The following is a 45,630-nucleotide window of genomic DNA, read 5'->3' on the forward strand; positions in this document are numbered from 1 at the left end:
TGATAAATGAAACATTGTATAATGCAAGTATAAACTGAGGATCAGGCTTGTAAACAGTGAGACCTAAAACTAAAGACATGGAATGCCCCATAGGAAGATTTGATTGTCGGCATCTCGAACGCCTTGAATCCGTAGAAGCAGAGCTCAAGAGGCTTAAGGAGGAATTAAGGCTCGATGCACTGACAGGGCTACATACATATGCTTTTTTTGTAGACTCTCTGACCAAAGAAATGGAAAGGACCAGACGCACAGGCCTCCCGACATCACTGATCATGCTTGATCTCGATCACTTTAAAAGCATTAACGATACCTTTGGTCATGAGGCTGGAAATGTTGTCCTAAAGGGGGTAGGCCAAATCCTTTCGAACAACGTCAGGAACCTCGATATCCCTTGTAGGTATGGTGGCGAGGAATTTGCCATCATCTTACCGGGAACCTGGCTCGGGCAGGGGGTAATGCTCGCAAATAGGCTAAGAAAAATCCTTAAAGAGACCACTTTTTCCTTTAAAGGGAAGCCGATACCCATATCCGGTAGTTTCGGTGTAGATACATATCATCCCCATGAAGTCATAGACGCAGCAGAATTTATACACAGGACTGATCTTCATCTATTAAAGGCAAAGGAAAAGGGCAGAGACAGAGTTTGTTTCCCCACTGATGATGTTTTTACAGACGCAGAGGTCAGCCCCAAAGAACGTATGGCACTTTTCAACAAAGACTAGGGAGATCTGAACGGGAGAAGATCCTATGAAGACATTCAAATCTGTCCCTTGGGAACAGGTAACATTTATTGCAGATCTGCACATACATTCAAAGTTTAGTCGAGCTACTAGCCAGGAAATGACCCCGGCAAGGCTCAATGAATATGCAAAATTAAAAGGCATAAAGGTAATGGGCACAGGCGACTTTACCCATCCCCTTTACCTCAAAGAGCTAGAGGAGTCCTTGGAGAAGGCCCCTGATGGTTTCTATTGCCTGAAAGAGGATCCAGAGGGAACACGTTTTGTACTGACCGCAGAGATTTCCAATATATTTTCTTGGCATGGCAAGACTCATCGCATTCACACAGTAGTTATTGTGTCTGACATTAGTGAGGCTCGTCAAATCCAGGAACGCCTTAAGAGGCTTGGAAATGTGTCAGCCGACGGACGCCCGATCTTCGGCTTTCCTGCCAAGGAACTCGTTAAGATAGTGAGAGAATCCTCTGCTGACTACCTTGTAATTCCAGCCCACATCTGGACTCCGTGGTTTTCCCTTTTTGGTGCCAAATCCGGCTTTGATTCCATTGAAGAGTGTTTTGAAGAGGAAACAGAGTATATCTACGCACTTGAAACAGGACTATCCTCTGATCCTCCGATGAACTGGGTGTGGTCGGCATTGGACAGATTTACCCTTGTATCAAACTCAGATGCCCACTCCCCTCAAAAAATCGGAAGAGAGGCAAACTGTTTCTCCTGCCCTGTAGAATACAAGGAGATGACCGCCGCCATTAGGGATCCTAAAAAAGGCTTTTTGGGAACCATTGAATTCTTCCCAGAAGAGGGAAAATATCACTATGATGGACACAGGCTCTGCGGAGTATGTCTATCTCCCAATGAAACCAAGAAACTCGATGGAATTTGTCCTGTTTGCGGGAAGCCACTAACCATAGGAGTCATGCACCGTGTAATGGACCTGGCAGACAGGCCAATGGGTGATATTCCGGATTCTGCCCTTCCTTTTGAACATCTGGTCCCCCTTAGCGAAATCCTCCAGGAGGCCATGGAACTCAAGACCTTTTCTAAGCGAGTCCAACGAGAATACCGTCGTATAGTATCTGAAATTGGAAGTGAAATAGATGTTTTATGCAAGATCCCCATAGAGGAACTAAAAAATGCGCTTTCAGAAAGGCTTGTTTGGGGAATAGAAAAAATGAGAGAAGGCAAGGTCTCTGTCATGCCAGGGCACGATGGCAAATACGGAATTGTAAGTGTGTTTGGAGACAAACCTACAAATGGGAAGTTTAAAGCCCGCACTCAATCCCAAAAGTCCCCTCAAAAGACTCCATCTAAACAAAGAAGCCTTTTTTAAAAGAGTGTCCCATTTTTTATCGAAATGAAAATCCCCAGTGCGGCCACAATTACAATCCAGGCTATTAGGACAAGATTGGCAAAATTGCCAATTTTGGGGGATATTGTCACAACAGTACCTTGTTCCGCACGTCCGGCCTTAAATGCGGCTACAATTGGGAAATATAGGACTGCAAGCCCCATAATGAACGTTCCGAAGAAGAGAGCGGTGCTTCCCCAACTGATATTTAATTTGTAGGAAAATATGCTGTAATCAAATGCCCCGACGTACTTTATCCTCAGGATCTCTCTGGCGTAACTCATAATAAATATGATTATACTCATTATAATAGCCACAAGTATAGAGTGTTTCACAGGCTTTATAGATGCCTTGGCAAGATAAAGCATCAAGATTACTGCGCCAATCACTGATAATAGAAAGATTGGATTTTTTAAAAATTCTAGAGAAGATGGAACTTCACCTGCCCACCAAAATCCTGCTCCAACTGAAAACAGGGTTCCATACAGGGCAAGATTTATCCCCTTTTTAGCCACGTAGTCCAAGTAACCCTCGTCAATGTCCTTTCGTGGGGAAAAATACCAAGAATATAGCATTAAAAACACCCCAGTTACTGCAAAAGATGCAAAGAGATAGTGGCTAATACGCCCAGGGCTTACCCCATGAAATCTTGCTCCTCCTGTAAGAAGACTACCATCTGCCTCTACGAGCCATTTAAACCACTGTTCTGGGAGCAGAGCCTCCATGGATAGCATATGGATGATCAATCCTGAAAGCACTATGCTGACAACTCCCACATATGCCCAAAAGAGCTTTAGGTTGCCATCTTCACCATTTTTTTTATTTCCAAGGTAAAAGCCATATGAAGAATAAAAGGCTATACATACCAATACTAGAAAGATCATAGTCCAAATGGCACTCATGGTGTTAGAAGCGTACCAGAATGGGTCATAAATAACTTGTACAAAGAGAAGGGGAGCGACTCCAAAGACTATTCCCAGAGAAAGTGCAATTGTACTCACTTTTCCCAGGGCGCAGGCGAGTCTTTTGCCAAATGGACCTCCATTCCATGCCTCCCAAACAGCCACAAAAAGCCCGCCTACCACAATATTTATAGCAATGATGTGGACGGAAAAGGTAAGGACCATAAGAAATTGAAACACTATTGGATAAAAAGGCAGTCCAGACGGATCCCTCAGGCCATTCAAGAATTGAGAAAGATCCATTTTTACATCCCTCCTTTGGGAAGCGTAAAGAGAAACTCCCCGATCAATGCCTTGTCTTCATCATTTCCAGGAAATGGCGGCATGTACGGGTAGTCCCCCAATGCGTCCATAAAATCTGCTATGTCATCTGGAGATTCTGGATCCAAACGCGAAAGGAGCACAGGGAGAGGACGTATAATCCCATTTACCTCAAGGGAGTGACAGTTTCCGCACACGTAAAGGGTAAGAATGCGCCCCGCTTTAATCCTGTCTTTTGGCTCTTCTAAATTAAGGCCACCTGCCCAATATATATTTTTTATAAAACCCTCTTCCTGATATCTCTCCACTTCATTTTTGATCCCCTTTGCCGGAATATCTCTACCAATCAACTGATTACCATACATGTATTGGCTTATCACAAAGGGGCGCCTTACGCCTTCACGGAATCCCTCTCCAGCACCAATTCCTACAAAGAGGACTATTAACATTATTATTCCTGACACTACGCCAGCATACCTGGGTCTTATGAGTCCAAAAAAGACAAAATAAAGAAGCACCACAACATAAGAGGTCCCTGCCACATAAAGGAGTGTTTTAAGGTAGGGGAGTCCTCCGTAAAAGGCCATCTCCTTGGCATTTTCTGGAAGCTTTTGAAGATACCAAAGGCTAAAGATGGCACCAAAGACCATACCAGCGATACCCCATATGCTTGCCTTTTTGATTATCTCTTTTCCAACTTCGTCATTTTTCATCCTGCTCGCCACAATTACAGCATAAAGCCCTGCAATACCAAACATCATGGAGGTTCGAACAAACAGTTGCGGCCAATAGGTTTCATTAAAAAAGCCATCAAAAAAGCCACCGGTCTCACTCCACTTTCCAGTTGTGAGCATGAATGCAAGTATTCCAGTGATAATTATCATGCTTATCCAGGCTGCCAATGCATAGGTGAGCCCGATTTTTAGGTGGCTTTCCTTGTCAATCCTGCCAAGGGTGTAATAATAGACATAGATTGTTGCTATTTCTAAAATAAAAAATACCCATTCAGTGGCCCATCCCCAGACATAATTATGAATAAGCCCTGAAATCCCACGAGGACTTGCCACAGTTGCAGAATACCAGATCCCTACTCCTGTTATGCTTCCTATGACAAAAGAGAATATAAGTATGAGAAGGGTAAACTTTTTGAGGAATTCAAAGAGTTCAGGCCTGTTCTTCCTAACTGCCTCTCTTTCAATATAAACATTGAACCAAAATGCCCCTGTGGCAAGGTGCGATGGAAGGATATGAAAACTTGCAATAATAGCAATTATAAGCCCAGATGTAATCAATGGAACTTCCCAGAAAGGATACATTCCTCCCCCCTTTCATTTAATTTTTTACTTATAATTGAGTTTTTTTTCAAGAATTTCCAACTCAGATACGATCCCACCCCCTTACTTGACTGAAAATTGATCAGGCATTTCAAGTTAGAGCATATGAATTTTTAGGGATTTGGCAAATACTTTTTCTCGTCTCTATTTAGTTGTCATTGATACGATTGCGTCAAGACCAACACAATTTATCCCCAGGGCTCCGTCAAAGTCACGTTGGCATAATTGAAGATTCAACAGGAAGGAGATGTCTTTTGGCCTCAGATTAGCGGCATTGCAAACGGGCGGGGGCGTCTCCAAAAAGGAACGGTTTGGTCGAGCTCCGTTTTGCCCCCTTTTGCCGTGCAGGATTTAGGTTGAATTTAAACTGGCTCTACTCTAACACAGGTGCTACTAAAATCGGGAATGCCACCAACGAGGTCAATTAGGGGGGTATTACCGAAATCATAGTCCAAGTCTGAAAGTTCGTTGGGATTGATACCCTTACCAAGACTTTGATCAGAGATTACAATATCCCCTTGGGTAACTGTTTCTCCACCGAGCATCACATGCTTGGCATTTCTTATCTTTAATGAAGATGCCCCAAGCCCTTTATGCCCATAAGAAATAGAGATAGCCACTGTGCCAGGCCGTATGGTCCAAGTGGTCCTAAGCTCACCCACAACTCCATCTCGGTTGGACCTGCTTTTGACCCACACAAGATCCCCATCCCTGAGCTTAAGCCTTGCGGCATCCCCTTGGTTCATGAGCACAAAATTTTGTGGATGAAGTTCCAGAGCCACCTTATGCCATATGGTCCTTGATTGCGTGTGAAGGGCTTGCTTGTAACTAATGAGTGTAAATGGAAAATCAGGGTCTCCTTGATTTATGGGAGGAACGTATCTTAATGAACCATAAAATCGCCTTCCAGTAATTGAACAAACGGTATCTGAAAGACCTTCATTGTAAATGGTAAAACGCTTTGGTCCGTATTTAAATGCCTCTCCCCAAAAACAGTTTTCATATGGAGAAAATAGACCACCTCTTGAAAGGAGGACACACACCCTCCTCCACTCCTCTTTGGTAAGAATAGCCTTATATTTGGAGACAGGGTAATTTCTCTCAACAAACTCAATAGCCTCAGTATCATCACATCTTAAATTAGCGTTTTCCGCAATATTTGAGAAACCTCGAAGGTAGAAGTCTTCTGCCTGTTTTAAGGGATACACTCTAGAATCCTTCCCTGGTATGGCATTTTGGCCAAAGCCGGGGAGATTCATGGCCTCGGCAAGGTCAATCAAGAAGGTTTCGAGACATATCGGCCTTCCGTCTCTGGTCTTTGGAGTGATGGGTTCTATTATAGGGGTCCTTACGGCTGTAAACTTAAAAGCAGGGGCGTGGGGGCTTAGCCAGCCGTAGTGCCCCTCAGCATAGGTAATATCTGGAATAATATAGTCAGCGTAAATATTTGATTCGTTTATTCCGATGTCTATTGAGACCAAAAGAGGCACCTTATCTGGGTCCGAAAGGGTGGCTTTGAACCGATTGCCACCTGGTATTGAGTATACTGGATTAAAAAAATAGAGGAATAGTGCGGTAATTGGATAGGGGTACTTAGTATCTATACCAGAGAGGGCCTCTACACTCAGCCCCCCTTTTGTAAAAGGGAACCAGGGTCTAGTTGCTGGATAGGTTTTTTCACCTGAGCTTTGTTTCTTCCTATATTCAGTTGAATCTCGATAGTCTGCCTTTTCCCTCGATATCTTTATTCCACGAGGTTTCCTTTTTCCCTGAAAATTCAAAAGATCGTACGAACCTTTCTTCCAGGAAGAGAGTCCTCCTCCAGAAGTGATATATCCGCCCTTTCTTCCAAGGCTGCCTGAAAGGGCGTTTAGGGCAGCTACTGCATATGCTGCATATGTGCCATTCACATAGTTTCCGGCACCATGATACTGGCATACTGAGGCATATGGGGCATGGTCCGAAAACTCGCGGGCAACCTCCTCTATTGTCTCTTTATCTACACCTGAAAATCTGGCGTAGTCTTCAATTGAGTGCTCAAAGACACCTTCTTGCATTATATTAAATGCACTTCTTACCCGTATCCGTTTCCCTTCACCGTCTTCAATATATTTGTCTACATTTAGCTCAGCACATTTGACCTCGATGTAGGATACGAGTTCGTCTCCACCCTTTTTCACTACAACAAAATGGTCTTTCTCTTCTTTTGAGACATCACTGGAGACATCCCCTAATCTCAAAAATTTTCCATGCCTTGGATCATTTTCATCCCAGACCACGAGATGGGTCGCATTTACATAGGCCCCATTTCCAAGTTCCAATGCCGCCTGTCTGTTTGGTGCCTCAAGATATTGCCTATTAAATCTCTTATTTTCTATAAGCCACCTTATGATTCCCAGGGCAAAGGCCCCATCCTGACCAGGCCTTATGGGAACCCATCTATGAGCATGTGCCGATGCCTTTTGGGCACGCGGGTCCACGATTACGAATTTTAAATCTCCATTTCGCGCTCTTTTTGCGAGGGTCGCTCCATAGGTGTTTAACCCTGGCTGAAGGGCCTCATACACGTTTGCCCCAAATATAATGATGTATTTTGCACTCCAGGGGTCTGCCTTCAACTCCACGGCCTCTCCTTCAGTAAAGGCATAATTTCCCATTCTGAATCCAAGGCCGCAAATGTCAGTATGTCCAATCCTGTTAACAGAGCCAAAGGCGTATTTAACAAATCGATCTATGAAGGCCTTTCTCCCATGTTGAAGCCTTCCTGTCATAAAGCAAAAGCCGTTTCTCTTAGGCCCGAGTTCTGGTGCATCAGGGTCAATGGACTCGTCAGAGAGAAGATCTTTTAGACCTGGCACGTGGCGATCTTCTCCTAAATGGGAAAAGAGTCGTCCTCCATTGACAATCTCGGTTATGAGCCTTTCCCACTCAATGGGCTCAAATTTCCCCTCGCCCCTTTTTCCTACCCTCTTTAGGGGCATCAGAATCCTATAAGGACTGAATACATAGTTTGAGATCTCCTTGGCCTTCCCACAGACTGAGCCAGAAATCTTCAAGGATTTTTCAAGAGGGGTTTCTAAAGAAATTGGTTGCCCTAGAGTATTATAGGGATGATATGGATTACCCGTAACAGTTTCTATCTTGCCGTCCCTTGAAAAGGCCTTTATTCCACACCTAGCATTGCAACCCAGACACAGAGTGTGAATGACCCTTGTCTCAGGACTTGAGAGATATTTGAAGGTCCCCTTTTCATAGGATGGAAATATCGTCATATCGCTTTTATTCATACCCTTAGAGGAGACCAACGCACACCCTTGCAAAAGAAAAAATGGTGCCCCCTTAAAAAGAGTTCTACGAGAAATCCCTTTTTTCATCCCTGTTCTCCACAGCTGGGATCATTGATTCCAAATTCTCATTTCCAGCGTAAAAGATCCTACCTCCACGCCCAAATCTAGCTCCATACTGGAACAGATGTTTCTTTGAGATATATTCTCTAAATTCCCCTTTGGGATTATTTAAGTCCCCAAAAATCCTTGCACCACTTGGACATGTCTCAACACATGCTGGTTTGAGTCCTTTTTCCAGGCGTTCAATGCATAGATCACACTTAAATGATCTATTTCCAAATCTCTCATCCAGATGCCGTGCCCCAATGGGACAGGCCTTTATACACTGGCCCTTGCCATCACAAAGCCTCCAATCTGTTATCACAATTCCACTTTTCAATTTTTTTATGGCTCCTTTAGAGCATGCAGACAGACAAGGGGGGTTATCGCAGTGATTACACTGCACTGGAACAAAGATCGGGCGAACTTGAGGGAAGTTACCTATGGTTATGGACTTTATTTTGATATTAAATGCACCCTGTGGGGTGTTTTGATCGATTTTACATGAAACAACACATGCCTCACACCCCATGCATCTTTCCAAATCAACGATCATTGCATATGAAGGATACGTGCCTTGGACATTGGCATCAATACTTTTGGGAATTGACAACCCAAACAAACCAAGTGAGGCCCATTTTAATAATTGCCTTCGACTACCCTCAATCATATTTTCTTTATTCCAGATTCCTTTGGACGATCTCATAAGAAAATTTTTCTGGTGCCAAGGGGTCTAGGGGCCTTCCTCCTATCTCTGCGTAAGGATACATGAAGTAGTTTAATGGCCCCTTTTTGTTTTTGGGATTTAGATTAATGTCTCGTCCAGTGCCAAACTTAATACGATATGGGTCCACTGCACCAAAATAGTATGAAAGAAGCGCTTTTGCCTCTGGTGAGGCGTAGCAAAGCTTCTTTTTAAGAAGGGCCTTTAAATAGTCCCCTGGATCAGCTACAAACCACCCGTAGCCTGGGACATAAAACTCTGCCCAACAGTGCTGCCATTTGGTAATGTTTACTCCATCCGTCTTAGCAAGCCTAAGGCCAAAGACCTCACGAGCTGGTATCCCTGCCCCCTTTAAAAGGGCGACAAAGACTGAATGGATGTCTGCACACTTTCCAGATTTCTTTGAAAGCAGTAGACACACGTTTCCCCTTCCACATCCCTTTGTCTTTGGGTCTCGCCTCATGTTTTTGGCAACCCAAAGGTAAATAGACCTTGCCTTTTCGAGTGTCCCGTGTTTTCCCTTCGTTATCTCTTGGGAAAGGGCCTTTACAGCCTCATTTATTGGTGCAAGTTTTGATCCTTTCAGGTATTTGGCCAAAAAGACCTTATCTACACAGCCTGAGTCAGAGAGGGCTTTATCTTTTCTCTCCCACCTTGTCACCTCAAAACTCAGGCTAAGCCTCCTATCCTTTTTACCCTTTGGCCAATAGGCATATAGAATGTGGTTTCCAAACTCCTGATCAGTGTAGAATCCATGAGAGGAATAGGTCCCATCTATTTTTACATTAGTTATCAACTGATATGCGTCTGATACTGGATATGGAAGCCATAGCATGGCCTCCTCATTTGAACCGTGGGAAGAAAGGTCAATTGTCATTGTGACAAGGGTCCTTTGGACATCACATATGCCAACCCCTGTCATGAACAAAAAAACTATGATGGCTATAGGAACTGATAAAAATCCATACGATTTTCTTTTCATGAATTCGATTTAAACAGAAAGATAGAAGAATATCAAATTGTTATATTTGATAGATATGTACTCTTCTATAGGTATGACAAATAGTTGAATTGGATTTTCCCAATTGGTTGATCAAGCTCAATTTTCGTTTAACAGTTCTTTGAGTTGATCCATGAAGGCATTCAGATCCTTGAATTGTTTATATACGGAAGCGAATCGCACATATGCCACATCATCCCATTCCTTTAGCTTAGCCATTACCTTTTCCCCAATTTTATTGGATGGGATCTCCCTCTCGCCTTTGTCCTGAATCTCTTTTTCAAATTCAGTTACGAACTCTTCGATCTGATCTAGGCCAATAGGGCGCTTTTCACATGCCTTCAAGATCCCTTCTATTATCTTTGTACGATTGAAAGGCTCTCTACGACCGTCTTTTTTTATAACTAGGGGATGAAACTCTTCAACTCGCTCATAGGTTGTAAAACGCTTTCCGCAGGAGACACACTCGCGTCTTCTCCTTATGGCGCGGCCATCTCGGCTAGGCCTTGAATCCACGACCCTAGTGTCTGGCTCCTGACAAAAAGGGCATCTCATGAGTTTAGCCTCACCAGTTCAATGCCTGCCTCACAAAGCATATCTTTGGAAAGCTCATCAGGATATCCTTCCCTGTAGTAGATCTTCCTAATGCCTGCATTGATCAACATCTTTGTACATATAACACAAGGTAGATTTGTACAGTATAGGACGGAACCGGCTACACTTACTCCATGATAGGCTGCCTGAATCAGACAATTTTGCTCAGCATGTAGGGCTCGACACAGTTCGTGACGAACTCCTGAGGGAATATTTAACTGCTCCCTTAAACAGCCTATGTCCAGACAGTGTTTTAAGCCACTTGGCGCCCCGTTGTAGCCAGTGGAGAGAATTCTCTTGTCCTTTACCAGGATGGCCCCTACCTGCCTTCTGAGACAAGTGGACCTCGTAGCAACGAGATCGCATATCGCCATGAAATAGGCGTCCCAACTGGGCCTACAAGACTCCAAACGCTCTTCTTCCTTCAATTCAAAACTCAAAACTCAACACTTCCAGACGTTCTTTTTCCTTCAACTCAAAATTTAACACTCAAGACTCAAAACTTCTAAAATGCTCTTTTCCTTCAACTCAAAACTCAACACTCAAAACTCATCACTCATCATTAATCACTTCCTCATATCGCCTGAGGCGTTCCGTGTATAGCGGATACTTTTCACAGATTTCTTTAACTTTCAGGCGAATATCCCGCACCATAGTATCGTTTTTTGGATCTAGAAGTATATCAGCAATATAATTTGCCACTTCAATTACATCTTTTTCCGTAAGTCCCCTTGTTGTTATGGCTGGGGTTCCAATTCGTATTCCGCTTGTAATTGTAGGGGGATTAGGGTCAAACGGGATGGCATTCTTGTTTACCGTGATACCAGCGCGTTCTAAGACTTCCTCTGCCTCTTTTCCAGTAATTCCCTTATCCGTTAAGTCCACCAGCACAAGATGATTGTCAGTTCCTCCTGAAACAAGCCTAAATCCCCTATCCATTAAGGTCTGGGCAAGGGCCTTTGCATTTTTCACGATATTTTGTTGATATGTCTTGAATTCAGGGGCAAGGGCCTCTTTGAATGCCACTGCTTTTGCAGCTATTACATGCATCAAGGGCCCTCCCTGGATACCAGGGAATATCTGGGAATTTATCAGCCTGGCATATTTGTCTTTTGCCAGAATAAAACCGCCTCTGGGGCCTCGCAGAGTCTTATGTGTTGTGGAGGTTACGAAGTCAGCAAAGGGTACTGGAGAAGGATGTATCCCTGCTGCCACCAAACCTGCAATATGGGCCATATCCACCATGAGATATGCCCCTATCTCGTCACAAATAGCCCTAAATTCTTCGAAGGGTACTGTACGGGGATATGCGCTTGCACCGGCTATTATCATTTTAGGCCTGTATTCTAAGGCCTTTTTCCCCAAATCATCAAAATCAATGGTCTCTGTATCTCTGTTTACCCCGTAGTGAATTACATTAAAAAGCCTTCCAGAGAAACTCACCTTGGCTCCATGAGACAGGTGACCACCATGGGCCAGATCCATAGATAATATAGTGTCCCCTGGATTCAGCACTGAAAAGTAGACTGCCATATTGGCCTGACTTCCAGAGTGAGGCTGAACATTTGCATATTCTGAACCGAAGAGGAGATTTAGCCTTTCTATGGCAAGCCTTTCAACTACATCCATGTTCTCGCAGCCGCCATAATACCTTTTCCCTGGATAGCCCTCTGCGTATTTATTCATGAAGGCGCTTCCTTCGGCCTCCATGACAGCCTCACTCACAAAGTTTTCAGAAGCGATCATCTCGAGTCCGCCTGTCTGCCTTTCGATCTCCGCCTTAAGCGCCTGAAATACTTCCTTGTCTGTGTGATAGAGGTAATGCATCGCCCTATTCCTTTTCAAAAAGCTTTATTCTTCTCTCATGCCGCCCTCCTTCAAACGGAGTGGCAAGCCAAATCTTCACAATTTCTTCAGCAAGACCTGGGCCAATAACCCTAGCCCCAAGGCAAAGGACGTTGGCGTCATTGTGTTCACGGCTCATACGGGCTGTATAAAGTTCATGGCAAAGCGCTGCCCTAATTCCGTTATATCTGTTTGCCACAATGGACATCCCGATACCAGTACCACAGATGAGAATTCCTCTGTCTACTGCACCTGTTACCACGAGTTCGGCTACGGCCTTGCCAAATAAAGGGTAATCTGTGGACTCACTACTGTGACAACCACAGTCCCTTACTTCGTGTCCCAAGCCATCAATGAGCTTTTTAATCTGCTCTTTTAATTCAAAACCCCCATGATCAGAGCCAATAGCAATCTTCATTTGACTTCCTCAAATCAGTCTTGATATTTCCCAAAGATAATGACTGCATTAGTCCCCCCGAAACCAAAGGAATTACTCATAACCCTTTGAACCTCTTGGCGACGAGCCACGTTGGGCACATAGTCAAGATCCATCTCAGGCTCTGTGGCCTCAAGATTTATGGTGGGGGGAATAATACCTGACTCAATTGTCAGGACTGAATATACTGCTTCAATGCCACCTGTGCCTCCAAGTAGATGGCCTGTCATGGACTTTGTAGAGCTTACAGGTACAGAGTAGGCGTGTTCGCCAAACACCTTCTTTATGGCACGGGTCTCAACTATATCGTTTAATGGGGTGCTGGTACCATGGGCATTTATATAATCGATATCTTTTGGCTCAAGGCCAGCGTCGGACAAGGCCATTTCCATACAATTTGCAGCACCCTCTCCATCTTCTGGTGGGGCTGTCATATGATACGCATCTCCTGTAAGCCCGTAGCCTAAGACCTCAGCATGTATACGTGCTCCTCGGCTAAGTGCATGCTCAAGCTCTTCGAGGACTAAGATCCCGGCCCCTTCTCCAATGACAAAACCGTCTCTATCCTTGTCAAAGGGACGAGATGCCTTCTCAGGTTCATCGTTTCTGGTGGACAGGGCCTTCAAAGCGGAAAAACCGGCAAAGGCCAGAGGGGTGATCACTGACTCGCACCCACCTGTGATCATACAATCTGCATCTCCCCTTTGAATGGTCCTAAATGCCTCACCGATAGCATGGGTACCTGCGGCACAGGCCGTACACACCACTGTATTGGGTCCCTTGGCCCCAAACATTATCGATATCTGTCCAGAGGCCATATTGGGGATTGCCATGGGGATAAAAAACGGACTAACACGTTTAGGCCCTCTATTTACCAGTACATCTCTGTAGTGCTCTATGGTTCCAAGGCCGCCGAGTCCAACCCCTGTTATGACACCTACGCGTTGGGCATTCTGTGGCGTAATCTTAAGCCCGGAGTCCTCCACAGCCATTACTGCACCGGCAACAGCAATCCTCACAAAGGGATCCAAGCGCTTTATGAGCTTTTCTGGCATGAAGTCAGACGGTTGAAAATCCTTTATTTCACCTGCTATCCTCGATGGATAAGATGAACAGTCAAAACGGGTGACGGGGCCAATGCCAGAACGCCCTTGGGTTATGTTTTCCCAGTTCTCTTCTACGCCTATCCCCACAGGAGATAGAATTCCAAGCCCTGTTACAACAACTCTACGCCGTCCTTGTTTTGCGTTATTTCCAGCACCCATAAATAGTTATGCCTATCCCTGTTGTTTTTCCTTTACGTAATTAATTGCATCCTGAACAGTCTGGAGCTTTTCCGCATCTTCGTCGGCAATCTCCATGCCAAACTCCTCTTCCATTGCCATTACAAGCTCCACCAAGTCCAGGGAATCAGCACCAAGATCATCAACAAAAGATGCCTCTGGTACAACCTTTGACTTATCAACGCTTAACTGCTTGGCAATTATTTCCACCATTTTTTCTTCAATACTCATATCGTCCTCCTAAATATATGTTTTTTTGTTTTCCACCTTCTGCATTCTACCGTATCCGGTCACGGGTAAATTCCTTATTTCCTCAGTGCTCCGCTTGGCCGGGCTATTAAAGTGTTTAGTTTTAAGTTATAAGTTTTTGAGTTAGAGGAAGCAGCCTTTATTAGACCTACTCCTTCAACTTAAAACTCACCACTCAAAACTTTTATAAAGCAGTAGTTGCGGTGCTCTGTGAGCAAATACATCAGGCACAAAGCATTCCTCCATTAACATGAAGTACGTGGCCAGTAATATATGATGCCTCAGGAGAAGCAAGGAAGACACATGCATTGGCTACATCTTCCGGGCTTCCCATTCGCCCCATGGGTATCTGTGAGAGAATACTGTCCTTAATCTTTTCAGAAAGTCCACTTGTCATGTCGGTTTCTATGAAGCCAGGGGCAATTACATTACATGTAATCCCTCTCGTGGCCACCTCTCTTGCCACCGCCTTTGTAAAACCTTCAAGCCCTGCTTTGGATGCGCAATAGTTTGCCTGCCCTATGTTGCCCATAGTTCCAACTACAGAACCTATATTTATGATCCTCCCCCAACGTTCCTTAAGCATGGGCTGAAGCACCGCTTTTGTACAGGATATTGCGCCAATGAGATTGACCCTAAGTACCTCATCAATGTCCTCTGCCTTCATACGCATAAAGAGGCTATCACGAGTAATTCCGGCATTATTTACCAGTATGTGGATTGGGCCATGAGATTCTATAATCTCACCAATGGCTTTAGCTGCAGCGTCCCTATCACCTACGTCAAAACCAACAATGACTGCCTCATTCCCTAAACTTTCAATCTCCTCTTTCACTTCAAGGGCAGAGGCCTCGTTTTTAGCATAATTTATAAAAACCTTTGCCCCAGATTTGGCAAGTGCCATGGAAATGGCTCGTCCAATACCTCTTGAGCCACCAGTTACTAGGGCATTTTTCCCCTTAAGATCAAACATCTAGGCCTGTCCTCCTCTTAGAGTCCTAAGCTCTTCCAATAGGCAATCAATAATTTCCTCAGCATTACCCACAATACCATAATTGGCGAATTTAAATATAGGGGCATCTGGGTCCTTATTTATTGCAACAATGATCTTGGTTCCCTGGATACCTATAGTGTGCGGTGCTGCTCCAGATATTCCAAATCCCATGTAAAGTGTGGGACTTACAATCTGACCAGTTTGACCAATCTGGGCATGATGCGGCAAGAGTCCCATGTCTGTTACAGGGCGTGTTGCCCCGAGGACTCCGCCTAAAAGCTGGGAAAGCTCCTTTAATTTTTTTATCTGCTCAGGTTCTGCCACTCCCCTGCCAGCAGCTATGACAACTTCTGCACCTTTATAATCTGGGACGTCTTCTGCTTCTTCTAGTGGTTTAAAGGACTCCAATACAAACGGATTTTTTCTGAGTTCATCTGGAATTGAGAGTTCTTCCACTCTCCCTGAAGCATTTTCATCCAATGGTACAGCCTTAAAGACCCCTGACCTCACTGTAGCCATCTGGGGTCGTCTGTCTTTACAGACAATAGTTGCCATTAAATTTCCGCCATAGGCAGGCCTTGTTTGTAAAAGGGCCTTTGAATCTGGATCAATGGAAAGATCCATGCAGTTTGCAGTAAGACCCGTCTCAAGACAGGTGGCACAGACAGGCATAAATGCCTTTGCCCTCTCAGTTGCCCCTGCAAGGATTATAGAGGGCTCTCTATCCCTTGCATAATGAGCTATAATCTCTCCATAAAGGGTTTCACAAAATGGGGATAGGACCTCATCTTCAATGACAATTACCTGTTTGGCCCCATAACGAAAAAGTTCATCTTCAACCCCTTTGACCTTTGGCCCTATAATTATACACGCTAGTTCCTCTCCAAGCTCCTCACTAAGTTGTCTTCCCTTAGTCAGGAGTTCAAATGTTACGGGGTCGATATTATTTTCCCGAATCTCTCCGACAATCCAGATTCCACCTTGCATAGCTCATATCCCAAAAAAGGTTCAAGGTTACAAACGCTTTTTCCTTCAACTCAAAACTCAAAACTCATAACTCAAAACTCATAAAATTCCTGCCTCTCTCAAAATGCCAATAAGGGCATCTACTTGTTCCTTGGGTGATCCCTGAAGAAGTTCGTGCTTTCCGCTAAATTCTGGCACATAGGTAGACGAAACCCTTGTAGGAGAGCCATTTAAACCAATTTTTACCTGATCCACACCAATACTTTCAGCAGTTAAACAGGGGATCTCTGCCTTCTTTGCACGCATTTTTCCCCTGAGGCTGGGTATTCTTGGACTATTCGCCCCCATTTCTATTGTCATGACCATAGGAAGCTGACAGGCAAGGGTATAGGTACCTTCCTCAAGCCTTCTATTGATTCTGACCTTTCCTTCTTCAATCAGTTCTATTGACTCTACACACGTGGCGCACGGCACGCCCAACCTTTGGGCAAGACCTGGCCCTACCTGAGCGGTATCACCATCGGTTGTCTGCTTCCCACATAATACCAAGTCCCATGTGCCAAGCTTTTCTATGGCCTTTGCAAGGATATAAGAAGTTGCAAGGGTATCAGAACCAGCAAATGCCCTATCTGAAAGGAGAACACCGTTATCAGCTCCCCTTGAAATCGCTTCCCTCAATGCCTCTTCTGCCTGAGGAGGCCCCATGGTCAGCACTGTGAGCTCTCCTCCACACTGCTCTTTCAAGGCAACCCCTGCTTCAAGGGCAAATAGATCGTAGGGATTGATCTCAGATGTCACTCCCTCTCTTATAAGAGTTCCCTTCTCCCGGTCGAATCTCACGGAATCAGTTGATGGAACCTGCTTTATACAGCAAATAATATTCATAATTATGCCTTTGAATACTCCTTATTTAGAGACTGGCCAATTATGTTTCTAAGAATCTGGTTTGTGCCTTCATAGATCTGAAGCACCTTTGCATCCCTCATCATCTTTTCCACAGGATAATCTTTCATATAGCCAAAGCCACCTAATACCTGAACCGCATTAGTCGTCACCTTCATTGCAACATCCGTGGGAAATAGCTTTGCCATTGCAGACAACTTTTGAAGATCCTTTTCTCCTGAATCTATTGTACGGGCGATAGAATATACGAGAGCCCTTGAGGCCTCGATCTCTGTAGCCATATCCGCTAGCATGTGCTGGATAGCTTGAAATGAAATTATAGGCTGACCGAATTGGACGCGACTCCTCGCATGCTTGACCGCCTCGTCAAGGGCAGCCTGACTGAGTCCCACACCCATGGCTCCAATACCTGGACGAGCAAGATCCAGGGTCTTCATGGCTATAATGAATCCCAGGCCACGCCTTCCGAGGAGTCTGTCTTTAGGAATCCTACAGTCTGTGAAAAAGAGCTCCCTGGTTGTCGAGGCCCTAAGCCCCATCTTCTTCTCCTTCTTTCCAAAGGTAAAGCCAGGATCCCCCTTTTCCACTATAAATGCCGATGCCCCTCTGGGGCCCTTGTGTTTATCTGTCAGGGCAATTATAGTGTAAATCTCTGCCTCTCCACCTGTGGTAATCCACTGTTTTGAGCCGTTTAATACCCAATAGTCTCCATCTTCTTCAGCAATCGTCTTAATGGCACCGGCATCACTTCCGGCACTTACCTCAGTAAGGCCAAATGCCGCAAATTTTTCACCTTTTGCGATTGGGGGGAGATAACGCCTCTTTTGTTCTTCTGTACCATAAAGCAAAATAGGATAGCTACCCAGAGCGCTTGCTGCATAGGTAGTAGTAACGGCTATACAGCCGTATGAAAGTTCTTCCAAGGCACACATATGTCCATGCAGCCCCCACCAAGGCCTCCGTACTCCTCTGGTACAAAGAGACCAAATAGATCTGCCTGGGCAAGGTCCTTCATTATTGACCATGGGAATTCTTCTTTTTCATCGAGTTCAGCCCGCACTGGAATTATCTTTTCCCTTGCAATCTGACGGGCAAGTTCTTTTATCATCTGCTGTTCTTCTGTAAGAAAATAATTAACCGTTGCCATATCCTCACCATTTCATCGCCACAGATCCCCATGTAAAGCCGCCTCCAAAGGCCACCATCAGCACCTTTGAACCCGGCTCAAGAAGACCTGCTCTGTTAGCTTCATCAAGTGCTATAGGAATACTTGCTGCGGAGGTATTACCATACTTGTCTATATTGATAAAGACCTTTTCCCTGGATAGGCCAAGCCTATTTCGAAGGTGCTCTATTATCCTCATATTTGCCTGGTGCGGCACAAATAGGTCTATTTCTTCGCCCCTCCAACCAGCTCCCTCTAGGGCCTCCATTGTCACAGACTCGAGGGCCCTCACAGCATGCTTAAAGACCTCTCTTCCATTCATCTCAATAAACTGATACCCCTTTTCCAATATCTCAGGGGTAACAGGGTATTTTGTCCCAAGGCCCTTTATATTCAAGAGTTCCCAGAGGGAACCATCAGCGTGGAGATGAGTTGAAACTATGCCTCTGTCCTCCGAAGTCCCTGTAAGAACCACAGCACCAGCACCGTCCCCAAACAGGACACACGTGGATCTATCCTGCCAATTAACCCTCTTGGAAAGCACCTCGCTACCAATTACAAGTATCTTTTGCGAAGGCTTATGTCGAATAAACTGATCAGCAATCGTGAGACCATATAGAAACCCTGAACAGGTCGCTGAAAGATCAAAGGCACCTGCATTTTTAGCGCCAAGCGCGTTTTGCACAAGACATGCTACACTTGGCATTTGCATGTCAGGAGTAAGAGTAGCTACAATTACAAGATCTATCTCTTCTGGAGAGAGCCCAGCCATCTCCAGGGCCCTTCTAGCAGCCTCAGTGGCGAGACCTGAATTTGTCTCTCCCTCTCCAGCTATATGTCGCTCAACAATACCAGTCCTTGTCCTAATCCATTCGTCGCTAGTATTGACAAATCTCTCGAGGTCCTTGTTATGAATAACCTTTTCAGGAATCTTTGAACCAGTTCCTATTATTATACTAGCCATAATTTACACAATACAATATTTAATCCTAATTTATAAAGATCTCTCAAGTAATAGGTTCAAATTTACGTCAGAAAGGTCATTTGCCACTTTAATTGCATTCTTTATTGCCCTGGCCTTAGACCTTCCATGACAGATTATTGCAATACCATTAATTCCCAACAGTGGAGCGCCACCATATTCTGCGTAGTCCACCTTCTTTCTAAACTTCTTAAAGGCCTTTTTTGCAAGGGCATAGCCCATTGAGGCAACCAGACTCCCCTCGATCTCTTGCTTCAACATCTGGAGAATACTCTCTGCAAGCCCTTCACTGAGCTTTAAACAGATATTGCCTACAAACCCATCACAGACAATGACATCAACATCGCCCTTAAAGACTTCTCGCCCTTCAACGTTGCCCACAAAGTTTAATCCACTTTCTACTAGCATGTCGTAGGCCTTTTTTACCTGGACATTGCCCTTGGTATCTTCTTCACCAATACTCAAAAGCCCAATCCTGGGATTAGGCTTTTTCAAGTGTTCCCGGGCAAAGACATTACCCATAACTGCAAATTGATAGAGATGAATGGGCTTACAGTCCACGTTTGCCCCGACATCGATCATTACTACGGGTTCTTTGAGAGTAGGCATTACCGTTGCGATTGCTGGCCTCACTCCCTTAATACGCCCCAGGGTCACCAAGGCCGACGCCATAGTGGCTCCAGAGTTGCCAGCACTCACAACCGAAGAGGCATTTCCCTCTTTTACAAGTTCGAAGGCGACCTTGATGGTGGAATTCTTTTTCTTCCTAAGGGCCTCTGAAGGGGCCTCATCCATTTCCACTACCTGGCTTGCATGTTTAATCCCAATGGGAAGACCCTGCTCTCCACTTTCCTCTAGGGCCTTTCTCAAAATCGCCTCGTCACCTACAAGTATTGACTCGACACCAAACTCCTTGGCTGCAAGAATAGCCCCTTCTACGAGGACTTGAGGCCCATGGTCGCCTCCCATGGCATCTACTGCCACAGGCATCGCCTATTCCATCTCTTCCTTTTCTTCAAAATTTTTGCCCTTATAGGTCCCGCAACTTGGACAGATCCTATGAGGCATTTTAGGTTCTGAACAGTGAGCACAATAAGAAAGGCTTGGTGCACTCAGTGCATCATGGGCCCTTCTTTTGCCCCTGCGGGATCTTGATACTTTTCTCTTTGGAACAGCCATGTCATACCTCCATTACGCATACTTAATTTTTTTAAGAACAGAAAAGGGGCTTTCTTCCCTGACTACTTCACATACACACTCTTCTACATTGAGATCCCTGCCACAGCCAGGGCAAAGGCCCTTACAGTCAACGCTGCAGAGCTGTTTCACAGGAAGACTCAGCAGTATCTGTTCCCTAAACACGTCAAAGAGTTCAACACTGATACCATCAAAAAATGCCACTTCAAGCTCATCAAACTTGAGACTTATTTCCTCTTTCATATGATCCCCTGTGTCTCTGGGAATCATCAAATATGAATATTTGATCGAAAGAGGAAACAAGTACGGCTTTAAACACCTATGGCAACTGAGGGTCAGTGTACAGTTCAAAGAACCTTCGGCCCAGATGTTAACTCCACGCCGCGATAGGCGAACTGCGGCAGCTATGGCCCCAGCAGGGTCACAGTGTGGGATCTCATCCAAAAGGCCTGGAAGGTCCTCATAATGAAATTCCAGTCCAGTATCTGGTATATCCTCAAATAATACAATTTCTGAAAAGCGTTTTTCCATCATTCCTTTCTAAAAAATCCTAAAATACGAATCGCTAACTATACGTTTATCCGTTCACTTGTCAAGAAGTAACCACTCAAAGTATTCAATCCATCTTAGTAGATGCCAGCCCGCCATGGCATAAGCTCCCTCTAGGTCATGTGCCAGCCAACAAGGCAGATGCGGCACTGCGTGAAGTTTTCCGTCAAGAGGGGTTAAGTAACTTTGATATTAAAATACCCATTTCGTACAAAAGATAAAGGGGAATTCCCATAAGGGCCATATTAAAAACATCGGGTGTAGGCGTCAGCGCTGCAGCGACAATGGCCACAACAAGCACTGCATATCGCCTGTATTTTGAAAAAAAATCGGGTGTTACAACTCCTGTTTTAGTCAAAACAATCATAACAAGAGGTAACTCAAAAATCACCCCAAAACCCAGCATAAAAAATCCAACGAAATTTACAAACTTCCCAACTGCAATAATGGGCTGCACTTCCTTGGAGCCAAACTGTAGCAGAAAATCTATTCCGAAAGGAAGAGTGACAAAAAAACAAAAAAATACACCTGTAAAAAATAACACTATTGATGACATTAAAAAAATAATAGAAAACCACGGGGTAAAGCCAAAGACTACCCGAAGTGCCTGACTCAGGCGCATGGCAAACCAAGGGGCAAGTATCAATGCGGCAGTGACCGCCGATATCTTAATGAGGGAGACCATGGGTTCAAAAACCCCATAAAAAGCAAGCTCCTGATTTAGATATGTCTTCATAAAGCCCAGGATGTCAGGTGCATAAACGAACACCACTAAGGATGTGAGGCTAAATGCTACAATCCCCTCAATTAAGAATCTCCTGAGATATAGTAATACCTTCAGGGCCGTCATAGATAATTGCTCTTGGGACCAGTCTCAGCCAGTAGCAGGGAGAAGGCAGAAGGAAGAAGGCAGAAGCTGAAGAGAGGTAGATTGTAGGGCCTCTGGCTTTTGTACAGACAGGACTTGCTTCTTCCTTCTACCTGTTATATTAGGTGAATTATCCCAACGGGTATTTTCACGGTAAATTATGCAATTGGCGAATTTGGCCAATATGCGAGGCGCGAGGGACGAAGCAGTGCATAATTTGGGATGAACGCTCATTGTCATGAGCTCCTTAGGATTGTCTTAAATAGGAAACTGCATTTCTAAATATTTGCACCCCTGCTCCCTCTTCAGGAAGGTCCATCCTGGTCCATCTCGGGTGATTTGTCCGGTGGGTGAATGCCTCTGGATGGGGCATAAGCCCAAAAATCCGTCCTGTAGAGTCTGTAATCCCTGCAATTGCAAGCTCAGATCCATTCGGATTCAAGGGATACTCCTGAGTAGGTTCACCTAGCTTTGGATCTACATACTGGAAGACTATATGGTTTTGGGACTCAAGAGTCTTTAATACGTCTTGATTCAGTGTAACAAACTTACCTTCTCCATGCCTTACCGGGACCTCCAGGTACTCTATACCTCGTGTAAACACACATGGCGAATTAGGATTTGCCTTGAGAGTCACCCATCTGTCTTCAAACCTTCCAGAATCATTATATGTGAGACTGACAAGACGCGTTGTATAATCCCCATTGATTCCTGGGAGCAGTCCGGTCTTTACAAGTAATTGAAATCCATTACAAATCCCAAGAATCAGACCGCCCCTTTCAATAAACTCGAGGATTTCATCTATAAGCCTCTTTTCCTTTCCTTTGATCTTGGCATATTTCAACCTGTGGGCCCCTGCCTGGGCAGCCCCAAGATTGTCTCCATCAAGAAATCCTCCAGGCAGATTAAGAAACTGATAGTCTTTAAGGCTTATGCTTCCATCAAGGATATCACTCAAATGTACTATATCTACACGGTCTGCTCCCCCAATTTTCACCGCATGCGCCATCTCTCTTTCGCAATTCGTGCCATATCCTGTAGTAACAATGGCCCTTACTTTAACTGTGCTCATGTGCTACGTTCCTCCTAGCCATTTAATAAGACTTCACGGAGTCTAATCCCAAATTATGCACTGCGAAAGAGGGCAAAAATGAATTTTCTTTTTATATCAATCAATTGCCTTATTGCAACCTATTGCTGAACATTCACCTTTTTGGTGCCTCAAAATTCATGCTTTTTTTGCCCTCTTTCGCAGCCCTTCGGGATTGGCGATTTTGCCCAATCTTCTTTGTTGCTCGGGGCTCGAAGTACCTAAGTACGTCTTCGCCCCTCGCGCCTCGAATCTTGGGCAAACTCGCCAATTGCATAATTTGGGCTAATAGTTGCCAATTACAGTAACTCCCCAATCCATAGGCGTTGGGAGTTCGCCTGTCATTCTCATCTTTCGTGACCACACGAATTAGCCACAACTACAACACTGCAATCCCCCCTTTTGTAAGCCTTCACAATATATAATCCCAAATTATGCAAACGGGATTACCATCTTTCTATTATCTTCAAAACCAACTGGGTAGTATCTACCATGGCCTTAAGGGAGATGCACTCGTTGGTCGTATGTACCTTCTCCATACCTATCCCAAGGATTGCAGTAGAAATCCCCTTGCCACACAAGATGTTTGCGTCGCTTCCTCCACCTGTCTCCTGAACCTTTAGGGAATGCCCAAGGTGACCGGCAGCACTCCTAGCAGTCTCAATTAAAACGTGGTCTTCTGGAATATTGAGTAAAGGGTAATCATCATTGATCTCCACCTGCACCACAGGTCCCTTCCCCTTTTGCTGACTCTCCAGACCTAGTTTATGAAAAGGTGCAACAATCTCATCCTGTACCTCTTTCAGCCTTTTTTCGTCATGACTTCGTACTTCACCCTCTATCTCAACTAGATCGGGGACAATATTTGTGGCCTTACCCCCTTTTATGAGGCCGATATTGGCTGTGGTCTTGGAGTCAATCCGTCCAATTGGCACCTGACTTATAGCCTTTGAAGCGAGGACAATGGCGTTTATCCCCTCCTCTGGCGCTATCCCGGCGTGGGCACTCTTGCCATGGACTTTGATCCTAAACCTTATGGCACACGGAGCGCGATTTATAAGATTGAAGGTCCCTGTGGTATCGAGTGCATATCCAGACTTAGCCTCAATCAAACCAACGTCCAGGGCCTTTGCCCCAAGTAACCCTATTTCCTCACACACTGTGAAGACAAATTCAAGGGGTGGCCTAGACAAGCCATTTTCCTTTATAAGCCTTGCGACTTCTATTAAAATCGCACAGGCAGCCTTGTCATCACCACCTAGAACCGTGGTGCCATCACTTCTGAAGACCCCGTTTTCAAAGATGACCTTGATCCCCTTTGCAGGTTCTACTGTATCCATGTGGGCATTAAAAAGAAGGGGAGTCCGTCCAGTGTCTCCAGGGATTTTAACGATTATATTGGCCGTCTCAGAACCTGTAATCTCTTGAGAATTGTCTTCAAGGACCGTAAATCCTAACTCATCTGAAAAGACCTTCTTTAGATACCAAGCCACCTCACCTTCATGCCCGGACGGGCTCTCGATCTCACACAATTCAATAAAGGTCTGTTTTAATCTCTCCTGATTTATCTTCATTTTAAAAACTACGCGTCATAAGGATTTATACAAGCGACAAAATGCCCTGGCCCAATCTCCCTAAGGACCGGACTAACACTTTTGCACTCCCCCTTTCGAACTCTGCATCTCTCAAAAAAGGGACAGGCATCATGAGAGAGTTTACTCCCTAGTTGGACATCTGAAAAGTCTGATGGTTGGCACTCCAGGGTCCGGTCAAGGTTTTGAGTTTTGAGTTTTGAGTTTTTAGTTATTGGGATCGTAACTTTTGGAACGGCTTTCATGAGTAGTCGCGTATATGGATGGAGCGGTGTAGCATCGGAAGGAAATATCTCTACAATTACACCCCGATACATCACAGCGATCTTGTCACTCACAAACTTCACTATAGGAATGGCATGGGAGATAAACAGAATGGTAAGACAGTGGCGTTCGTGTAGGTCCAGGATGAGATTTATTATCTGGGCCTGAATAGAGACATCCAAGGCGCTTGTTGGTTCGTCACATATTATAAAGGATGGCCTAGTAGACAGAGCCCTGGCTATCCCAATCCGCTGTTTCTGCCCCCCACTAAGTTCATGAGGATAACGATCCAAAAACGCTGGCCCAAGCCCAACCTCTTTTAAAAGAGAGACCACCTCAGCCTCAAGTCTGCTTTTATCGCAGAGTCCGTGTATCAAAAGGGGTTCCCTCAAGGTTTCATAAACCGTCTTTTTGGGGTTTAACGATGAGACTGGATCCTGAAAGATCATCTGGGACGTTCTACGAAACTCTTTAGAGATCCTACTGCCCTTGGCTTTTCCCCAAAGGGACCTTCCCTGGAACCATACCTCCCCTTTAGTCGGAGGTTCCAATCCCAGGAGAAGCCTTGCAAGGGTAGACTTTCCTGAGCCGCTTTCTCCCACCAGCCCAAGGATCTCACCTTCTTTTATCTCAAGATCCACATTTCTTACTGCCCGAACTTCATGTGACGATGTTGCAAAAAATCCCTTTTTTATAAAATAGCTCTTTTGAAGGCCTGAAGCCCTAATTAAAAGTGTTGAGTGTTGAGTTTTGAGTTTTGAGTTGAAGGAACAATCCCCCTTAAGGAGTTTTGAGTTTTGAGTGTTGAGTGCTGAGTTAATTTGCATCTTCATTCAATGTCTTAACTATTCTGGTTAGTATATTGACTATATTATTTATTTCCTTCAATAAAACATTCTTTTCCTTAAACCCATCCAAATAGCCTGATGCATCAAGCAACTTTATCCAATATGCAGTTTCTCTTGCCTCCTTGCTTGCTATTGACATCTTTGACATAAAATCTTTCCGGGCTTGCGCAGCCTACGCCTCCTCAATATTTGCACCAATTGACGTGCCACTTCGTAAAAGCTGTTTAGCAAGCACATATTCATTTTCAGATTGCAAATATTTATAAACCTCAACTACCAATAATGCGAACTTAAATGCCCGGTCCTCTATTCTCATATTCCTATAACTCAAAACTTAAAACTCAAAACTTCTATAAAGGTCTTTCTTCCTTCAACTCAAAACTCAACACTCAAAACTCAAAACTTCTATAAATCTTTTCCTTCAACTCAAAACTCAAAACTTAAAACTCAAAACTTCTTAATTAGGCTTTTGCCAGTCATCTCTTCTGGCGTATCCAGCCCCATAATCTCAAGAATGGTTGGGGCCACGTCCCCAAGTTTGCCCCTTCTAAGGGAGATCCCCTTTCTATTGGGATCGACAAGATAAAAAGGTACAGGTGAAGATGTATGGGCAGTGAAGGGACCTCCTTTTTCATCCAACATTTTTTCTGCATTCCCGTGGTCTGAGGTCACCAGGGCCACCCCTCCCCTTTTGAGCCAGGCATCCACAATAGCACCAACACACTGGTCTACTACAGTACAGGCCTTTATGGCTGCATCCAACACACCAGTGTGACCAACCATATCGCCATTTGCAAAATTGACCACCACAAGTTGGTAATCTTCGCTTTCGATCCTCCGGAGCAATTCATCACGGATTGACTCAGCACTCATCTCTGGTTTCAGATCGTATGTCGGGATGTCTCTTGGCGAAGGTATCAGGCATCTTTCTTCATTGTCAAAGGCCTCTTCTTCTCCCCCATTAAAAAAATAGGTTACATGGGCGTATTTTTCTGTCTCTGCAATCCTAAGCTGTTTTAAGCCGTTGAGGCTCATGACCTCACCAAGAATATTTTTTAGGTGCTCTGGTGGAAAGGCTACTGGCAGATCAAAGGCCTCATCGTACATAGTCATAGTAGCAAAATATGAGAGCTTTGGCCTTTGCTTCTGCGGGAATTCCTTAAAATCCTTTTCTGTAAAGGCCCGGGTTAACTCCCTAGCTCTGTCTGCCCTAAAATTAAAAAAGATTATTGAGTCTCTGTCTTTGACCCGCTTTGTCCCATCGATAATGATGGGCTTTACAAATTCGTCTGTCTCACCTCTTTCATATGCCCTTAGCACGCCATCTACTGGGTCCTTTTCAATGTGGCCTGTCCCATCAGTTAAGGCTTCATATGCGACCTTCACCCTATCCCAGCGTCTATCGCGGTCCATGGCGTAGTATCGCCCTATACAAGTTGCTATGCTACCAATCCCCTCACTCTCAATAAAATCCTGTAGTTCTTTCAAATAACCTGCCCCACTCTTTGGGGGAGTATCCCTTCCATCTAAGAAGGCGTGTATTTGAAGATCCCTAACGCCAAGGCCCTTGGCCATGCGTATAAGACTCAGCAAATGCTCGAAGTCAGAATGCACCCCTCCCTTTGACACAAGCCCAAAAAGGTGCACGGTCTCTCCCTCAACCATGGCCTCTTTTAGCACAGGATTGTCAAAAAAAGATCCATCACCAATGGCCCTGTTGATTCTAGTGAGGTCCTGATAGACGATCCTGCCTGCACCGAGATTGAGGTGTCCTACCTCAGAATTTCCCATCTGCCCCGGTGGCAGCCCCACTGCTTCACCAGATGCATCGAGGAGAGTAAAGGGAAACTCCTTTTTGTAGGAATCCAAATTTGGTGTGTGGGCAAGCTTGATTGCATTTCCCTCCACGTCTTCACGCCAGCCCCAGCCATCCATTATTACCAGCATGACCTTCTTTGAAATCATGAGGTTTTGCTCCTTATCTCTATACGTCTTGCCGTATTTGCTCACAGGGCACCGCATCTACTGCGTTGTGGGGCACTCGACGTACAGGAAGTACGACTTCGTGCCCTCCGCCTTGTATCTACCACCCTGTAAGCAAATACAAATCAGTACCTTACAATTTTTTCGGGGACTTATCCCCGTGACTGGATACGTCTTGCCTCGTGCCAGAGGCCCTCCAGGTCATAAAACTCCCTCATGGGTTCATAAAAGAGGTGGATGACTATGTCTCCATAGTCCATAAGTATCCACTTACCCTCTCTCTCACCCTCCACCTCTTTTAAATAGATTTTATGTTTTTTTAAGTGTTCCCTGAGCCTTTCAAAAGTACCCTGTACATGCCTTGTACTCCGTCCCTGGGCAATTATAAAGAAGTCACAGATACTAGATAGCCCCCTTACGTCTAGGGCTACTATGTTTTCTCCATGACTTTCTTCAAGCTCCTTCAAAAAAGCTGAAGCCTCTCCTCTACGTCCTGGACGTGCCTGGGATTGTCTTCAAGGTTTGCAGTATTGATTGCCTTTACGTTCATGTGGATCTTATGTTCCTCCAAGTAATCAATGCATTCTTGGGGGAGGAGAAATCTTGGGGATTTCCCTTCCCTCAACAGCTGCCTTATCTTTGAGCTCGAAATCTCAAGCTGCGTGACAGAAAACGTAATGATGCGTCCATTTGAAAGCTCCTCTGGGAACACCTCCTGAGCAAAGGCCTCTACGGCCTCTGGCCCCTCTCGCGTCCTTACCATCACCACCAAAGTGGCAAGATCAAATAATCGTTTGTAATCCTTCCACGTCGTTAACTCAAAAAAGGCGTCGCTTCCTATGAGGAAATATAAGCACGCCCCTTCAGGTAGGGATTTTTTTAAGGCCTCTAAGGTATTTACGCTATATGATGGAGTAGTTAGGTCTTTTTCTATTTCCGAGCAACTAAAACAGTTTAGTCCTTCTATCGCAAGATTTACGAGCCTCACCCTGTGCTCAAAAGGGGTGAGTTTCAAAGGATCCTTGTGTGGAGGATGATAGGTTGGGACAAAAATAATCTTATCAAGACCAATCCCCTGACAAACCTCCAGGGCACTCCTCAAGTGCCCATAGTGAATGGGATCAAATGCTCCACCTATGATACCAAACTTATTCCCTGATCTGTCCATCTCCATAAGCAATAAATTTTGTAGTTGTAAGCTCCTCTAGCCCCATTGGTCCATAGGCGTGGAGCTTTGATGTGCTTATTCCTATTTCTGCTCCTAGCCCAAGCTGACCTCCATCATTAAAACGAGTGGAGGCATTTACTAGGACAAGGGATGCGTCCACCTCTTTGAGAAAACGTCTTGCCCTTTCATAATCCTTGGTAACAATGGCTTCTGTATGGTTGGAACCGTATTTCGAGATATAATCCATGGCCTCGTCCATAGAACCCACTATCTTTACTGCCAAGATGAGATCAAGGAATTCCTGGCCCCAATCATCAGCTGTGGCGGCTACTGCATCCTTCAAAATACTTAGGGTCTTTTTACAGCCTCTTAGCTCAACTCCGGCCTCCTTAAATCTTTTTGCCATGGCCGGGAGAAATGTCTTGGCTATCTCTTCGTGGACCAACATTCCCTCCATTGCGTTACAGACCCCAGGCCTTTGGACCTTTGAATTGAAACAAATGTCTTGGGCCATCTCGATATCCGCATATTTATCCACATACACATGGCATACGCCTTTATAGTGTTTAAGGACTGGGATCCTTGAATTCTCTGCTACAAACCTTATGAGTCCTTCGCCTCCTCTGGGGATCACCAGGTCAATTTCCTCTTCGCGCTTAAGTAGCTCATTAACCGCCTCTCTATCTGTTACAGGGACTACCTGAACAGCTGCCTCTGGGATATCAAACTCTCGAAGTGCCTGGTGGAATATACGGGCAAGGGCCATATTGGAATGAATTGCATCTGACCCACCTCTTAATATCACCGCATTTCCCGCCTTAAGACAGAGCCCTGCAGCGTCAATAGTAACGTTTGGCCTAGATTCGTATATCATGCAGATGACCCCAAGGGGTATCCTAACCCTTCCCACCTGGAGTCCATTGGGCCTCTTCCACATTCGCGGGACCTCACCAACGGGATCTGGGAGAGCTACCACATCTCTTAGCCCTTGAACCATGGAATCAATCACCTTATCTGAAAGGGTGAGCCTATCAATGAAAGCACTTGATAAACCCTTTTCTTCTGCGGCCTTAAGATCCTTTTTGTTCTCCTCTTGAAGGGAATGTCTATTTTCAAGAATAAGCTCAGCAGTCCTTAAAAGACAATTATCCTTTATCTGAGAAGAAAGATTGGCAACTTTTCTAGAAGCCTCTTTTGCCTGTCTCGAAATTTCAGCGCAAATTTTTTTTACATCACTCATGACTTCCTCCCAATACCACCATATTGTCCCTATGAATGACTTCAGGGATAGTGCTTAATCCAAGCTTAGCTGAGATCTCCTCTGATCTCAAACCCAAAATATTTTTGAGATCCTTTGAGTTCCAACTTATAATGCCTGTAGCCACCTTTCTCCCACGACAATCCTTACATACGACACAGTCGCCCTGCTCAAAATCTCCTTCTATCGATGTAATTCCCACTGGGAGAAGGCTCTTTCCTCCTTGTTCAATGGCTCTTACAGCCCCATCATCAAGGTACAAGACCCCTTCAGGATCAAGGGTACAGGCAATCCAAGGCTTTTTCCCGTGGAGGATGGGCCTCTTTTTGGGCAGAAACAGGGTCCCAATGGGCTTTCCCTTCACAATGTCCAAGAGACATTCTGGCCGCCTTCCCTTGGCAATTACCATTGGTACTCCACTTGCAGTCACAAGGCGTGCAGCTTCGAGTTTTGATCTCATACCGCCTCTTCCTGCCCGTCCTGGCTCATTGCCAGCCATTTTTATTATTTCATCTGAAACATCTTCTACAACCCTCAAGATCTCTGCCTCGGGATTCTTTCGAGGATCCTCGGAATATAGGCCATCTATATCGCTCAGGGTAATCAAGAGGTCTGCATCTGCAAGGTCCACTACCAAAACAGAGAGGGCATCGTTGTCTGTAAACTGAATTTCGTCTGTTGCCACTGTGTCATTTTCATTGATTATTGGGATTATGCCCCAGCGAAGAAGTGTCTGAATGGTATTCTTTGCATTTGTATATCGCCGTCTTGCCACAAGGCCGTCGCGGGTCAGGAGTACTTGGGCCACGACAATCCCGAACCTAGAAAACGCACTCTCATAGTACTCCATCAATCTTCCCTGACCAACTGCCGCAAGTGCCTGTTTTTCAGGGATGGTCTTTGGCCGAATCTTACCTCCAAGTCTCAGGATTCCCGCTGCAATAGCACCAGACGATACAATCACCACATCTATCCCCTGGGAGCGGAGCCTGGCGACCTGGTCAGCTATCTGAATTATAATTGTCTCATCTAACCCAAGGTCTGATGCAAGTACAGCGCTACCAATCTTTATTACAAGGCGTCTTTTTGAACCTATTACCTCTTTCCAGCTCGTATCATTCATGGTGAAATTCTATATATCACAGATGCATGTAATTTACACTTGTTAAACAAGTGGTTGTGGCCAAACAATGAATAGTGAATAGGCGAGAAAGTCAATACCTTACCCGTTGGGATAATTAACTTGGTACTAATGCAATAACAGGTAGAAGGCAGAAGGTAGAAGTGAGAAGCAAGCCCTGCCTGTACAAAAGCCAGAGGCGCTACCTTCTATCTTTCTTCAGGTCCTCCCTTCTTCCTTCAACTCAAAACTCAAAACTCAAAACTCAAAACTTTTATACGGGGTGACGAATTCGTCCGTCATGAAGGTTTGGGATAACAGGAATATGGCAGGATAGAAAAGATTTGCCAGATTTTAAGAGCCTGAGATTGAGTTGGGACCGTGACCAGCAACAGCATACTAATTGACACCGATGTTTCCCGATCTGGAACCTGCTTATCAAAAGTAGTAAAATGCATCTTATTATAAAGATTGTCCTGAGCAAAAGATTAAAAAATGCATACCAGAAGATTCAGTAATGTCATCGGAATAGATGACGCACCTTTCACTCCAAAAAGAACCAACACTTTAAATGAATCTTATGATGAATTGGTGACAGTAGTTGGAGCGGTTTACGCCAAATTGAGCCTCCACGGGGTGCTAATCTTCAAAGTCACTCAAGATGGAGATGACGCAACAGATGCACTTATAAATGCCATAAAGGAATCAAAGTTCCTGGAACATATTCAGCTCATCATGCTCCAGGGTATTGCCTTTGGAGGTTTCAATGTGGTAGATGTGCCAAGGCTTTCTAAATCACTTAATAAATCAGTCCTAGTTGTTTCCAGAAGGGAACCAGACATGGCCAAAATTAAAAAGGCCCTGTTGGAGAAGGTACCCAATGGGTCTAAGAAGCTTTCTCTAATAGAGGCCTTAGGCCCTATGGAACCGGCTGCAGGACTATTCATTCAGCGTTATGGGCTTACGAGGAATGAGGCATTTAGTACCATAAAAAATTTTTCTATTAACGGACTTATTCCTGAACCCATTAGGGTTGCCCATCTAATTGGCGGAGCGTTGATTCGGGGAATTAGTAGTGGTAGGGTATGAGTAAAAATTTTGAGGACACAGTGGCAATTGTGCCACTCCATTAAGTTAAAACCTAAATCCATAATTGACCATTTTTTCAGGAGAAAAAGATGCACGTAACAGTAATTGGAACGGGATATGTTGGACTCGTTGCAGGGGCCGGCCTTGCTGATTTTGGACTTCAAGTAATCTGCGTGGATAAGATCAAGGAAAAGATAGATCTCTTAAAAAATGGGGAGATACCTTTTTACGAGCCTGGATTAAAGGAGCTTGTAGAAAGAAACATATCAAACGGTAGGCTCTCCTTTTCCACTGATCTTGCCTCAAGCGTGAGATTGTCCCTCGTAATATTCATAGCCGTAGGCACACCCTCCAAGGACGACGGCACAGTGGATCTCAGTGCAGTTGAGGCAGTAGCTCGAGAGATAGGTAAGACCATTGATGATTACAAGGTAGTGGTAACCAAGAGCACTGTTCCAGTAGGTACCAACAGACGGATCAAAGAAATTATCGAGAAAGAGGCACAAAATGGAATCACCGTGGATGTGGTTTCAAATCCAGAATTTCTCAGAGAGGGATCTGCTGTAGAGGATTTTATGCGTCCGAACAGGGTGGTTCTCGGCTCAGACAGTGAAAAGGCACTTGCCATAGTTAAAGACATCTACCGCCCCCTTTACCTGATTGAGACCCCTTTTGTCATAACTAATCTTGAGACTGCTGAGATGATCAAGTATGCATCCAACGCATTTTTGGCAACCAAGATCTCTTTTATAAACGAGGTGGCAAATCTCTGTGAGGCGGTTGGGGCAGATGTACACCATGTGGCAAAGGCAATGGGGCTAGACAAGAGAATCGGACCTAAATTCCTACATCCAGGGCCTGGATTTGGTGGTTCGTGTTTCCCCAAGGATACCAAGGCATTTGCAGCCATTGGCCAGGAATTTGGATCCCCTGTAAAAATCGTAGAGGCCGTAATTGAAGTTAATGAAAATCAGAAGAGAAGAAGTATAAATAAGGTAAAGGAAATGCTTAAAGACCAGGTGGCTGGAAGCACCATCGCTGTGCTCGGTCTTAGTTTTAAACCTAATACGAGCGACATACGTGAAGCCCCAGCCATTACACTTGTAGATGCCCTCTTAAAGGAAGGGGCAAAGGTCAAAGCATATGACCCTGCTGCACAAGAAGAGTTTAAGAGGCTTTTTGCCGAAGATAAGGTCCACTATGCAAAGGACCCTTATGAAGCAGCTGAGGGTGCAGATATCGTAGTGGTAGTTACAGAATGGAACGAATTTAGGAACTTGGATCTAATAAGACTCAAAGACATAATGAACCAGACTAAGATAGTTGACCTTCGAAATGTCTACGACCCGAAAAAGGTAAAGGCCCTTGGTTTCGACTATGTTGGGATAGGTAGGGGATAGGTTTGGAAGTTTTGAGTTTTAAGTTTTGAGTTTTGAGTTGAAGGAGGAAAGACCTTTTTAGAAGTGTTGAGTTTTTAGTTTTGAATTGAAGGAGGAAGGTAGCAGGGATCATAAGCTTCTACCTTCTGCCTTCTACCTTCTACCTATTTTGGGGGGGCTTAGGCCCCCTCCTCCTTATGAAGTGTTGAGTTTTGAGTGTTGAGTTGAAGGAAGAAAGACCTTTTCAGAAGTGTTGAGTTTTTAGTTTTGAGTTGAAGGAAATATCCTATTAATTAGCTCCTCAAGGCCGTATCCTTTTTTCGCAGATATTGTCACTGCGTCCTTGGGGAGCCTCCTAATATCTTCATCCTCCACTGCATCGATTTTGTTATAACATGTCAATACAGGTATATCGTCGATAGCCATCTCCCTTAGAATTTCTTCTACTGCCTCCTTATCTCCCTGCCAATCAGGACTGGTAAGATCCACTACGTGTAGTATCAAGTCAGCGTCTTCAAGTTCTTCAAGAGTACTCTTAAAGGCGGCTTTGAGCCCCTCTGGCATATCTCTGATAAAGCCAACCGTGTCAGAAATTACAATGTCCTGGCCAAGGCCCCTAATAAAGAATCGCGAACTTTTAGGGTCCAAAGTGGCAAACACCTTGTCTTCACTTAAGACATTAGCTCCTGTAAGCGTGTTTAAAAGGGTAGATTTTCCGGCGTTGGTGTAGCCTACCAAAGAGACCTTAAACACCTTCCCTGAACGCAATCGCCTCTTCCGTCGTTCTAAACGCCTCTTTGCAATCTTTTCAAGGTCCTTTTCAAGAGAATTAATTCTCTGCTTTACACGTCTACGGTCTATCTCAAGCTTCTTTTCTCCTGGCCCTCTACCGCCAATTCCTCCAGAAAGCCTGCTCATAGCAGTACCCTTACCAACAAGCCTAGGCAGGAGGTATTTTAATTGTGCTAGTTCTACCTGTATTTTCCCCTCACGACTCCTGGCCCTCTTGGCAAAAATATCAAGAATGAGTTGGGTCCTATCAATGACCTTGAGGTCCACCATCTCACTAATCTTATTGACCTGCACAGGGGTCAGATTCTGGTCAAAGATCACAAGAGTTGCCCCAAGATAAAGCCCGTCAATGAGTATCTGCCTGAGTTTACCAAGCCCTATCAGATGCCCTGGATGATATTTCCTGATCCTCTGATGGACCATGTCCACGACTTCCACGCCAGCAGATCTTGCAAGCAGCTCAAGCTCTCGCATAGAACGTTCGCGGATGTTCCTGGGATAAGGGCTTGCGTGGACCAGAATCGCCCTTTCTCCGCCATCAAGGATCTTTCCTCCAAAGGCATGCTGCATCTCGTCTTCAAGGCTCTTTATAAATGAGGCAAAAGGTATTTTTATGGACTGGACATCCCTAAATTCATGAATCTCCCACTTCTTCCCCTCTTGATTGGGTGGAAGTAGATGAGCAAGATGGATCTTAGATGGAAGGCCATTTTCAACATCTATGGCCACCATTGAATCCAGCCTAAGGAGGGCAAGGTCCGTCAGGTCTTCTGAATCCAGCCCCTTACCTATTCTCAAATGGGTGTGAATACAACGAAGCCCCTTTAATCGCCCTGGGCCGCGCCTTTGCGCACTTAAATCAGGAATGAGTATACTGTCCCTTTCACCACAGAGCACATAGCGAACTATGCCTTTTCTATCAACCAAAATGCCTATTTCTCTGCCGACATCTTGAGATATTTGGGCCAAAGCCCGGACGAGCTCATGAGTGAGGATTGAGTCTTGAGGACACCTTTTCCTATATAGCCTTTCAAGAACCTTTCTTTGTGAATGAGCAAGATCCCTTGTATTTCCAAAAACTTTCAGTTTATCTATATCCCTCCTTAAATATTTTTCAATTAGTTATCAATGTGTTTTATAATAATCGTACATACTCTCCCAATGTCAAGTTCCAGGAGCAAGTTCTAAGTTCAATGTTCTTCTGTTTCGCTCCCAGGCCCCTGAATTTGTAACCTAAATTATGCACTGCAAAAGGGAGCAAAATAAGTATGCCTTCACCCCTCGCGCCTCGCATCTTGGGCAAACTCGCCAATTGCATAATTTAGGTAAAAGTTTTTAGCGTTGAAGAACAGCTTTAAAAGTTCTCTTCCTTCAACTCAAAATTCAACACTTCTGAAGGCTAATGCTTGAAGTTGATCAAACTTCTGTGTAGCATTTCGGCATGAATCCTCGAATTATTGCCATTGCAAACCAAAAAGGCGGAGTTGGAAAGACCACGACCGCAGTCAACCTTGCTACTGCCTTAGCTCTTTTGAAGAAAAAGGTAATTTTGGTTGACTGCGATCCACAGGGCAATGCCACAAGTGGTCTAGGCTTTTCTCCAAATAAGACAAAACCACAATTATACCATATACTTACAGGGCTAAATAAAATAGAAGAAACTATTTTGTCCACTGACATTGAAAATCTTGATCTCCTGCCCTCAGGCATGGACCTTGCCGGAATTGAAGCGGAGATCTCCCTGGATAATGACAATAGATATTTTCATTTAAAAGAGGCACTTAAGCCCATAAAAGAGGCGGATTTTATCTTCTTGGATTGCCCTCCCTCTTTGGGTATGCTCACCATAAATGCCCTTGCGTGTGCAAGGAGTGTCCTCATCCCACTTCAATGCGAGTACTATGCCCTAGAGGGTCTGAGCCTCCTTGTCCAGACTATTCGCAAAGTAAAACAAACTTTAAACCCCATGCTTTACATCGAAGGCCTGGTGCTCACCATGTTTGATCAGAGGACCAGGCTAACCTATCAGGTGGCAAAAGAAGTAAAACGGCATTTCAGGCAAATAGTATATAGGACCAATATTCCACGAAATGTTAGGCTCAGTGAATCTCCAAGCCATGGAAAACCTATATTTGTTTACGATCCCCATTCCAGAGGGGCTGAGGCCTACATGAATTTGGCACGGGAATTTCTGAAAAGACAGGGGGAATCCGCATAAATGGAGAACAAACGACCCTTAGGAAGAGGAATTGGGGCACTTTTAAGCGAAGAAGAGATCTTTGAGGTGGGAAGCCCAGGCTATTTCCTGTGTCCCATTGAAAAGTTAAGACCCAATCCTAAACAGCCCAGAAGGTCAGTGGATGATGAGACACTGGAACAACTGGCAAACTCCATTAGGGAAAAAGGCATACTTCAGCCACTTGTCGTAAGGAGGTCAGAAGAAGAGGGTTTTTATGACATCATAGCAGGGGAACGCCGATACCGCGCTGCCAGACTGGCGCAACTGGCATCCATCCCTGTTGTTATCAAGGATGTGACCCCTGAGGAGGTACTCGAACTCGCCCTTATAGAAAATATACAGAGAAAAGACCTTACCCCTATTGAAGAGGCGGAAGCCTACATGAGACTCCTAGAAGAATACGGACTCACTCAGTCTGAACTCTCGAAACGTGTGGGCAAGGACAGATCCACCATCGCTAACTTTTTAAGAATACTTCGACTCCCAGAGGAGATCAAAAATGACCTCTCCCAGGGCATCATTACCATGGGCCACGCAAGGGCACTTCTAATGCTCGAAGAAGATGAAACAGCAATGATGACGCTCTGGAATCGTATAAAAAAAGAGGCCCTCTCTGTCCGCCAGGCCGAGGCAATGGCCCGGGCAATATTGAGTGGTAAACTCTCAAATGCCAGAGCAGAAAAAGCCAGACAGGAAAACGATCCCAATATTAGGCGTCTATGTGATGAACTCACCTATGAGCTGGGATTTAAGGTAAAGGTGGTCCAGAAGAAACGCGGTGGCAAGGTAGAAATCCACTATTCAAACCTAGATGAACTCGACAAAATTATTGAGCTCCTTGAATCCCTGCCTAAATAAAACCCAGCACAGGAGCATTCCCTGTTCAAGGTTCAAAGTTCAAGGTTTCCAACCCTGAACCTGTATTCCTTCCACTCAAAACTCAAAATTCAACACTCAACACTTTTGAAATGCTCAACACTCAACACTTCTAAAAAGGTCTTTCTTCCTTCAACTCAACACTCAAAACTCAAAACTCAAAACTCAAAACTTCCGAAGTGCTCAACACTCAAAACTTTTAAAACTGCTCAACACTCAAAACTTCCTTAACGGTTTTTGGAGCCAATTTTAAGGCCTCTTCTAGCCTCTCTGGATTTGGGCCTCCTGCCTGAGCCATATCTGGGCGTCCACCGCCTCTTCCTCCTACCACTGCAGAAAGCTCCTTTATGATATTGCCTGCATGTAGTTTGTCTACAAGGTCTTTTGTGACCATAACCAGGAGTAGGGCTTTGCCCTGATTTTTGGAGCCAAGCACCACCACTCCAGAGCCTAGTTTTGCCCTAAGCCTGTCACCAAGTTCCCTCAATACCTTGGGATCGCCGTTTTTTATTTCATGGGCAAGGACTTTTACACCAGAGACCTCGGAAACCTTTGAAACGAGGTCATCGACATCTAAGGCGCTTCCCTTTACCTTAAGCTCCTCTATTTCCCTCATTAAGGCCTTCAACCTCGAGGTAAGCTGATCAACTCTTGATTCAAGCTCATCAGGCGGGCATTTGAGCTTGGCAGCAAGCTTAAACACGAGCTGTTCAAGTGATTGAATATGGTCAATCGCATATTTGCCAGTAACAGCCTCAATTCTCCTGATACCAGCTGCCACGCTTGACTCAGAGACTATTTTAAAGAGCCCAATAGAACCTGTGCGTTTTACATGGGTTCCCCCACAAAGCTCGATGCTCACACCTGGGACCTCAACAACCCTTACTCGATCTCCATATTTTTCACCAAAAAGCGCCATTGCCCCCCTACTCTTGGCCTCTTCAAACGATGTTTCTTCAATCCTTACTGAAAGGTCCCTTCGAATCGCTTCGTTCACTATGGCCTCGATCCTTTGGAGGAGAACTGGTTCAATTTTTGAAAAGTGTGTAAAGTCAAAACGTAACCGGCTGGAATCCACTAATGAGCCTGCCTGCTTAACATGGTCTCCAAGTACCTCTCTTAAGGCAGCGTGCAAAAGGTGAGTTGCAGTGTGATTCCTGGCTGTGTCTGCTCTGTCTCCTTCAAACACAGAAAGATCATATTCCTCTCCGACCTTAAGCGATCCCTCTTTGAGCTCTATTCTGTGGCAAATAAGGGCGCCTTTCTTCACTGTATCATGGCACAGTGCCTTAGTCCCAGGCGCTCGAATCTCTCCCTTATCTCCAACTTGACCACCAGATTCGGCATAAAAAGGAGTACGGGAAAAAATTGCCTCTCCATACCATTTGGGACCCTTAGCCTCGTCGGTTGAACACCATGTTTCCTCTTCTTTCGAATTACCACCGTAAAGGGCAAGTAGTGTTGCTTTGGCCTCTAGGGTCTCATATCCTATAAACTCTCCTCCACGCCCCTGTTCCACAAGTTCCTGATATTTTGGAGGTAGTTCCTTGGTTACAACTTCCTTCGATGCTCCCTTTGACCTCTTTCGCTGCGCCTCTAGCTCTCTCTCAAAGCCTTCTCTATCGATCTCAAAACCCTGTTCTTTGGCCACATCCTGAACAATGTCTATGGGGAAGCCATATGTGTCGTAGAGCTTAAAGGCAAATGAGCCTGGAATTATCCCTTCTCCCTTTTTCCTCAGGGTATCTAATTCCTCCATGAGTATTTCAAGACCAAAGTCTAAGGTCTTTAAAAACCTTTCTTCTTCTGTATCGAGAATTTGCCGCATGGAGCTTTTGGCTGAGACAAGCTCTGGATATGCATCTTTCATCTCCTCAACAACCCTATCACACACCCTTGCCATAAAGGGTTCAGATAGGCCAAGGGTTCTTCCATAGCGGGCAGCTCTCCTGATGATCCTGCGCAAAACGAATCCACGTCCTTCGTTTGAAGGTATGACTCCATCGGCTATGAGAAAGGCTGAAGCCCTTCCGTGATCAGCGATCACCCTCATGGCAACATCTATTTCAGGAGACCTGCCATACTTCTGATTACTCAGGTCTTCAATGGCACGAATAATACCTTCAAAGAGGTCTGAGTCGAAATTATTCAATTTCCCCTGACAAACTGCTGCAATCCTCTCAAGGCCCATTCCAGTATCAATGCTTGGACGGGGTAGCGGATGGAGCTCGCCTGATTCATCTCTAAAAAATTGCATGAAAACTAGGTTCCATAGTTCAAGAAACCTGTCACAGTCGCATCCAACTCTGCAGTCCGGGCTTCCACAACCAACTTCTTCTCCCTGATCTATAAGAATCTCCGAACAGGGCCCGCAGGGGCCTGTGTCTCCCATGGCCCAAAAATTGTCCTTTTCTCCTAGACCAACAATGCGATCCTTAGGTACGCCTGCCACCTTATGCCACAGCTCCCTTGCCTCGTCATCATCTTCAAATACCGTTATCCACAACTTTTCCTTTGGTAACCCTATGATATTTGTAAGGAAATCCCATGCATAGCGAATGGCCCCTTCTTTAAAGTAGTCTCCAAAGGAGAAATTTCCCAACATCTCAAAGAAGGTATGATGACGTGCAGTGTACCCAACATTTTCAAGATCATTGTGCTTGCCCCCTGCCCTCACACACTTTTGACACGTTGCGGCCCGCTTGTAGTCGCGCTTTTCCTCTCCCAAAAAGACCTGCTTAAATTGGACCATGCCGGCATTTGTAAACAAAAGGGAGGGGTCGTCAGCAGGCACTAGGGAAGAACTTGGTACTACCTTGTGTCCCTTTTGTTCAAAATAACTCAAAAAGGCCTGGCGAATATCTTTGCTCGCTGTAATCTTCATTTATTGGTCTGCCTCCTGTCGCCTACTCTTGTCTGGTATGGGTTCATCAGATTTTTTTTGGGCGGTCTTTAGCCCATAGGCCGATCTAACTTCTCTTTCAATTTCCTCTGAAAGTTCCGGGTGTTCTTTCAAGAAATTTCTGACATTTTCTCTGCCCTGCCCCAGTCTCTCACCTTTATATGAATACCAAGAGCCGCTCTTTTCGATTATGTCAACTGCAGAGGCAAGGTCTATTAAAGAACTTTCGCGGCTTATGCCCTCTCCATAGTAAATGTCGAACTCAGCCTCTTTAAAGGGTGGAGCGATCTTATTTTTGACTATCTTTACCTTGGTCCTATTACCCACAAGATCAGCACCCTCTTTAATTGGCGATGAACGCCGAATTTCCATTCTCATGGTAGAATAAAACTTGAGCGCATTTCCTCCTGTCGTGGTCTCCGGATTGCCAAACATGACGCCTATCTTCATCCTAATCTGATTGATGAACACAAGACAGGTCCTGGTCCTATTGATATTGGCCGTGAGTTTTCTAAGGGCCTGACTCATGAGTCGGGCCTGGAGCCCTACATGTGAATCCCCCATCTCTCCTTCTATTTCAGCCTTTGGGACGAGAGCTGCTACTGAATCGACGACAATAATGTCCAAAGCCCCGCTCCTTACAAGCGCGTCTACTATCTCAAGGGCCTGTTCCCCATAATCTGGCTGGGAAATGAGTAAATCATCCACATTTACTCCGAGTTTTTTTGCGTATACGGGATCAAGGGCGTGTTCTGCATCAACAAAGGCTGCCATCCCTCCATCCTTCTGTGCCGAAGCTATCATATGGAGGGCAAGGGTAGTCTTGCCTGAGGACTCCGGACCATAGATCTCTATTATCCTCCCCCTGGGTATCCCCCCAACCCCAGTAGCTATATCTACAGCAATGGATCCAGTGGATATTACTGGGATATCTTCCACTGATCCACGTTCTCCTAAACGCATCACCGAGCCCTTTCCAAACTGTTTTTGTATCTGGGCTATGGCGATATCTACTGCCTTCCTTTTATCGGATTCTACGGGGGGCTTCATCTAATCCTCCTTTTTTGTTCCTAACTATCTATTATATTTATAAATATTCAGTCGATACATTTGGCGTCAAAAAATAACATGAACGCCTACTATTTAGTCATGTTTATACCTTAAATATCCAAAATGGACCAGTGTTTTTCCAGGTAGAAACCTAACCGCCAGTCACAGACAAACTCGGGAAAAATTTCAGAGGTCAATTCAACGATCCCTATGATCAACCAGACTATAATCCCGGATTATGCACTTCAAATGCCTGAAGAAAGTAATTTCTACGAATTACTGCATAGTTAGCATGCATCTTTTCCCGTTGTGCCTTCACCCAAAAGGTGAAGTTCAATCCGTAATAAATCCTCAGGCATTTGAAGCCGCAAGGGGCTCGCAATTTTACCGAATCTGCTTTGTTGTCGGGCACTTGAAGTACCTAAGTACGTCTGCGTACCCTCCGCCTTGCATCTTCGGCAAACTTGCGAGCCGCATAATCCGGGATAATAATTCGCGTCTTATTGAATATTACAATTTCAACTTTTTCGCAAAATTCAATTTCTCGCCTTTTATAAAAGGGCAAAAATCTGTTAATCCTTACAGTACTAAATGCCATATTTACTTGATTTTATTGATTTTTTTTCTTGACGCTCTTCATTTAGGCTGCTACTATTTTGTTAAGAAAAAATTTCTATCAATCAAAGGAGGGGCACCATGCAAGGCGCAATTGCTATTGCAAGAAATTGGGCTGAAACGCTTAGGGCAAGGAAATTAAGCGTTGCCATGGTCAGTGGAATTGGCCTAGGACTTTTTATTGGCTTCGGACTATTCTTCCTCTGGGTCCTTGGTTGCATAATTGGTGGGCTCATTGAAGCGGGGGGACCAATTGGCTTTGTAAAAAGTTGGTTTGACGCTGCCTTTGGGATTTAAAATAACCATAACCCTTTCTCAGCACTAAAAAGCCCGGGCTAGGTTGCCAGGGCTTTTTAATTGAAAGGCCTCAAACACTCGATCCTATCGAATCTATTTTTTTTCATAACCGAATGAGTACCTCATCTGTGCTCCAGCGGATCTTGAAAACATCCTTTTCAATGCTGAAACACTGTAGCCCCAGTCATTTTTTAAAGACAAAATCAATGACAATCTCCCCACATCTTCGTCACTAAAGAGCCTTTCCCCAAATTCATCCCTTTCTGGCTGGATCAAGCCCTGCTTTTCAAGGGCACAAATGGTCTTTAAGTCAATTTCCATGATCTCCAATACTTCGCTCAACCTTAATGAATACCCCATATTCAGCCCTCCGCATCGGAGTTCGGACACGGAACTGCCAATTCAGGCTGAGGAAACTCCTTATCCTGTGCAAGCCTCGCCAGACTTGGCATCATGAAAAGGACTGGTATTGCCGTAAAAGGGCCTAGTAGCATGGACATCACAAGACACCCAAAAGCAAGAAGACCTATTTTAAGGCATTCCAAGGATAAATAACGATGCATTTGATCCCCCCATTTATAATTCTTAGTACGCTAAAGATAAGCATATTTAAAAGCGGACAACAAGTCAAGTTTTTTAGAAAAATCAATATGTTATACGAAATTGAAACTGACAATTTTAGAACAAAATAGACTAATTTTTTTCTTGATATTGAATCATGTAATATTTATTTGAATCTTTAATTGATAAAATAAACTCAAATTCAATTTTTAGTTGGGGGCTATTAGGACACTCCATCTGAGATTATCCCTAATTATGTAGCTCTAAACCCTTGCCAAAGATGCAAGAACGTGGGAGGCGTAGCCCACCTTTTCTTTTGACCTTACTGACATTAGGTTTTAAATTAAACCTAGCCCTAAATGCCAATCGCGAGGGAATCGATACTTTTGTGACAGACGAGAATTGGAATTCGACAACAAATGACCGTGACATACACAGATAAAGCAAAAGCAGATGTTGCTCTCCTTGATTCCTTATGCAATAAAGAAGTTTTTGTATCAGGAGGGGCAATAAGGGATCTTCTTTTATCGAGACCAGTCATTGATATCGATCTAGTGGTCCCCCAAGATGCCGTAACAATCGCAACACAATTGGCCAAGGATATTGATGGAACCTTGGTATCTTTAGACGAAGACAACGGCATCTATAGAGTAGTTTCCAGAGATGGCCGTTATTTTGATTTTAGCCAATACAGAGATGGGGCAAAGGCCATTGATGAGGACTTAAGGTATAGGGATTTTACAATCAATGCCTTGGCCCTTCGCTGGCAAGATTTTCTCTCAGGGGACATAACTAAGCTCATAGATCCTACAAATGGCCTTCACGATATTAAAAAGGGAATTATTCGTGCCTGTGCAAAAGACTCCTTTCATAAAGATCCCTTGAGGATACTCCGTGCCTACAGATTTTTAGTGGAATTAGGATTTGAAATTGAGCCAACAACCTTGACCTATCTTCTTGAGTGTCAGGGAAAGGGGCGCCTAGATGAAGTCGCTAAGGAAAGAATCAATTATGAGATAACTAGAATCTTTGAGACCAACATCGCCTGGAAGGCCATAAACAAGATGGCCGAACTTAAAACCCTTCTAATACTCTTTCCAGAGCTCGAAATCGCACAGGGGGTAGAACAGCCTGGTTTTCATCATCTTGATGTTTTTGGGCACAGCCTTGAGACCCTCAAGATGGTAGAAAAGGTAATTGAAAGCCCCCACACCTTTTTTAAGCATAGCGAGACAGTCCGCGCATGGCTCAAAGAAAACAAACAACGGATCATAGCATTAAAATGGGCAGCCCTCTTTCATGATATTGGAAAACCTGTTGTTAAAGGCCAAAAGGGAGAGAGGGTGACTTTTTACAATCACGATAGGGAGGGGGCCTTAATCCTAAAGGGCATCTCCCGACGGTTTCGGTGGTCGCGTTCACTCGAAGAAATCGTCTTAAAATTAGTCGCCCTTCATATGCGTCCTTTTCACCTTTTAAATGATCTTAGACGAGGAGGTCCGTCAAGCAGGGCCTTGAGGCGCCTTTTAAATGCAACTGGCCAGGATTATGTCGGATTATTCCTGCTGAGTATGGCCGACACCCTTGCAGGTAGTGGTCCACTTAAACCTCCGGAGTTGGAGGAGGAAATCGCCACTTTATTTGATCATGTCCATACATTTTGGACTGAGACCTTGCGTCCCATCAGGAGCAAAGAGCGCATAATTACTGGCAAAGACGTCATGAACATCCTCGGCATACCTCAAGGTCCACTGGTTGGAAGGGCCCTTGATGCACTAGAGCAGGCACAATGTGATGGCCTTGTTAAAGATAGAACTTCATCAATTGCATTTTTGAAAAAATGGATTAAAAATCAAGGTAATGCGCCAAGATCTTCCTTTTCTCAGTCTAAATAAATACTTAAAGAACATTTTTGGAGAACGCGTCCAAAAAATCCCCCTCGACGCAGGACTCACCTGTCCAAATAGGGACGGCACCAAAGGGACTAAAGGCTGTATCTACTGTGATCCCTACGGATCTGGTACAGGAAGAGCGCGAAACGGCGTAACAATCAGGGAACAGATGATTCAGGGAATTGACTGGGCACGAAAAAGGTATGGAGCAAAAAAGTATATTGCCTATTTTCAATCGTTCTCAAACACCTATGCTTCTCCTGACAAACTCAGAAAATTATACAACGATGCTCTAGTCTCTAGTGACGTAGTTGGACTTTTTATAGGTACCCGTCCAGATTGCATAGATGATGCCGTACTGGATGTTATTGAAGAATGCGGTAAAGGCCGCCTCATAACAATAGAACTTGGACTTCAAAGTGCCCACAATCACACTCTTCAAAACATAAATCGAGGCCATAGCGTAGAGGATTTCGTTGGTGCTGTGGAATCAATAAAAAAAAGGGACCTCAACGTGTGCGCACATGTCATCTTTGGGCTTCCAGGTGAAGGTCCAGAAGAAATGCTGGCTACAATACAACTCCTGAAGTCGCTTAATATAGATGGTATAAAATTTCACCAGCTTTATGTAGTCCATGGTACTCAACTTTATGAGGAGTACAAAAAGAACAATATTTCTCTTCTTACGCTCGATGAGTACTGTTCTCTAGTTGCCAGGGCTATCAGCATTTTACCAGAGCGAACTGTCATTCACAGGCTACAGGGGGATCCGCCCAGAGACCATCTTATTGCTCCGAAATGGTCTTTGGAAAAAAACGAAATAAGACAA

At 44.7% G+C, this 45,630-nt stretch carries 41 protein-coding genes and 2 pseudogenes; 9 read left to right on the forward strand and 34 right to left on the reverse strand.

Going from position 1 to position 45,630, the window contains the following annotated elements:
• Positions 1–77 precede the first annotated feature (77 nt).
• Together DBT_RS03830 and DBT_RS03835 are read left to right on the forward strand one after the other, a co-directional pair.
• Complete coding sequence (locus tag DBT_RS03830; RefSeq protein ID WP_067616623.1) at positions 78–722, forward strand: GGDEF domain-containing protein; 645 nt, start codon at positions 78–80, stop codon at positions 720–722.
• A gap of 25 nt (positions 723–747) precedes the next feature.
• Complete coding sequence (locus DBT_RS03835; RefSeq protein WP_067616625.1) at positions 748–2,070, forward strand: endonuclease Q family protein; 1,323 nt, start codon at positions 748–750, stop codon at positions 2,068–2,070.
• On the opposite strand, the gene DBT_RS03840 is transcribed toward DBT_RS03835, so the two are convergent.
• From DBT_RS03840 to proB, 29 genes and pseudogenes are all read right to left on the reverse strand, one after another.
• Positions 2,067–3,293: a hypothetical protein gene (locus DBT_RS03840; protein ID WP_067616627.1), complete on the reverse strand. Its 1,227-nt coding sequence runs from the start codon at positions 3,291–3,293 to the stop codon at positions 2,067–2,069. The genes DBT_RS03835 and DBT_RS03840 overlap by 4 nt on opposite strands.
• Before the next feature lie 2 nt (positions 3,294–3,295).
• Positions 3,296–4,627, reverse strand: coding sequence for a hypothetical protein (locus tag DBT_RS03845; protein ID WP_067616629.1), 1,332 nt, complete (start codon positions 4,625–4,627; stop codon positions 3,296–3,298).
• Between the two features lie 380 nt (positions 4,628–5,007).
• The gene (locus DBT_RS03850; RefSeq protein ID WP_244155305.1) at positions 5,008–7,932 is read right to left on the reverse strand and encodes a molybdopterin-dependent oxidoreductase; all 2,925 of its coding nucleotides are present in this window, start codon (positions 7,930–7,932) and stop codon (positions 5,008–5,010) included.
• Between the two features lie 64 nt (positions 7,933–7,996).
• Positions 7,997–8,737, reverse strand: a complete 741-nt coding sequence (locus tag DBT_RS03855; protein ID WP_083186604.1) for a 4Fe-4S dicluster domain-containing protein — start codon at positions 8,735–8,737, stop codon at positions 7,997–7,999.
• Positions 8,709–9,737, reverse strand: a complete 1,029-nt coding sequence (locus DBT_RS03860; RefSeq protein WP_067616635.1) for a transglutaminase-like domain-containing protein — start codon at positions 9,735–9,737, stop codon at positions 8,709–8,711. The genes DBT_RS03855 and DBT_RS03860 overlap by 29 nt, the downstream gene beginning before the upstream one ends.
• Positions 9,738–9,854: 117 nt before the next feature.
• Entirely contained in the window at positions 9,855–10,310 is a 456-nt protein-coding gene (nrdR, locus tag DBT_RS03865; protein ID WP_067616637.1) for a transcriptional regulator NrdR, read from the reverse strand.
• Complete coding sequence (locus DBT_RS03870; protein WP_279614764.1) at positions 10,307–10,789, reverse strand: deoxycytidylate deaminase; 483 nt, start codon at positions 10,787–10,789, stop codon at positions 10,307–10,309. Before DBT_RS03870 ends, nrdR begins: the two co-directional genes overlap by 4 nt.
• A gap of 112 nt (positions 10,790–10,901) precedes the next feature.
• Positions 10,902–12,176, reverse strand: a complete 1,275-nt coding sequence (locus DBT_RS03875) for a serine hydroxymethyltransferase (protein ID WP_067616721.1) — start codon at positions 12,174–12,176, stop codon at positions 10,902–10,904.
• 4 nt (positions 12,177–12,180) lie between these two features.
• Positions 12,181–12,612 (reverse strand): ribose 5-phosphate isomerase B, encoded by a 432-nt coding sequence (rpiB, locus tag DBT_RS03880; RefSeq protein WP_067616639.1) that lies wholly within the window; start codon positions 12,610–12,612, stop codon positions 12,181–12,183.
• Positions 12,613–12,626: 14 nt separating this feature from the next.
• Positions 12,627–13,895 carry a beta-ketoacyl-ACP synthase II gene (gene fabF, locus DBT_RS03885; protein ID WP_067616641.1) on the reverse strand — a complete coding sequence of 423 codons (1,269 nt, stop codon included), beginning with the start codon at positions 13,893–13,895 and terminating at the stop codon, positions 12,627–12,629.
• A gap of 12 nt (positions 13,896–13,907) precedes the next feature.
• Positions 13,908–14,144: an acyl carrier protein gene (acpP, locus tag DBT_RS03890; RefSeq protein ID WP_067616643.1), complete on the reverse strand. Its 237-nt coding sequence runs from the start codon at positions 14,142–14,144 to the stop codon at positions 13,908–13,910.
• Positions 14,145–14,385: 241 nt separating this feature from the next.
• Positions 14,386–15,135 carry a 3-oxoacyl-[acyl-carrier-protein] reductase gene (fabG, locus tag DBT_RS03895; protein ID WP_067616645.1) on the reverse strand — a complete coding sequence of 250 codons (750 nt, stop codon included), beginning with the start codon at positions 15,133–15,135 and terminating at the stop codon, positions 14,386–14,388.
• On the reverse strand, positions 15,136–16,143 hold the full coding sequence (locus DBT_RS03900; RefSeq protein WP_067616647.1) for an electron transfer flavoprotein subunit alpha/FixB family protein: 1,008 nt from the start codon (positions 16,141–16,143) through the stop codon (positions 15,136–15,138).
• A 78-nt stretch (positions 16,144–16,221) separates the two neighbouring features.
• Positions 16,222–17,007 (reverse strand): electron transfer flavoprotein subunit beta/FixA family protein, encoded by a 786-nt coding sequence (locus DBT_RS03905; RefSeq protein ID WP_067616649.1) that lies wholly within the window; start codon positions 17,005–17,007, stop codon positions 16,222–16,224.
• 2 nt (positions 17,008–17,009) lie between these two features.
• Positions 17,010–18,172: pseudogene (locus tag DBT_RS03910) on the reverse strand (acyl-CoA dehydrogenase family protein).
• A gap of 4 nt (positions 18,173–18,176) precedes the next feature.
• Positions 18,177–19,157 (reverse strand): beta-ketoacyl-ACP synthase III, encoded by a 981-nt coding sequence (locus tag DBT_RS03915; protein ID WP_425248297.1) that lies wholly within the window; start codon positions 19,155–19,157, stop codon positions 18,177–18,179.
• 27 nt (positions 19,158–19,184) lie between these two features.
• Positions 19,185–20,162 carry a phosphate acyltransferase PlsX gene (gene plsX, locus DBT_RS03920; RefSeq protein ID WP_067616653.1) on the reverse strand — a complete coding sequence of 326 codons (978 nt, stop codon included), beginning with the start codon at positions 20,160–20,162 and terminating at the stop codon, positions 19,185–19,187.
• Positions 20,163–20,165: 3 nt separating this feature from the next.
• Positions 20,166–20,351 (reverse strand): 50S ribosomal protein L32, encoded by a 186-nt coding sequence (gene rpmF, locus DBT_RS03925; RefSeq protein WP_067616657.1) that lies wholly within the window; start codon positions 20,349–20,351, stop codon positions 20,166–20,168.
• A gap of 12 nt (positions 20,352–20,363) precedes the next feature.
• On the reverse strand, positions 20,364–20,903 hold the full coding sequence (locus tag DBT_RS03930; RefSeq protein WP_067616659.1) for a YceD family protein: 540 nt from the start codon (positions 20,901–20,903) through the stop codon (positions 20,364–20,366).
• 181 nt (positions 20,904–21,084) lie between these two features.
• The gene (gene tatC / locus DBT_RS03935) at positions 21,085–21,768 is read right to left on the reverse strand and encodes a twin-arginine translocase subunit TatC (RefSeq protein WP_067616661.1); all 684 of its coding nucleotides are present in this window, start codon (positions 21,766–21,768) and stop codon (positions 21,085–21,087) included.
• Positions 21,769–22,033: 265 nt separating this feature from the next.
• A complete protein-coding gene (locus DBT_RS03940) occupies positions 22,034–22,858 on the reverse strand; it encodes a phosphoribosylformylglycinamidine synthase subunit PurQ (RefSeq protein WP_067616663.1) in 825 nt (274 codons plus the stop codon).
• A gap of 464 nt (positions 22,859–23,322) precedes the next feature.
• Positions 23,323–24,450: a M20/M25/M40 family metallo-hydrolase gene (locus tag DBT_RS03950; protein WP_067616667.1), complete on the reverse strand. Its 1,128-nt coding sequence runs from the start codon at positions 24,448–24,450 to the stop codon at positions 23,323–23,325.
• An 8-nt stretch (positions 24,451–24,458) separates the two neighbouring features.
• A complete protein-coding gene (locus DBT_RS03955) occupies positions 24,459–25,565 on the reverse strand; it encodes an oligopeptide/dipeptide ABC transporter ATP-binding protein (protein WP_244155306.1) in 1,107 nt (368 codons plus the stop codon).
• Positions 25,549–25,896, reverse strand: a pseudogene (locus DBT_RS03960) (four helix bundle protein). The gene DBT_RS03955 and the pseudogene DBT_RS03960 overlap by 17 nt, the downstream one beginning before the upstream one ends.
• A 131-nt stretch (positions 25,897–26,027) precedes the next feature.
• Positions 26,028–27,545: a 2,3-bisphosphoglycerate-independent phosphoglycerate mutase gene (gpmI, locus tag DBT_RS03965; protein WP_167349658.1), complete on the reverse strand. Its 1,518-nt coding sequence runs from the start codon at positions 27,543–27,545 to the stop codon at positions 26,028–26,030.
• 170 nt (positions 27,546–27,715) lie between these two features.
• Positions 27,716–28,030, reverse strand: a complete 315-nt coding sequence (gene rsfS / locus DBT_RS03970) for a ribosome silencing factor (RefSeq protein ID WP_067616669.1) — start codon at positions 28,028–28,030, stop codon at positions 27,716–27,718.
• The gene (gene nadD / locus DBT_RS03975; RefSeq protein WP_161939900.1) at positions 28,027–28,731 is read right to left on the reverse strand and encodes a nicotinate-nucleotide adenylyltransferase; all 705 of its coding nucleotides are present in this window, start codon (positions 28,729–28,731) and stop codon (positions 28,027–28,029) included. The genes rsfS and nadD overlap by 4 nt, the downstream gene beginning before the upstream one ends.
• Complete coding sequence (locus DBT_RS03980; protein WP_067616673.1) at positions 28,712–29,971, reverse strand: glutamate-5-semialdehyde dehydrogenase; 1,260 nt, start codon at positions 29,969–29,971, stop codon at positions 28,712–28,714. Before DBT_RS03980 ends, nadD begins: the two co-directional genes overlap by 20 nt.
• A complete protein-coding gene (gene proB / locus DBT_RS03985; protein WP_067616674.1) occupies positions 29,964–31,112 on the reverse strand; it encodes a glutamate 5-kinase in 1,149 nt (382 codons plus the stop codon). The genes DBT_RS03980 and proB overlap by 8 nt, the downstream gene beginning before the upstream one ends.
• Before the next feature lie 492 nt (positions 31,113–31,604).
• On the opposite strand from proB, the gene DBT_RS03990 reads away from it, so the two are divergent.
• The gene (locus tag DBT_RS03990; RefSeq protein WP_067616675.1) at positions 31,605–32,198 is read left to right on the forward strand and encodes an endonuclease dU; all 594 of its coding nucleotides are present in this window, start codon (positions 31,605–31,607) and stop codon (positions 32,196–32,198) included.
• Positions 32,199–32,287: 89 nt separating this feature from the next.
• Entirely contained in the window at positions 32,288–33,598 is a 1,311-nt protein-coding gene (locus tag DBT_RS03995) for a UDP-glucose dehydrogenase family protein (protein ID WP_067616676.1), read from the forward strand.
• A 240-nt stretch (positions 33,599–33,838) separates the two neighbouring features.
• On the opposite strand, the gene hflX is transcribed toward DBT_RS03995, so the two are convergent.
• Positions 33,839–35,296, reverse strand: coding sequence for a GTPase HflX (gene hflX, locus DBT_RS04000; protein WP_244155307.1), 1,458 nt, complete (start codon positions 35,294–35,296; stop codon positions 33,839–33,841).
• 514 nt (positions 35,297–35,810) lie between these two features.
• Here hflX and DBT_RS04005 point away from each other — a divergent pair.
• Entirely contained in the window at positions 35,811–36,587 is a 777-nt protein-coding gene (locus DBT_RS04005) for a ParA family protein (RefSeq protein WP_067616678.1), read from the forward strand.
• The gene (locus tag DBT_RS04010) at positions 36,588–37,466 is read left to right on the forward strand and encodes a ParB/RepB/Spo0J family partition protein (protein WP_067616680.1); all 879 of its coding nucleotides are present in this window, start codon (positions 36,588–36,590) and stop codon (positions 37,464–37,466) included.
• Between the two features lie 217 nt (positions 37,467–37,683).
• On the opposite strand, the gene alaS is transcribed toward DBT_RS04010, so the two are convergent.
• Complete coding sequence (gene alaS, locus DBT_RS04015; RefSeq protein ID WP_067616682.1) at positions 37,684–40,368, reverse strand: alanine--tRNA ligase; 2,685 nt, start codon at positions 40,366–40,368, stop codon at positions 37,684–37,686.
• Complete coding sequence (gene recA / locus DBT_RS04020; RefSeq protein ID WP_067616684.1) at positions 40,369–41,436, reverse strand: recombinase RecA; 1,068 nt, start codon at positions 41,434–41,436, stop codon at positions 40,369–40,371.
• A gap of 696 nt (positions 41,437–42,132) precedes the next feature.
• On the opposite strand from recA, the gene DBT_RS04025 reads away from it, so the two are divergent.
• Positions 42,133–42,348, forward strand: coding sequence for a hypothetical protein (locus DBT_RS04025; protein WP_067616687.1), 216 nt, complete (start codon positions 42,133–42,135; stop codon positions 42,346–42,348).
• A 93-nt stretch (positions 42,349–42,441) separates the two neighbouring features.
• Here the strand turns inward: DBT_RS04025 and DBT_RS04030 are convergent, their stop codons facing one another.
• The gene (locus DBT_RS04030) at positions 42,442–42,708 is read right to left on the reverse strand and encodes a MerR family transcriptional regulator (protein ID WP_067616689.1); all 267 of its coding nucleotides are present in this window, start codon (positions 42,706–42,708) and stop codon (positions 42,442–42,444) included.
• A gap of 2 nt (positions 42,709–42,710) precedes the next feature.
• Entirely contained in the window at positions 42,711–42,911 is a 201-nt protein-coding gene (locus DBT_RS04035) for a hypothetical protein (protein ID WP_067616691.1), read from the reverse strand.
• A 417-nt stretch (positions 42,912–43,328) separates the two neighbouring features.
• On the opposite strand from DBT_RS04035, the gene DBT_RS04040 reads away from it, so the two are divergent.
• On the forward strand, positions 43,329–44,804 hold the full coding sequence (locus tag DBT_RS04040) for a CCA tRNA nucleotidyltransferase (RefSeq protein WP_067616693.1): 1,476 nt from the start codon (positions 43,329–43,331) through the stop codon (positions 44,802–44,804).
• The coding region (mnmL, locus tag DBT_RS04045) for a tRNA modification radical SAM protein MnmL/YtqA (protein ID WP_067616694.1) at positions 44,770–45,630 on the forward strand (861 nt) is incomplete at its 3' end. The genes DBT_RS04040 and mnmL, both read left to right, overlap by 35 nt.

This window comes from Dissulfuribacter thermophilus (genome assembly GCF_001687335.1).
In the GTDB taxonomy this organism is placed as follows: Bacteria; Desulfobacterota; Dissulfuribacteria; order Dissulfuribacterales; family Dissulfuribacteraceae; genus Dissulfuribacter; species Dissulfuribacter thermophilus.

Excerpts from the sequence above, each read along its gene's own strand:
- DBT_RS04040 (WP_067616693.1), top strand. The coding sequence starts at position 43,329 with ATGACCGTGACATACACAGATAAAGCAAAAGCAGATGTTGCTCTCCTT.
- DBT_RS04005 (WP_067616678.1), top strand. The coding sequence starts at position 35,811 with ATGAATCCTCGAATTATTGCCATTGCAAACCAAAAAGGCGGAGTTGGA.
- DBT_RS04030 (WP_067616689.1), bottom strand. The coding sequence starts at position 42,708 with ATGGGGTATTCATTAAGGTTGAGCGAAGTATTGGAGATCATGGAAATT.
- alaS (WP_067616682.1), bottom strand. The coding sequence starts at position 40,368 with ATGAAGATTACAGCGAGCAAAGATATTCGCCAGGCCTTTTTGAGTTAT.
- DBT_RS03830 (WP_067616623.1), top strand. The coding sequence starts at position 78 with ATGGAATGCCCCATAGGAAGATTTGATTGTCGGCATCTCGAACGCCTT.
- nrdR (WP_067616637.1), bottom strand. The coding sequence starts at position 10,310 with ATGAGATGCCCTTTTTGTCAGGAGCCAGACACTAGGGTCGTGGATTCA.
- recA (WP_067616684.1), bottom strand. The coding sequence starts at position 41,436 with ATGAAGCCCCCCGTAGAATCCGATAAAAGGAAGGCAGTAGATATCGCC.
- acpP (WP_067616643.1), bottom strand. The coding sequence starts at position 14,144 with ATGAGTATTGAAGAAAAAATGGTGGAAATAATTGCCAAGCAGTTAAGC.
- DBT_RS03850 (WP_244155305.1), bottom strand. The coding sequence starts at position 7,932 with ATGAATAAAAGCGATATGACGATATTTCCATCCTATGAAAAGGGGACC.
- DBT_RS03875 (WP_067616721.1), bottom strand. The coding sequence starts at position 12,176 with ATGCATTACCTCTATCACACAGACAAGGAAGTATTTCAGGCGCTTAAG.
- DBT_RS03845 (WP_067616629.1), bottom strand. The coding sequence starts at position 4,627 with ATGTATCCTTTCTGGGAAGTTCCATTGATTACATCTGGGCTTATAATT.
- DBT_RS03955 (WP_244155306.1), bottom strand. The coding sequence starts at position 25,565 with ATGAAGATGCAAATTAACTCAGCACTCAACACTCAAAACTCAAAACTC.
- DBT_RS03835 (WP_067616625.1), top strand. The coding sequence starts at position 748 with ATGAAGACATTCAAATCTGTCCCTTGGGAACAGGTAACATTTATTGCA.
- DBT_RS03980 (WP_067616673.1), bottom strand. The coding sequence starts at position 29,971 with ATGAGTGATGTAAAAAAAATTTGCGCTGAAATTTCGAGACAGGCAAAA.
- DBT_RS03950 (WP_067616667.1), bottom strand. The coding sequence starts at position 24,450 with ATGAAGATAAATCAGGAGAGATTAAAACAGACCTTTATTGAATTGTGT.
- gpmI (WP_167349658.1), bottom strand. The coding sequence starts at position 27,545 with ATGATTTCAAAGAAGGTCATGCTGGTAATAATGGATGGCTGGGGCTGG.
- DBT_RS03930 (WP_067616659.1), bottom strand. The coding sequence starts at position 20,903 with ATGATGGAAAAACGCTTTTCAGAAATTGTATTATTTGAGGATATACCA.
- proB (WP_067616674.1), bottom strand. The coding sequence starts at position 31,112 with ATGAATGATACGAGCTGGAAAGAGGTAATAGGTTCAAAAAGACGCCTT.
- DBT_RS03900 (WP_067616647.1), bottom strand. The coding sequence starts at position 16,143 with ATGCAAGGTGGAATCTGGATTGTCGGAGAGATTCGGGAAAATAATATC.
- DBT_RS03840 (WP_067616627.1), bottom strand. The coding sequence starts at position 3,293 with ATGGATCTTTCTCAATTCTTGAATGGCCTGAGGGATCCGTCTGGACTG.
- plsX (WP_067616653.1), bottom strand. The coding sequence starts at position 20,162 with ATGCCTGTGGCAGTAGATGCCATGGGAGGCGACCATGGGCCTCAAGTC.
- DBT_RS03855 (WP_083186604.1), bottom strand. The coding sequence starts at position 8,737 with ATGAGATCGTCCAAAGGAATCTGGAATAAAGAAAATATGATTGAGGGT.
- DBT_RS03990 (WP_067616675.1), top strand. The coding sequence starts at position 31,605 with ATGCATACCAGAAGATTCAGTAATGTCATCGGAATAGATGACGCACCT.
- rpiB (WP_067616639.1), bottom strand. The coding sequence starts at position 12,612 with ATGAAGATTGCTATTGGCTCTGATCATGGGGGTTTTGAATTAAAAGAG.
- DBT_RS03860 (WP_067616635.1), bottom strand. The coding sequence starts at position 9,737 with ATGAAAAGAAAATCGTATGGATTTTTATCAGTTCCTATAGCCATCATA.
- nadD (WP_161939900.1), bottom strand. The coding sequence starts at position 28,731 with ATGGACAGATCAGGGAATAAGTTTGGTATCATAGGTGGAGCATTTGAT.
- DBT_RS03905 (WP_067616649.1), bottom strand. The coding sequence starts at position 17,007 with ATGAATATTATTTGCTGTATAAAGCAGGTTCCATCAACTGATTCCGTG.
- tatC (WP_067616661.1), bottom strand. The coding sequence starts at position 21,768 with ATGACGGCCCTGAAGGTATTACTATATCTCAGGAGATTCTTAATTGAG.
- DBT_RS04025 (WP_067616687.1), top strand. The coding sequence starts at position 42,133 with ATGCAAGGCGCAATTGCTATTGCAAGAAATTGGGCTGAAACGCTTAGG.
- DBT_RS03940 (WP_067616663.1), bottom strand. The coding sequence starts at position 22,858 with ATGAGCACAGTTAAAGTAAGGGCCATTGTTACTACAGGATATGGCACG.
- fabF (WP_067616641.1), bottom strand. The coding sequence starts at position 13,895 with ATGGGTGCTGGAAATAACGCAAAACAAGGACGGCGTAGAGTTGTTGTA.
- DBT_RS04035 (WP_067616691.1), bottom strand. The coding sequence starts at position 42,911 with ATGCATCGTTATTTATCCTTGGAATGCCTTAAAATAGGTCTTCTTGCT.
- DBT_RS03995 (WP_067616676.1), top strand. The coding sequence starts at position 32,288 with ATGCACGTAACAGTAATTGGAACGGGATATGTTGGACTCGTTGCAGGG.
- DBT_RS04010 (WP_067616680.1), top strand. The coding sequence starts at position 36,588 with ATGGAGAACAAACGACCCTTAGGAAGAGGAATTGGGGCACTTTTAAGC.
- rpmF (WP_067616657.1), bottom strand. The coding sequence starts at position 20,351 with ATGGCTGTTCCAAAGAGAAAAGTATCAAGATCCCGCAGGGGCAAAAGA.
- fabG (WP_067616645.1), bottom strand. The coding sequence starts at position 15,135 with ATGTTTGATCTTAAGGGGAAAAATGCCCTAGTAACTGGTGGCTCAAGA.